This is a genomic window from Paenibacillus sp. y28, from assembly GCF_037137075.1.
GTDB lineage: Bacteria > Bacillota > Bacilli > Paenibacillales > NBRC-103111 > JBBBNV01.
Genome location: NZ_JBBBNV010000009.1, coordinates 115,344 through 170,169 on the forward strand (window position 1 = coordinate 115,344; position 54,826 = coordinate 170,169).

52 protein-coding genes, 1 tRNA gene and 1 riboswitch (1 of these 54 running past the window's edge) are annotated in these 54,826 nt (G+C 55.9%); of the genes, 15 read left to right on the plus strand and 38 right to left on the minus strand.

Translation table 11 applies throughout. The annotated features are described in order from the left end of the window. From WBG83_RS09770 to WBG83_RS09785, 4 genes are all read left to right on the plus strand, one after another. A protein-coding gene (locus tag WBG83_RS09770; RefSeq protein WP_336744826.1) for a cache domain-containing sensor histidine kinase crosses the window boundary here: on the plus strand, positions 1–1,719 show its 3' portion. Its footprint begins 213 nt before the window's first position; 1,719 of the gene's 1,932 nt are visible here — the last part of the coding sequence; its start codon lies off the left edge, out of view; the stop codon is at positions 1,717–1,719. After that, positions 1,712–3,319, plus strand: coding sequence for a response regulator transcription factor (locus WBG83_RS09775; RefSeq protein ID WP_336744827.1), 1,608 nt, complete (start codon positions 1,712–1,714; stop codon positions 3,317–3,319). The genes WBG83_RS09770 and WBG83_RS09775 overlap by 8 nt, the downstream gene beginning before the upstream one ends. A gap of 4 nt (positions 3,320–3,323) precedes the next feature. After that, the gene (locus WBG83_RS09780; protein ID WP_336744828.1) at positions 3,324–5,225 is read left to right on the plus strand and encodes a heparinase II/III family protein; all 1,902 of its coding nucleotides are present in this window, start codon (positions 3,324–3,326) and stop codon (positions 5,223–5,225) included. A gap of 180 nt (positions 5,226–5,405) precedes the next feature. Next, the gene (locus tag WBG83_RS09785) at positions 5,406–6,533 is read left to right on the plus strand and encodes a glycoside hydrolase family 88 protein (RefSeq protein WP_336744829.1); all 1,128 of its coding nucleotides are present in this window, start codon (positions 5,406–5,408) and stop codon (positions 6,531–6,533) included. Positions 6,534–6,852: 319 nt separating this feature from the next. Here WBG83_RS09785 and WBG83_RS09790 read toward each other — a convergent pair whose 3' ends face one another. Then, a complete protein-coding gene (locus tag WBG83_RS09790) occupies positions 6,853–7,884 on the minus strand; it encodes an HRDC domain-containing protein (RefSeq protein WP_336744830.1) in 1,032 nt (343 codons plus the stop codon). A gap of 485 nt (positions 7,885–8,369) precedes the next feature. Here WBG83_RS09790 and WBG83_RS09795 point away from each other — a divergent pair, with 485 nt between their 5' ends. The 5 genes from WBG83_RS09795 (at position 8,370) to WBG83_RS09815 (ending at position 11,170) form a co-directional block, all read left to right on the plus strand. Beyond that, on the plus strand, positions 8,370–8,639 hold the full coding sequence (locus WBG83_RS09795; protein WP_336744831.1) for a YtxH domain-containing protein: 270 nt from the start codon (positions 8,370–8,372) through the stop codon (positions 8,637–8,639). Beyond that, positions 8,636–8,974, plus strand: a complete 339-nt coding sequence (locus tag WBG83_RS09800; RefSeq protein ID WP_336744832.1) for a DUF5665 domain-containing protein — start codon at positions 8,636–8,638, stop codon at positions 8,972–8,974. The genes WBG83_RS09795 and WBG83_RS09800 overlap by 4 nt, the downstream gene beginning before the upstream one ends. Positions 8,975–8,993: 19 nt before the next feature. Next, on the plus strand, positions 8,994–10,193 hold the full coding sequence (locus WBG83_RS09805) for an NAD(P)/FAD-dependent oxidoreductase (RefSeq protein ID WP_336744833.1): 1,200 nt from the start codon (positions 8,994–8,996) through the stop codon (positions 10,191–10,193). 323 nt (positions 10,194–10,516) lie between these two features. Continuing rightward, entirely contained in the window at positions 10,517–10,819 is a 303-nt protein-coding gene (locus tag WBG83_RS09810) for a DUF3055 domain-containing protein (RefSeq protein ID WP_442955823.1), read from the plus strand. Between the two features lie 81 nt (positions 10,820–10,900). Further along, positions 10,901–11,170 carry a hypothetical protein gene (locus WBG83_RS09815; protein ID WP_336744835.1) on the plus strand — a complete coding sequence of 90 codons (270 nt, stop codon included), beginning with the start codon at positions 10,901–10,903 and terminating at the stop codon, positions 11,168–11,170. Between the two features lie 331 nt (positions 11,171–11,501). On the opposite strand, the gene WBG83_RS09820 is transcribed toward WBG83_RS09815, so the two are convergent. Both WBG83_RS09820 and WBG83_RS09825 read right to left on the minus strand, forming a co-directional pair. Then, positions 11,502–12,515: a zinc-binding alcohol dehydrogenase family protein gene (locus WBG83_RS09820; protein ID WP_336744877.1), complete on the minus strand. Its 1,014-nt coding sequence runs from the start codon at positions 12,513–12,515 to the stop codon at positions 11,502–11,504. 5 nt (positions 12,516–12,520) lie between these two features. Further along, a complete protein-coding gene (locus tag WBG83_RS09825; protein WP_336744836.1) occupies positions 12,521–13,468 on the minus strand; it encodes an aldo/keto reductase in 948 nt (315 codons plus the stop codon). A 163-nt stretch (positions 13,469–13,631) separates the two neighbouring features. Between WBG83_RS09825 and WBG83_RS09830 the strand changes: the two genes are divergently transcribed. Continuing rightward, positions 13,632–14,642: a LacI family DNA-binding transcriptional regulator gene (locus WBG83_RS09830; RefSeq protein ID WP_336744837.1), complete on the plus strand. Its 1,011-nt coding sequence runs from the start codon at positions 13,632–13,634 to the stop codon at positions 14,640–14,642. A gap of 273 nt (positions 14,643–14,915) precedes the next feature. On the opposite strand, the gene WBG83_RS09835 is transcribed toward WBG83_RS09830, so the two are convergent. From WBG83_RS09835 to WBG83_RS09920, 17 genes are all read right to left on the minus strand, one after another. After that, positions 14,916–14,997, minus strand: a tRNA-Gln gene (locus tag WBG83_RS09835). After that, positions 14,989–15,903, minus strand: a complete 915-nt coding sequence (locus WBG83_RS09840; RefSeq protein ID WP_336744838.1) for a 5'-3' exonuclease — start codon at positions 15,901–15,903, stop codon at positions 14,989–14,991. The genes WBG83_RS09835 and WBG83_RS09840 overlap by 9 nt, the downstream gene beginning before the upstream one ends. Positions 15,904–16,576: 673 nt before the next feature. Beyond that, entirely contained in the window at positions 16,577–17,758 is a 1,182-nt protein-coding gene (locus WBG83_RS09845; RefSeq protein ID WP_336744839.1) for an aminotransferase class I/II-fold pyridoxal phosphate-dependent enzyme, read from the minus strand. A 140-nt stretch (positions 17,759–17,898) separates the two neighbouring features. Beyond that, entirely contained in the window at positions 17,899–18,972 is a 1,074-nt protein-coding gene (locus WBG83_RS09850; protein ID WP_336744840.1) for a site-2 protease family protein, read from the minus strand. Positions 18,973–19,171: 199 nt separating this feature from the next. Beyond that, positions 19,172–19,534, minus strand: a complete 363-nt coding sequence (locus tag WBG83_RS09855; protein WP_336744841.1) for an arsenate reductase family protein — start codon at positions 19,532–19,534, stop codon at positions 19,172–19,174. A gap of 349 nt (positions 19,535–19,883) precedes the next feature. Then, positions 19,884–20,870, minus strand: coding sequence for an RluA family pseudouridine synthase (locus tag WBG83_RS09860; RefSeq protein WP_336744842.1), 987 nt, complete (start codon positions 20,868–20,870; stop codon positions 19,884–19,886). Then, positions 20,867–21,439 carry a cob(I)yrinic acid a,c-diamide adenosyltransferase gene (locus WBG83_RS09865; protein ID WP_336744843.1) on the minus strand — a complete coding sequence of 191 codons (573 nt, stop codon included), beginning with the start codon at positions 21,437–21,439 and terminating at the stop codon, positions 20,867–20,869. The genes WBG83_RS09860 and WBG83_RS09865 overlap by 4 nt, the downstream gene beginning before the upstream one ends. A 134-nt stretch (positions 21,440–21,573) precedes the next feature. Then, a complete protein-coding gene (locus tag WBG83_RS22600; protein ID WP_442955819.1) occupies positions 21,574–24,681 on the minus strand; it encodes a cobyric acid synthase in 3,108 nt (1,035 codons plus the stop codon). A 128-nt stretch (positions 24,682–24,809) separates the two neighbouring features. Next, positions 24,810–25,799, minus strand: coding sequence for an adenosylcobinamide-GDP ribazoletransferase (gene cobS / locus WBG83_RS09880; protein WP_336744844.1), 990 nt, complete (start codon positions 25,797–25,799; stop codon positions 24,810–24,812). Continuing rightward, complete coding sequence (cbiB, locus tag WBG83_RS09885; RefSeq protein WP_336744845.1) at positions 25,781–26,827, minus strand: adenosylcobinamide-phosphate synthase CbiB; 1,047 nt, start codon at positions 26,825–26,827, stop codon at positions 25,781–25,783. The genes cobS and cbiB overlap by 19 nt, the downstream gene beginning before the upstream one ends. Before the next feature lie 189 nt (positions 26,828–27,016). Then, positions 27,017–27,622: a bifunctional adenosylcobinamide kinase/adenosylcobinamide-phosphate guanylyltransferase gene (gene cobU / locus WBG83_RS09890; RefSeq protein ID WP_336744879.1), complete on the minus strand. Its 606-nt coding sequence runs from the start codon at positions 27,620–27,622 to the stop codon at positions 27,017–27,019. 46 nt (positions 27,623–27,668) lie between these two features. After that, a complete protein-coding gene (gene cobT / locus WBG83_RS09895) occupies positions 27,669–28,730 on the minus strand; it encodes a nicotinate-nucleotide--dimethylbenzimidazole phosphoribosyltransferase (protein WP_336744846.1) in 1,062 nt (353 codons plus the stop codon). 224 nt (positions 28,731–28,954) lie between these two features. Continuing rightward, on the minus strand, positions 28,955–29,752 hold the full coding sequence (locus WBG83_RS09900; protein ID WP_336744847.1) for a heme ABC transporter ATP-binding protein: 798 nt from the start codon (positions 29,750–29,752) through the stop codon (positions 28,955–28,957). 146 nt (positions 29,753–29,898) lie between these two features. Further along, entirely contained in the window at positions 29,899–30,936 is a 1,038-nt protein-coding gene (locus WBG83_RS09905) for a FecCD family ABC transporter permease (RefSeq protein ID WP_336744848.1), read from the minus strand. Beyond that, on the minus strand, positions 30,937–31,953 hold the full coding sequence (locus WBG83_RS09910; RefSeq protein WP_336744849.1) for an ABC transporter substrate-binding protein: 1,017 nt from the start codon (positions 31,951–31,953) through the stop codon (positions 30,937–30,939). Positions 31,954–32,065: 112 nt separating this feature from the next. Further along, the gene (locus WBG83_RS09915; RefSeq protein ID WP_336744850.1) at positions 32,066–32,227 is read right to left on the minus strand and encodes a hypothetical protein; all 162 of its coding nucleotides are present in this window, start codon (positions 32,225–32,227) and stop codon (positions 32,066–32,068) included. Beyond that, positions 32,212–32,420, minus strand: a riboswitch (cobalamin riboswitch). It overlaps the preceding gene by 16 nt. Positions 32,421–32,463: 43 nt before the next feature. Next, positions 32,464–33,009, minus strand: coding sequence for a hypothetical protein (locus WBG83_RS09920; RefSeq protein ID WP_336744851.1), 546 nt, complete (start codon positions 33,007–33,009; stop codon positions 32,464–32,466). Between the two features lie 414 nt (positions 33,010–33,423). Between WBG83_RS09920 and WBG83_RS09925 the strand changes: the two genes are divergently transcribed. Beyond that, positions 33,424–34,257, plus strand: coding sequence for a metallophosphoesterase family protein (locus WBG83_RS09925; RefSeq protein WP_336744852.1), 834 nt, complete (start codon positions 33,424–33,426; stop codon positions 34,255–34,257). 93 nt (positions 34,258–34,350) lie between these two features. Here WBG83_RS09925 and WBG83_RS09930 read toward each other — a convergent pair whose 3' ends face one another. The 13 genes from WBG83_RS09930 to WBG83_RS09990 form a co-directional block, all read right to left on the minus strand. Next, positions 34,351–34,614: an aspartyl-phosphate phosphatase Spo0E family protein gene (locus WBG83_RS09930; RefSeq protein ID WP_336744853.1), complete on the minus strand. Its 264-nt coding sequence runs from the start codon at positions 34,612–34,614 to the stop codon at positions 34,351–34,353. A gap of 99 nt (positions 34,615–34,713) precedes the next feature. Beyond that, entirely contained in the window at positions 34,714–35,877 is a 1,164-nt protein-coding gene (locus WBG83_RS09935) for an aminotransferase class I/II-fold pyridoxal phosphate-dependent enzyme (RefSeq protein ID WP_442955820.1), read from the minus strand. A 64-nt stretch (positions 35,878–35,941) separates the two neighbouring features. Continuing rightward, on the minus strand, positions 35,942–36,433 hold the full coding sequence (locus tag WBG83_RS09940; protein ID WP_336744855.1) for an Lrp/AsnC family transcriptional regulator: 492 nt from the start codon (positions 36,431–36,433) through the stop codon (positions 35,942–35,944). A gap of 191 nt (positions 36,434–36,624) precedes the next feature. Continuing rightward, positions 36,625–37,560: a cysteine synthase A gene (gene cysK / locus WBG83_RS09945; protein ID WP_336744856.1), complete on the minus strand. Its 936-nt coding sequence runs from the start codon at positions 37,558–37,560 to the stop codon at positions 36,625–36,627. 224 nt (positions 37,561–37,784) lie between these two features. After that, complete coding sequence (locus WBG83_RS09950; RefSeq protein ID WP_336744857.1) at positions 37,785–39,125, minus strand: MFS transporter; 1,341 nt, start codon at positions 39,123–39,125, stop codon at positions 37,785–37,787. Between the two features lie 97 nt (positions 39,126–39,222). Continuing rightward, positions 39,223–40,095 carry an ABC transporter permease subunit gene (locus tag WBG83_RS09955; RefSeq protein WP_336744880.1) on the minus strand — a complete coding sequence of 291 codons (873 nt, stop codon included), beginning with the start codon at positions 40,093–40,095 and terminating at the stop codon, positions 39,223–39,225. A gap of 5 nt (positions 40,096–40,100) precedes the next feature. Further along, complete coding sequence (locus WBG83_RS09960) at positions 40,101–41,099, minus strand: ABC transporter ATP-binding protein (RefSeq protein WP_336744858.1); 999 nt, start codon at positions 41,097–41,099, stop codon at positions 40,101–40,103. Then, positions 41,096–42,265 (minus strand): hypothetical protein, encoded by a 1,170-nt coding sequence (locus WBG83_RS09965; protein ID WP_336744859.1) that lies wholly within the window; start codon positions 42,263–42,265, stop codon positions 41,096–41,098. The genes WBG83_RS09960 and WBG83_RS09965 overlap by 4 nt, the downstream gene beginning before the upstream one ends. Continuing rightward, the gene (locus tag WBG83_RS09970; RefSeq protein ID WP_336744860.1) at positions 42,262–42,810 is read right to left on the minus strand and encodes a sigma-70 family RNA polymerase sigma factor; all 549 of its coding nucleotides are present in this window, start codon (positions 42,808–42,810) and stop codon (positions 42,262–42,264) included. The genes WBG83_RS09965 and WBG83_RS09970 overlap by 4 nt, the downstream gene beginning before the upstream one ends. A 146-nt stretch (positions 42,811–42,956) precedes the next feature. Next, positions 42,957–43,544, minus strand: coding sequence for a hypothetical protein (locus WBG83_RS09975; RefSeq protein ID WP_336744861.1), 588 nt, complete (start codon positions 43,542–43,544; stop codon positions 42,957–42,959). Positions 43,545–43,636: 92 nt separating this feature from the next. Then, positions 43,637–44,056 carry a DUF350 domain-containing protein gene (locus tag WBG83_RS09980; protein ID WP_336744862.1) on the minus strand — a complete coding sequence of 140 codons (420 nt, stop codon included), beginning with the start codon at positions 44,054–44,056 and terminating at the stop codon, positions 43,637–43,639. Positions 44,057–44,317: 261 nt separating this feature from the next. Beyond that, positions 44,318–44,992 carry a PspA/IM30 family protein gene (locus tag WBG83_RS09985; RefSeq protein ID WP_336744863.1) on the minus strand — a complete coding sequence of 225 codons (675 nt, stop codon included), beginning with the start codon at positions 44,990–44,992 and terminating at the stop codon, positions 44,318–44,320. A 125-nt stretch (positions 44,993–45,117) separates the two neighbouring features. After that, positions 45,118–47,493, minus strand: coding sequence for an endonuclease MutS2 (locus WBG83_RS09990; RefSeq protein WP_336744864.1), 2,376 nt, complete (start codon positions 47,491–47,493; stop codon positions 45,118–45,120). A 272-nt stretch (positions 47,494–47,765) separates the two neighbouring features. Here WBG83_RS09990 and WBG83_RS09995 point away from each other — a divergent pair, with 272 nt between their 5' ends. From WBG83_RS09995 to WBG83_RS10010, 4 genes are all read left to right on the plus strand, one after another. Continuing rightward, positions 47,766–48,119 carry a phage holin family protein gene (locus WBG83_RS09995; protein WP_336744865.1) on the plus strand — a complete coding sequence of 118 codons (354 nt, stop codon included), beginning with the start codon at positions 47,766–47,768 and terminating at the stop codon, positions 48,117–48,119. Between the two features lie 147 nt (positions 48,120–48,266). Next, entirely contained in the window at positions 48,267–48,944 is a 678-nt protein-coding gene (locus WBG83_RS10000) for an SDR family NAD(P)-dependent oxidoreductase (RefSeq protein ID WP_336744866.1), read from the plus strand. A 78-nt stretch (positions 48,945–49,022) separates the two neighbouring features. Then, positions 49,023–49,205, plus strand: a complete 183-nt coding sequence (locus tag WBG83_RS10005) for a hypothetical protein (RefSeq protein ID WP_336744867.1) — start codon at positions 49,023–49,025, stop codon at positions 49,203–49,205. Between the two features lie 2 nt (positions 49,206–49,207). After that, the gene (locus tag WBG83_RS10010) at positions 49,208–49,993 is read left to right on the plus strand and encodes a helix-turn-helix transcriptional regulator (protein WP_336744868.1); all 786 of its coding nucleotides are present in this window, start codon (positions 49,208–49,210) and stop codon (positions 49,991–49,993) included. Here the strand turns inward: WBG83_RS10010 and WBG83_RS10015 are convergent. The 5 genes from WBG83_RS10015 to WBG83_RS10035 form a co-directional block, all read right to left on the minus strand. Further along, complete coding sequence (locus WBG83_RS10015; protein WP_336744869.1) at positions 49,917–50,936, minus strand: hypothetical protein; 1,020 nt, start codon at positions 50,934–50,936, stop codon at positions 49,917–49,919. The genes WBG83_RS10010 and WBG83_RS10015 overlap by 77 nt on opposite strands. Before the next feature lie 203 nt (positions 50,937–51,139). Further along, entirely contained in the window at positions 51,140–51,454 is a 315-nt protein-coding gene (locus tag WBG83_RS10020; RefSeq protein WP_336744870.1) for an L-rhamnose mutarotase, read from the minus strand. Positions 51,455–51,637: 183 nt separating this feature from the next. After that, positions 51,638–52,366, minus strand: coding sequence for a hypothetical protein (locus tag WBG83_RS10025; RefSeq protein ID WP_336744871.1), 729 nt, complete (start codon positions 52,364–52,366; stop codon positions 51,638–51,640). A 217-nt stretch (positions 52,367–52,583) separates the two neighbouring features. Beyond that, positions 52,584–53,180, minus strand: coding sequence for a CvpA family protein (locus WBG83_RS10030; protein WP_336744872.1), 597 nt, complete (start codon positions 53,178–53,180; stop codon positions 52,584–52,586). Further along, positions 53,177–54,826: hypothetical protein (locus WBG83_RS10035; RefSeq protein ID WP_336744873.1), on the minus strand; the 1,650-nt coding region annotated here is incomplete at its 5' end. The genes WBG83_RS10030 and WBG83_RS10035, both read right to left, overlap by 4 nt.

Sequence of the window (54,826 nt, forward strand, 5' to 3'; positions counted from 1 at the left end):
AAGGCGATGCTCCATATTATGAACTTTGTACAGCTGGATTCCGAGATCTCCACTGCGCTGAAGCAGCGGGCGGTCGGCAAAACCTATTCCGGGCCTGAGGCCGAATACCAGAGATATGCTGATACGTACCGGATTACGAGCCGGATTGACAGCTCCACCTTCGTAGGCGAGAAGCTGTACATTACGATTCTGCAGCCGGACGGCCAGTATTACACCAACTACATGGCGGAGGAGTTTAATCCGCTCGTTATTTTCCAGGAGAGCTGGTTTGCGGACTTGAAGCAGCTTTCCGGGCTGGAAACGTATTGGGTCGGCCTTCAGCCCACCTGGTTCAAATTCGAAAAAGCGCGTAATCCATATCAGCTGTCGCTGGCCCGCACGCTGCGGGATTCCAGCTCCAACATTTATGCATATGTCATTGTAACGATGATGGAGAATCAGATTAATTCCATCTTTAAGCAGCTGGCCTCAGGACAAGAGCTGATGCTGCTGGATGCACAGGGCACGATTATTTCTCACCCTGATCCGCACCGGATGGGACAGCCCTTTACCGTAAATTCACATGATGAAAAGGACGTCATTCGAAAACCAGGCGCCCTCTTCACCGTAAATGGCCGCGAGGTATTGCTCTCGGAGCAATCGGTCCTGAACTCCGGGTGGAAGCTGGTGATGCTGACTCCCTATAAGGAAGCCGTATTTAAGATTAATCGGATTTTTAATCATGTGTTTCTGCTCCAGCTGCTGGCGTTCGTCACATTCATGCTGCTGCTTGTCTATTTGCTGCGGGCCTATACGAAGCCGCTTACGCGCCTCAGCAAATTGGCGGAAACGGTTCAACGAGGCAACCTGGAGGCGCGCTCCCATCTGCGGGGCAAGGACGAGATCGGACGTCTCGGGCTTTCCTTTGACCAGATGCTGAATCAAATCAAACGGATGATTGCCGAGGTTACGCTGGAGCAGTCGCGTAAACGCAAAGCGGAGCTGGCCATGCTCCAAGCGCAGATTCATCCGCATTTCCTGTTTAATGTGCTGAACTCCATTCGGATGAAGGTGCTGCGGCGCGGGGATCAGGAAAGCTCGGATATGATTAGCTCCCTCTCCAGACTGCTGCGGATGACGATTGACCGCGACCATGAGAATATTCCGCTGCATGAGGAGCTGGAGATCGTCATGCACTATTTGCAGCTCATGAATATGCGGCAAAAAGAAACGGTTCACCTCCGTATCGACGCCTCCTCCGGGGCTCAGCTTGCAGCGGTGCCGCGCTTCATGCTGCAGCCGTTAATTGAAAATGCCCTGATTCATGGCTTTAACCAGCACAGCGGGACCATCACCCTGCAGGCATTTATCGACGAGCAGCTGTATTTGAAGGTCGTTGTGGAGGATGACGGGCAAGGCATGAACGAAGCGGATTTGGAGAAGCTTCGGCTGTCTGTAGCCGCCGCGCTCGCCGCCCCGGCTCCCGATATGCACATGCGCCAGCCGTCGGACCATGCCGGACTGCAGCCAGACGCAGGACCCGCAGCTGAACCTGCAGCTGAACCTGCGGTCCCTTCAATGCGCAAAGGCTTCTCCGGTGTCGGGCTTGCCAATGTTGCCGAACGCCTCCGGCTTACCTTCGGGGAGACCGCTGAGATGAATATCAACAGCGAGGTTGGAATTGGAACCCGCATTCGTTTACGGATACCCTATCAGGAGGTGTGGCAGCTGCATGTATAAAGTGATGCTTGTAGACGATGATTACCCTGTGCTGGAACTGCTGGCCGATACGATCGAATGGGAGCGCCTGGGAATGACGCTGCTCGGCGCCCATGAGAACGGCGCAGCCGCCCTGGAGCAGGCTTCCGTACAAATGCCGGATATTCTCATTACCGATATCGGCATGCCCAAAATGAACGGCCTGGAGCTTATCGAGCAGCTGCGCGGGCGCAAGCCGAGCCTGCGAACCGCTATTTTGTCCTGCCACAGTGAATTTCATTTGGCCCAGCAGGCCATGCGGCTGAATGTGCAGCATTATTTGTTAAAGGACACGCTGGAGCCCTCCGATATGAACAAGCTGCTGGCCGAGTTCAAGCAAAGTCTGGACCATGAGCACCAAACGAGCGTGCAGCAGCTTCAGCTCCGGCATATGGTGGATCGCAGCCGGGATGCGCTGAAAGCGAAGTTCATCCGCTATACCATTCATGAGCCGATTCTTGACACCCGGCAGTGGGCCGAAGAAGGCCGGTCTCTCGGGATTGCCTTTGACTTGCCGCTGCAGCTTCCGGTGCTGGCCCAAATTAATGATTTCAGCGCAGGCAAGCGCCGGTTTTTCTCCGAAGACATGCTGCGGTTTGCCGTGCATAATGTGATGGATGAGGTCATTCGTGACACGGGTGCGCTGGCGGTGCCTTTTGCTTATGGAGATAAGGACATCTTCCTGGTGTTCTCGTTTCGCGAAAGCATGAAGACGAACCCGTTCGAGGAGGCGGCCAAGCTGCTCCGAAGCATCCAGGAGGCGCTGCGCAAAAGCTTGAAGCTGTCGATGTCCATGCTCATCGGCGACCTGTGCGGAAGCCCGGAGCTGCTGAAGCAGGAGCTGACGCTGCTTCTCTCCGAAACGGCGCAGCAGTTTTATATGGAGCCCCGGTCTATTGCGAAGCTTCACCGTCAGTCTCCGACGGATGCGGCGGATTTGTTCGCCCGCTATGACGAGGCTTGCGGTCAATTCCGCGACATGCTGCTGGAGCAGGATGCCAATGCCCTGCCCGGGCTGATCAAGCAGTGGTCCCGGTTTTTGCACGAGCAGCGATTCGCTCCCGAGACGGTGAAGGAATGGGTGCTGAAGCTTGTGCTGGACATTAAGCTGAAGTTCCAATCTCTGCAGTATTTCCGCGGGGGCGCGACCGCCGAGGTGCTCCATCGCGAAATCGTTGATTTGGGATCGCTTGCCGAGCTGGAGCACTGGCTTACGGAGCATTTCCATACCGCCATGGAATCGGTCGGGGGCATAAGACGGCAAAGCCACCGTACGGAGGTCATCGATGCATGCCAGTACGTCTCTCTTCATTTGGGCAAGCGCATCAGCCTGGAGGAGGTATCCGAACGGCTTCATTTGAACCCTAGCTATTTCAGCCGCTTGTTTAAAAAAGAAACCGGCGAGACGTTCATCGAATATGTTACCCGGACCAAAATCGAGCGGGCCAAGGAGCTGCTGGATCAGACCAGCCACTCTGTCGGCAAAATCGGCGAGATGCTCGGCTACGACAATCAGAGCTATTTTATTAAGACATTTAAAACTCAAATCGGGCTTACACCAATCGAATACAGAGGAAAATGACCCCATGAGAAAGGACATCCCTGCTATGCTATGGAATCAGGAACAAATTTGGGCCGCTCTGACGAATTCCTCCTTGCAGTATGAGCACACCCCCCGGCTTCTGACCGCCGGAGCCGATCCGAAGCGCTGGTGGGCTGATTGCAATGCATCGCCGCCGATGCAGCCAATTCTGGACGAAATACGCCGGGAGGCTGCTAAGCTTCTGGACGAGCCTATGCCTGAGCTCACGCTGGAGCTATTCCGTTTGTTCGAGCAGCATGGAGAGCGTCTGCCGTATGAGCAGGTGTATTTCGCCCGCCGCAAACGGCTGAATACCTTCGCCTTCCTGTCCCTGCTGGAGCCGGATGAGGAACGTTACCGCAAGGAGCTGCACGACGCTATTTGGAGCCTGCTGAATGAGTACACCTGGTGTCTGCCCGCCCATTTGAAGGAAAACGAGCTGCAGGCCAATTTATCCTCGGACGCCTACTCGTTAAGTGAGCGTTCCCGGCTGCAATTCCGGCCCCAGTATAGAATTGATTTGTTCTCGGCGGAAACGGCCTTTGCGCTCAGCGAGATTTTGCGCCTCACGGAAGACACGCTTCCCGATCTGCTCAAAAGCCGGATTTGCGAAGAGGTGTACCGCCGCATCTTCTGGCCGATGATGCATGACGGCCCGTTCGGCTGGGAAACGGCGACTCATAACTGGGCCTCCGTGTGCGCCGGATCTATTGGCGCAGCGGCCATCCATCTGATGCGTGATCCCGCGGAGCTGGCGGCGCTGCTGGCAAAGCTGCTTCCATCGATCGACAGCTTCCTTTCAGGCTACGGCGAGGATGGCGCCTGCATGGAAGGCTACGGCTACTGGGTGTACGGCTTTAGCTTCTACGTCCTGTTCGCGGATCTGCTCAAACAGCGTACGGACGGCGCGATAAATTTGCTTCATGGTGAAAAGGTACGCCAAATCGCCCTTTTCCAGCAAAAATGCTTTTTAAGCCAAGGCTGCGTAGCCAACTTCTCTGACTCGCTGCCGAGCTTCGAAATTCATTTGGGCTTGTCCCACTACTTGAGCCGGCTCTATCCGGAGATGGCTCTCCCTGCGGCGGAGCTGCGTTCGGGGTACTTGTTCGACCACTGCCACCGCTGGGCCCACCTGAGCCGGAATCTGCTCTGGACCCGCCCGGAGGAGAACGGCGCGCCATGGCCGACGGCTTCCTATTACTTATCCGATGCTCAATGGGTCATCTCCCGTTCTGTGCTCGAAGAAGGCACCTTTGGCTTCGCCGCCAAAGGCGGCCACAACGACGAGCCCCATAACCATAACGATGTCGGCCATTTCATCCTGCATGCCGATGACGAAACGTATTTGTCCGATCTGGGCTGCGGACTGTACACGGCAGGCTATTTCGGAGCAGCTCGCTATACATACGCCTGCAATGGGGCTCAGGGGCACTCCGTGCCGATTATCGACGGACAACTGCAGGTAGCCGGTGCAGCAGCCAAAGCACACGTGCTGAGAGTGGAAACCGGTCCTGCAGCAGACCGGTTGGAACTGGATTTAACAGCGGCTTATGCGCTGCCGCAGCTGGAACGGCTGACACGCCGGCTGCACTGGGAGAAAAGCGATTCCGGCTTGCCCGCGCTTTTGCTGGAAGATGCTTATACATTTGCAGCCGTGCCGGAAACTGTAGCGGAGCGGTTTATATGCAGCGTAAAGCCTGTCCTGCATGAGCAAGGCCTCATCGTGCTTCAAGGGAAGCACCGTCTTGCGATTCGTTATGCTGCCGCCGAGGCGGAGCCTTGTGTGGAAGATCATCTATTCGTGGATCATTTCGGCCGGGAGCAGGTGTACTGGACTCTGGATTTGCAGCTCAAGCCTTCTGCACCACAGCTTGAGGTACAGCTATCCTTCACATTTGAAGCTTAGCTTGGATGATTGGAGAAGCCGTCCTCGGGAGCACCTTCATATCTCGGATTACCGGCAACGCTCCTTACGGCTCGCCCGTGAGTCACCGCCGCACTGAATACCGGCAAGGCCAAGTTTCATTTCAAAGAAGCCTCAAGCAGCTGTTTTCATACACTTTCAATTGGAAAAGAGGAACCGCTAATGACCACAACCGTTTCCTGGGTGGACGAAGCATGGCAGCAGGTCGAAGCCAAGATTGCCAGAACGAGCCGCCGTATCGGCTCAGGCTTTCCACATGCCAGCCACGGCGGCACCTACGATCTTGCCGCTCCCTATTGGTGGACGGCGGGATTCTGGCCTGGCCTGCTCTGGCTGCTGTATCGTGAATCCGGCACGCCGGAATACCGGCAAATCGCCGAAGCTTGCGAGGAACAGCTTGATGAGGTCATAAAACAATTTGACCGGCTCGATCATGATATGGGCTTCATGTGGACTTTGACCAGTGTAGCCCGCTACAGGCTGCTTGGAGAGGAAGCCTCCCGGCGGCGGGGGCTGCTCGCGGCCAGCCTTCTGATGGGCCGGTACAATGTTAAAGGCCGCTATATCCGTGCCTGGAATCCGTGGCGGGAGAACGAGGATAATTCGGGCGTGGCTATTATTGACTGCCTGATGAATTTGCCGCTGCTGTTCTGGGCCTCCCAGGTGACCGGCGATCCCCGTTTCAGCCATGTCGCAATTGAGCATGCCGATACCGTACTGAACCATTTTATCCGGCCGGACGGCTCCGTCTATCATATTGTTTGCTTCGATTCAGCCACAGGGGAGCATACCGGCTACCGTGGCGGCCAGGGCTATGCCGAGCAATCGGCCTGGTCGCGAGGCGCGGCCTGGGCCGTGTACGGGCTCGCGCTCTGCGCCCGCCATACCGGGGAAGCACGTTTTCTGGAGGCAGCCAAGCGCTGCGCGCATTTCTTTATCGCGAATTTGCCGGAGGATTATGTGCCGCATTGGGATTTCCGGCTGCCAGCCGGCGTTCCCCGCTACCGGGACAGCTCCGCCGGAGCATGCGCCGCTTGCGGACTGCTGCAGCTTGCCGACCTGGTTGCTCCCGAGGAAGCCGGCTTATATCGCTCCGCCGGGGAACGTATCCTGCACGCCTTGTACACTCATTATGGGGCTTGGGACGATCCGGACGAGGAAGGGCTGCTGCTGCACGGTACAAGCAACTACCCGGAGAACAGCAATATCGATGTGCCGCTCATTTACGGCGATTACTATTTCGTTGAAGGGCTCGCCAAGCTGAAGGGCCGATCAGAAGCATTCTGGTAAAATGGATTGGTTCCAGTAAAAGGATTGGTTCCAGTAAAATTCATCACGCTAATATTTCCCATGAATTGTATAATTCGCATCCGAATATTTTGCGCCGGTAAGACCATACGCCCGGCTCGGCGCTTCCTGCTTGATGCCACACCAAGCCAGGCACAGCCCTTTCAACAATTGGGCTGTGCCTGGCTATGGAGCGCCTTGCCTGGTAATTATTGATGAGTGTTTTTATCAATTCTCCGATTGTGATTCAGCCGTTGTTATGGAAGGCATTGCAGCGGTGTTTCAACTTCATACGGCGGCCTGGCGGCTACACTGCTGCAGATTAAGCGGCATCCGTACTGTCCTGCTCCGCTCCCGGCTGTTCCTTGTCCTGAAGCTGACGAAGCTGCAGACGCAGCAACCGCAAGTAGGCATACGCCTCGTCCGGCTGCAGGGGCTTCCACTCCGCCTCCGCCTGAACAGCCAGCAGCACCGGCTTCAGGAAACGGTCTCCGAGCTTGTGAAACGCCTGAATCGCTTGCTCCCGCTGCTCCGCTGAAAGCGCCTTCAACTCATGCTCAAGAAATGGCTGCAGACCGTTGCCCTGCTTACTCAGCTCCTCCAGCCACAGCAAAACCTCCCGTTTCGGAGCCTCCAGCCTCTGTTCCAGCTCTGCCATTGTTTCGCCTAGTGCCAGACCCTCCAGCAGTTCTAGCTGCCTCGCTCGCTTTTCTTCCGTCTGGCGGTTTTTCCGTTCCAGCTGCTTCCACTGCCATTGTTCAAACAAATCGGGATCAATGCGGGTGGCCACCCAGTCCAAAGGAAACCCGTTTTCCCGCTTCAAGTCCGCCGTCAGCTCCAGCAGCGCTTCTCCGTACTGCTCCGCTTTGGCCTTTCCCATCCCAGGGATGGCTTGGAGCTCCTCCATCGTCTGCGGCCTAAAGGCGCCAATCATATCCAGCAGCCGGTTCGTGGCAATGACATACGGCGCTCTGCTCTCCCTCGCCGCCTGCAGACGGCGCCAAGCCCGCAGGGACTCATACACCGCCTCATCCCGGTTCAGCTCGCTGTAATAATGAAGCATTTGTGTCCACCGGCTTCGGGTGGCAGACATCGCATCTGCCGGGCTATATTCCCGAATCAGCGGGATGAAGCCGCCGGCCATTTTGTGCTGAAGCCCTTTGCGGAACACAGTCTGCATCTCGTCCCAATCGCCGCCTTCATACCACGCCTCATGCCCCTGTTGAGCTTGATCCGACTCCTCCTGCCACAGCACGAGCCAGGCCCCCTTCTGCTCGGCAATCGTAACGTGCGCTTGGCGAACCCGCCCTTCCCCGCTTTGCTTCTCCAGCCGATTCCTAAAAACGACATTCATGCAGTGCTTCCCCTTCCTTGTGCGGTTTTGTAATGTTTCATTTCTAACCGAACCAAGCTGCAGCAGACAGCCCGCGCACAGTCCCGTCCTTACAAGGACATGACCCGTTATTTGCTTACCGGAAGCCTGTTTACAAAGCAGAACTACTCGGCCAACAAGCTCTAATAAACAAATAAAAAAACACCTCCCCCTGCGGCGAACGCAGAAAGAGGTGCTTCCTCATAGGTAAAAATGAAATTAAGACTATCTTACCACATGTCCGGCCGAGTAGCAACGAAAATATGACAGCCTTCGCCGTACTCTCCGAAAAATCGGGGACATTGTGAAGCAAACGTGCATTGATGCCGAAGCATGTCGACAAACGGTTGACAGCAGAAGGTTCGCCGCCTCCTTTTCCCCCTCTGCCTGTTCTTTAACGAAAACGTGTAAATCGGACCAAATCCGCATACACTATCCACAAGTTACAATCAAAGGAGATGAATCACATGGCAGGAAAAAGAGGTTCCGGGGTACTGTTCGGCTCCGTCCTCGGCGGGGCTATCGGCGCGGCGGCGGCGCTTTTGCTTGCTCCTCAAAGCGGCAAGGCCATGCGCCAAAGCCTACTTCGCGGCTGCAGCAGCGCGGCCGATTTCTCGAGGCAAACAACCAGACGGATGAGAGAGGCTATGAGGACAGAGCGTCTCGCGCAAGGGGAATCCGAGTCCCAGCAGCCGGAAGCAGCCTACGAGGAAAATTCGTCAAGAACAGCCACATGAAGCAAGATGAAGAGCAATCCGGCCGCCCTCCCCGCGAGGATGCCCTCCAGCATCCGTCCGAATGGACCAAGCAGGATCAATTGACGAATATGATGGCCGATTTAATAGATCGGACGGAGCTGCTGGATATTTTGGAAACCTATGCATCGCCAAGACGGAGGTTATTTATCAACTTCACAGCCGGGCTCGCAAGGGGCCTCGGCATGACCATAGGAACGGCCATTTTGCTGGCCTTGTTCGGATGGGTCACCAGTAAGTTCGTCTCGCTCCCTTTTATCGGGGAACGGCTCGCATCCCTGGTCGAATACATTGAGCACTACCGATACAACAAATAACAGGAGGGCTTGATCATTCATGCAGCTGCTTACCGGCGACACATATTGGCCAACCACGCTTACCAAGCCGGTTGAATACCCCCGCCTGAATCAGGATATCCGTACCGACGTACTCATTGTCGGCGGCGGAATGTCCGGCGCTCTGATCTCCCATATGCTGACGAAAAACGGTGTTGACGTCACCCTGCTGGAGAAAAACGGGCTGGCGGAAGGCAGCAGCTCCGCAAATACGGGGCTGCTGCAGTTTTCCAATGACATGATGCTGTGCGACATGATCGATGCCATCGGCGAGGAGGCGGCCGTTACATTTTACCGCTGTTGCGCCGACAGTGTTAGACAGCTTCAGGAAATAGCCGCCGGACTGCCCTTTTCTGCTGATCTGTTTCCGCGCAGCAGCTTGTATTATGCCAGCACCAAGCCGGAAGTGCCGAAGCTGCGCCGGGAATATGAGACGCTCAAGGCGCATGGCTTTGCTGTGGAATGGCTTGAGGAAGAGGCTATCGCGGCACGGCTTCCGTTTCGTAAAGCCGCCGCGCTCCTTACGCATGGCGATGCCGAAGTCAATCCGTATCGTTTCGTGATCGGCCTCCTGGAGCAGGCGCGGGACCAGGGAGCCCGCATTTATGAGCATTCCCAGGTCAAACATAGAGAAAAAAAAGACGCCCGGTTTATTGTGCATACTGATCAGGCTCAAATCGAAGCCCGGCGTATTATATATGCGACCGGCTATGAGCCGCCCCATCTCGGCCGCCTGATTAAACCGAATTTGAACCGTTCCTACGCCATTGCTACCAAGCCCGTACCGTCGCTGGACAGCTGGCAGCAACGCTGGATGATTTGGGAAACGGCAAGGCCGTATTTGTATCTCCGCACAACCAAGGATAACCGGGTCATCGTCGGCGGGCTGGATGAAGAGGAGGCTTGGCCGGAGCAAGGCAGCGGCGAACGGCGGCAGCATGCCCGCAAATTACGGGAAAAGGCGCAGGAGCTGTTCCCTGACCTGCCGCTTGAGGTAGAGTTTGCATGGAGCGCGACCTTCGGTGAATCCCTTGACGGACTTCCTTTTATCGGCTGTCTGCCGGAAGAACCGGATGTGTTTTATTGTCTTGGCTATGGCGGCAACGGAACCGTATACAGCCAAATTGCAGCCTCCATCATGCTTGCGGCGCTGCGAAACGAAGCTCATCCGGCGGCATATACCGTCAGGCTGGGGAGATGAGATAGGCTGTCAACCGGCCGCCGCCGCTATCGGCAAAGCTTTGCCTGGCGGCCGCAGGATAATGAACCCTCGCACGGCAGCATTCACGTACACAAACTCCTGACATATGCCATGGCTCCAAACGCAGGACCGTCATACGACGCCACACCGCGCGCTGGGAGCTCCGCGAGATAGAAGCAGATTGCATGGTTTCTTGCAGCGGAGGTTCTGTTTTACTTTCGCATTCCGTCCAAAATTGGCGTAGAACCTGCTGTACTCCTACATTCACCTTTGTGCGGATGGTCGGCATTGTGTATAATCGAAGCTATCAAGACGATGGGGGAATGGAAATGGCAGCGGAATTTGATTTTTTATATGATCATACGGAAGATACAACCACCAGGTTTGTCTGTTTCGTCGGGGAACACTTATCCCGCTTCGATCTGGCGATCACGAATACGAATCGTTTTTACGGAAAAAAGCTGGTAACCGATCTGCAATCCGGACGCACCGCAATTATCGGACCGGATGATCTGGAGCAGGAAGGATATTTGGCGCATGCCTTTAAGCTGAAGGAAGAAGAAGGCGAGGAGCTGGGACGCTTTTTGGTGGAAGTGATTGGCATGATTCATTTTACCGATATTTGAGAAACCGGATAACGGCGGCCCCCCTGGGGAACAATGAGAGCAAGCTGCGGCAAAAGCCGTGAACGATAAGGAGTTGTTCCCATGCCCGAGGGCTTTAAGGAAGAAGAACGCCGAGCCTACACCGATTTGGCATCCGTAGAATCCCAGCGCAACGATTTGGCAGCGGAGGAATTCCCGGAAGGCCCTTATGGAAGCGATCTGCACAGCGATTCATTGGGCAAAAGCACCCCCTGGCGTCAGGACCAGCGTCCGCCAAGCCGTTTCACCTACGAGAACCGGGAGCTGCATGCCGGTCTGGAACGCAGGTATCCCGGCGATCACGAGCTGCACGATGAGACGGACCCGGAATAAGGCGACAAGCGGGAGAAAAGAGAAGCATCTTCTCTCTCCTGGCGGCAGCGTAAGAAAACCCGGGGAGAAAGCAGAACAAAGGACTACAAATGAACTGCCCCATCCAGAGCTGGGCGGCTGCAAGCCAAGAGCCCGGTGCAGCATGATCTGCGCCGGGCTCTTTCTTATTCATATGCATAGGCATAGGCAATCCTTCATTCCCGTCGCCTACGACTCGTATCAAGCATACGAATCCTTTCCCTGCCGGGCTTCACCTGTCATAACTGGGCAGAAGCTCCAGCCGCAAAAAAGACACAAAGAGTAGGGCCCCGGGCACGGATATTCGCGATGCTTAAAGCTCCACAACCGCTTTGATAACCCCTGAGGCGGGGTTCAGCCACGTATCAAATGCCGCTATCATGTCCTCAAAGGAGGAACGATGGGTAATAAACGCGCTCGTGTCGATATGGCCGTCCCGGATGCTTGCAATGACATGCTGGAAATCCGCTTGCGATGCGTTGCGGCTGCCCATCAGTGTAAGCTCCCGTTTGTGGAATTCCGGATCGCTGAATGTAATATCAGCCTTAACCAGCCCGACATAGACGAGCGTTCCGCCATGCGCAGCGTACTGGAGCGCGCTTTCCATCGATTTGACATTGCCCGTTGCATCCAGAACGACCGTCGGGAAATCGCCCCCGGTTATTTCAGAAATTTGCTCAACCGGATTGTTCAATACATTGACCGTATAGTCTGCCGCGCCCCACTGCTTGCAAAAAGCCAGCCGCTCCTCGTTCATATCCAGCGCAATGACGCGGGCGCCCGCCAGCTTGGCAAACTTCATCACGCCGAGGCCAATCGGCCCCGCGCCAATAACGAGCACGAACTCGCCCTGCTCCACACCGGACCGCCGCACTGCATGGGCCCCGATACTGAAGCATTCCACGGTGGCGATTTGATCTAGCGTTAATCCGTCGGCCTTAACCAGATGACTTACCGGGACGGTCATGAACTCTCGCATCCCCCCGTCCTGGTGTACTCCGATAACGCTCATTTTGGTGCAGCAGTTCGCCTTGCCTCTGCGGCAAGCGATACATGTCCCGCATTCCAGATACGGAATAACCGCCACCTGATCGCCGGCTTGCAGCCCCTGCTCATTAGCTCCTACCTCTACGATTGTCGCAGCCAGCTCATGCCCCAGAATACGCGGATACACGAAGAAAGGCTGATTACCTTTAAACGCATGATAATCCGTTCCGCAAATACCGATACGGCGGATTTGCAGCAGCGCTTCCCCCGGCTTCGGTACCGGCACTTCGGTCGTTGTCAGTACAAAACGGTTCGGTTCTTCGCAAATAATAGTCCTCATCGTTGTCATCCTGCCTGCTCCTCTTCATTGTTTTCCGGCCTGCCGCTCAGCCAGGTTTCATTATGTATCGGCTTCAGCCATTCCCGTACCTGCTCCAGCTGCTCCTTATCCGGCTCCTCCTGGGCCCAGGCGGCATTTTTGCGGATGTTGGCCGGATTGGCGGTACTGACCAGCGTCGTCGGAATTCGTTCATCAGCCACTGCAAACTGAATCGCCAGCTTGGGAAGATCGATCCCGTTTTCCCGGCACAGCTGTGCGGTGCGGCTGCAAACCTCGCGGATACGCGATGAAGCCGGATGCCATGCCGGCGGCTCCTTGCCGCTGAGCAGCCCCATTGACAGAGGCGAGGCGTTTACAATCCCAATCTGCTTCGAAGCCAGCAGCGGCACCAGGTCCAGCAGGGACGTATCGTTCAGCGAATACCGGCAGTAGGACAAGATGCTATCTACCTCCGACTCCGCCAGCACCGTGCGAAAAATAGACAACGGCAGCCCGGAAATGCCGGTGAACCGGATTTTCCCTTGCTCTTTCAGACGGTTAATCGCGGGAATGCTCTCCTCCACAACTTGCCGCAGCGAGCCGAATTCAATATCATGTAGATACAAGATGTCGACATAGTCCGTATTCAGACGGCGCAGGCTCTCGTCAATGCTGGCGGTAATGCGCTTTGCGGAAAAATCAAACGCATCGGCCCCATAACGCCCGGCCTTGGTGGATAAATAAAACTGATCCCGCCGCAGCCCGGCAATCGCCTTGCCCAATACGGCTTCGGATTTAGTCAAGCCATAGTACGGGGAAACATCGATAAAATTCATTCCAAGATCAACCGCTTCGTGGACCGTGCGGATCGCCTCCGCTTCATCCACCTCGTGGAACACGCCGCCGAGCGACGATGCCCCGAAGCTCAAAATGGAAACATCAAGTCCAGTTCGGCCAAGCTTACGGGTTTTCATGCTGGTGAAGTCAACTCCATTCTTATTTCAATTCATCAGATGTCATGCAAGAAATGATTTATGTTATGATTATGTTACCGATAACATAAACATATCAACCCGTCATGCCGCCGTCAATACCCAATTTTTTATTCAAAGCTTTTTAACGGAGAGGATTGAAGCGATGGTTACCATTTACGATGTCGCCAAACAAGCAGGCGTCTCCCCGATGACCGTCTCCAGGGTGATGAACAACTCTCCCCGTATTAGCGAGACGACCCGCAAACGTGTCGAGGAGGCCATTCGAGAGCTGGATTATATCCCGAATAAACAAGCCCGCAGCCTGATTTCCAAGGAAACAAAGCTGGTTTCTATTATTGTCCCGGACATTTCAAATCCGTTCTTTACGAACATGACCCGCGGCGCGGAAGATAAAGCCATGCAATCCGGGTACCAGCTGCTGCTGGGCAATTCGGACGAAACGATTGAAAAAGAATCGAAATACATTGATCTGCTGCTGTCCACCGGAGTCGACGGCGTGATCGTCATTCCTGCGCAGGATCGTTCCCTGCTCAACGTCCGCAAGCTGGCCAAGCGCAAAATCCCGTTTGTGCTGGTGGATCGCACGCTTGACGGCATAGACACCGACGTTGTTCAAGGAGATAACCGGAACACCATTTTTCAGCTGGTGGAGCATCTGGTGAAGCAGGGCCACCGTACCATTACGCTGATTAACGGCCCTTCCTCCGTCTCCAACGCCCGGGAGCGGCTGGAGGCTTTCGAGCAGGCATTGAAGCTGCATGGCATCCCCGGCCAGCCGCAGCTTATTTGGGAAACTCATTTCAGGCAGGACAATCTGGAGGATATTGTTTCGCGGCTGATGTCGCTTGCACCGGACGAGCGTCCAACCGCTGTACTGGCTGCGAACAATTTTATCGGCGTGAATACGATTCGCGCCCTGCGCCAGCTCCGTATCCGCGTGCCGGAGGATATGGCCGTGGTCTGCTTCGACGATCCGGAGCCGATTCCGGACTACAATCCGTTCCTGACGGTCGCAGCACAGCCTGCATATGACATGGGCTTTATGGCGATGCAGCTGCTTATCGAGCGGCTGGAAGGGACGGCGCCGGCGGCAAGCCGGAGACTTGTGCTTCCTTCCGAGCTCATCGTGCGGAAATCGTCTTCCGGCAGGTAAGCCCGGCCAAAGCTGTCGTCTTTTTCGCGGGAATTTCGTCCGGTATTTCTTAAGCCGTATCAAAAAAAGCAAAGGCGCTGTAATAAGCAGCCTCTGCTTTTTTGTTTTGGCCGGAGCAGTCTGCTCCCCCAGTCCAACACCCGCCGCAGCCTCCATTGGAAAACTGCAGCGCATCCCTTCTCCAGATGGCCGACCGACCGCCGTCATGCAGCGAAGCACCGCGCGCTGGGAGCTGCGCCCGGGCAAGCGCCTTCCTGCTCCCAAGCCAGGATAAACAGGGAAGGCGGATTCGAGCCGCCGCTCCCGGTGTCAAAGACCGTTCGCCGCCTTACCGCCTGGCTATTGCTTACCCTGCGCTGGCCGAGAACGTCCGCACGAAGGAACGGAACTCGAACTCCTCCAGCTTGGCAATCAGCTTGGCCTGATCCCACGTGCCGTACGCACAGCGGTCCAGTGTGCATTCAAACGGCACATCGGTGCGAATCGTCGCCAGGTCCCGCGACAGCATAATCAGATCCTTATTTTCCAGCAGCCGCTCCTTGAGCTTGCCCTTTACCTGATCAATCGACGCAAACAGCTGCTCAATCGAGTCGAATTCCGCGATGAGCTTCAACGCCGTCTTCGGGCCTACACTCGGACAGCCCGGAATGTTGTCGCTTGTGTCGCCCATCAGGCCCTTCATCTCAATAATTTGATAAGGATGCTGCACGCCCTTGAGCTCGTACAAGTTTTCCGTGGTGACGACTTCATAATTGCCGAACCCTTTTTTGAACAAAATAACCTGCGTATTCTCGTCAATCAGCTGCAGGGAATCGCCGTCCCCGGTTAATATGCTCACCTGCACCCCTTGAGCGGAATACGATTTCGCCAAGGAGCCGATCATATCGTCTGCTTCGTAGCCGACCGTACCGACACAAGGAATATCGAACGCGTCCACCAGCTCCCACAGCTTGTCGAATTGGGGAATCAGCTCCACCGGCGGCTCCCCCCGCTGCGCCTTATATTCCGGATACAGCTCGTTACGGAATGTCGACTTCCCCATATCAAACGCACACACCACGTGAGTCGGACCGAATTTCTTAATCGCGTCCAGCATGTACCGGGTAAATTGATACATCCCGTTCGTATACAAGCCTTGGGATGTGCGCATATAATTGCCGGTCAGAGCCAGCGCATAAAATCCGCGAAACAACAGCGCAAAGCTGTCAATAATCATCAAATGCGGCTTCGTTCCATCCGGGTACTCTTTTAGTTCCTTCAACGTCAAATCTCCTTTATCTCCATGAAAAAATAGAGCCGCCACCCGCAACCGCACGGTTTTGGCAGCCAAGCCTCGGTCCTGATTGATATCCAATACAATGAGGACTCAGATTAAACTTCGACACGCAGCTCCATTTTTCCTGCCTTGACGGAGACAGCCAGAGCTGCTCACTTTTTCCCTTTATGTCGGACTGATTGGTGCCTGGCTAAAAAGAGGGATTTAATCGCACTTATTATCTTTTTCAAACCGAAAGGTCTGATTACGTGCCTACCGGGTCTCGTACCAAGTGGTGATTAAACGGGAAGCTTGGGGGCAGGTCTGCCCGGCATGCCCTGGAAAATGCGGGACGTCCGCTCGCAGCAGCGAATATTGGGGGAATGCAGCATCTAAAAGGGAATGCAGCATCTAAAAAAAGCTTGGCTGGAAGTGCCTTGAGGCACGCCCAACTAAGCTTTTTCCTGAATGCGGCCGCCCCAGAGCCGAGCATCTCCATGTGGGAAAAACCGCCAGGACACGCCTGACGCGTGTTTCAGACCGTCAGGCGTTCGCTCAAGCTTCACCGCACTTAGAACCCCCGCGCCGTGCGCTTTGCAGCGCAAGCTATTCCCAGCCCCGGCATATGGCCGACAATCACAGTCATGCAGCGAAGCATCGCCGGCAAGAGAAGCGCCCTCTATCCAATCCCGTTGTCACGGAAAAACCGGCCGATACGCTGCGCCGCCTCTACAAGCTTCTCTTCCTCCTGCACCAGCGCGATCCGTACGTACCCTTCTCCGCTTGGTCCGAACGCATCGCCCGGAATGACCACAACGCCCGCTTGCATGAGCATTTCCCGGGAAATTTGCCGGGAGGTCCAGCCGGAAGGCACCCTGGCCCACAGAAACATCGTCGCTTTAGGCTTCGGAACATTCCATCCGGCCTCCGCAAGCGCGGCAATCATGACATCCCTGCGCCGTTCATATAAGGAGCCCACCTGAACAGGCTGCTCCATATCTTCCTCCAATGCAGCAATCCCGGCCTCCTGCACTGCGTTAAACACGCCGTAATCAATGTTCGATTTCAGAACGCGAAGCGCCTTCACCGCGTCCTTCTGCCCGACCATAAATGCAATTCGGCAGCCCGCCATGTTGAAGCTTTTGGATAAGGAGTGGAATTCCACGGCGATATCCTTCGCGCCCTCAATCTCAAAAATGCTAATCGGACGGAACCCGTCAAAGGCCATTTCCGAATAGGCCATATCATGCACAATTAGCAGCCGGTGCTTCCGGGCAAAGGCTACCAGCCGCTCGAAAAATTCCCGCTCCGCCACCGCAGCCAGCGGATTACTGGGATAATTCAGCAGGATGAACTTGGCCTGGTCCGCCACCTCCTGCGGAATTTCGTCAAGCCTCGGCAGGAAGCCGTTCGGCTCTGTCAGCGGCATAAAATAAGGCTGCACTCCTGCCAGCTCCAGGCTGGCGGCGTAAATGGGGTAGCCCGGGTCCGGCACCAGCGCCAGATCGCCGGGATCGGTAATCGACAGTGCCAGATGTGACAGGCCGTCCTGAGAGCCCATAAGCGCAACGATTTCCTCCGCCGGGTCGAGCGCGACGCCGAACCGGTGCGTAAACCAGCGCGCCACCGTCTCACGGAATGCCTGACTTCCTTCGGAGGACGGATAGCCGTACACATCCGGCCGCTGTACGGCTTGCGCCAGAGCGGCCATAACCCGCGCCGAGGGCGGCCGATCCGGACTTCCGATGCCAAGATCAATGACCTCAAGACCGCGAGCGGCGGCTTCATTTTTCCATGCCCCCACTTCCGCAAATATTGCCGAGCCTAGCCGGCCTAAGCGCTGTGAACCACTGATGAACATGCTTGCTTCCCTCTTTTGCCGTGAAAATTCAATTTTACCGCGTTCATCGTATTTCCTGAACTGTAATGCAGCGCCTGCTACTGCTACAGCGCCAGCTACAGCCCTAAAGGCTGCCGGAACGATAAAAAGGCTGATAGCACCTACATCTGGCCGATTAAGCTGCTTACAAGCGGGCGAAGGCCCAGCATCACGTACACCAGCAAGACCGCCAAGCCGAAGTAGGCTGTCCCGTACACCCAGCGCGCCCACGTAGGAACGTCAAAGTACCGGTCGTTCTCGTACAGCTCCAGTTCAAGCTCATAATGCACGACAATATGCGTCGGATTGTCCTGCGGCAGCCTGCGTACTGCTGTCACCTGCGCTTTTCGCACGATGGACTGGAATTGCAGTGATTTTTTGGCGTGCAGGCCGAGTCCTTCCCAGCGCAGCTCCACATGCTGCAGGTTGTCCTCGATTGTGGTATAGGTCGTAAACGGCAGCTCCCGCTTATGCTCCTCGCCCGGAATAATCATGCCCTGCTGCAGCAGCTCCTCGATCGGAAGCTCCACCTGATCGGCCAGCTTGTACGGCTTGCCGTTCCGCCGCCCGCGCACATATTTGTTGTACAAATCCCAGGCGAACATCGCCCAAATAATGAAAAAGATAATGCTCCGCAAATAAATGATAACCGCCAAGCCGCCCACAAGACCAACCAGCCAGAGCCAGCGAGTCACAGCGGTCACAATCCGGCCCCCGTCCAGGGGATGAACCGGCAGCAGGTTAATCAAATTGAGGAAAATCCCCAGATTTCCGATAACGATGAGCACCGGAATATTCCCGTACCACCCGATCACGATAGCCAGAAGCGCTCCTGCGGAGCCCAGCACCGGACCGCCGATGGCGACAAAAGCCTCTGTCAGCGCATCCTTCGGATGACGCTTCATATTAATCAGCGCGCCGAGAAACGGGATAAAAATAGGCGCTGAAGCAGGCAGGCCCTTCATTCTGGCGGCGATCACGTGCCCCAGCTCATGAATCAGAAGCATGACCACGATGCCGACCGCCATCTGCCATGGGGCAATAATCGTGTAGGCCCACACCGAGATCGCCATGCTGATGAGCACACCGCCGAATTTGCCGAGCTTCAGCAGGGGCAGAATGACCTTCGCCTTCGACAGCAAAAAAACGAGTGCCGCCCCGACGGCCCACCATGCATTTTTCTTTTTCGCCTTCATGGCGTATCCCCCCGTTTCTTCTTCGCTTCTTCTACGCTGTATCCGAACAGCAGGTTTCATTCCCGCCGTGTCCTTCGGCTTCAGACCTAATAAATATTCAAAAGCTCCGGGCCGGCAGCAGCGCCACAACATCCGCTTCTTGATGCTTGTCCGGTGCTTGTCCAATTCGAATAATGAACCTGTCTCTTGCCTTCTGTCCTTATTGGCCGCTCCAGACCGAAGTAAATTCCTCTTCCTTAAAGCCGACCGTCACCTGCGTCCCGTCCGTCACGATTGGACGCTTCACCAAACGGCCGTTGGAGGACAGCAGATCGATCTGATCCTGAACGCTCATCTGCGGAAGCTTGTCCTTTAAGTTCATTTCCTTATATACCTCGCCGGACGTGTTGAAAAACTTTTTAATATCCAATCCGCTTTTTTGCAGCAAATCCGCCAGCACGAGCGGGGACGGGGCCGCCTCGAACAAGTCAACCAGCTCCAGCTCGTAGCCTTTTTCCTTCAGCCATTTGACTGCTTTGCGGCAGGTGCCGCATTTGGGGTAATGCAGTACAGTTAATTTCATAACAATCTCACCCTGTCTCAAAAAGTTTAAAGCCTTCGCCAGCTTCGGCGGCGGCGTTGTTACAGCTTTCGGTGCGTGCTGCCAGTGGCGTATAACGACAGCAGAGCGAATCATATAAAAAGCACTGGCTTAGCCGCTTTTCTGCTTCTTCAGACGTTTAAACCGTGCCGCGTAATAGCATAGCTTCCGGCTGAATAGGACTTATCCGCAGCTTCGGCCGGATTTGTTCCTTGCAGACCTGTTTCATCGTCAAATCGCCTGTAAAGGCAGCCACAATCGTTTCCCCTGCGCGGCCTTATCCCGCAAGGCTTTGTGTGTCGCACACTTGAATATGGCGGCGGTAGTACAATCAAGTACAGGAACCGGCTTCAAGCCGCTGCTCCAGCCGGGCCAAATCCTCCGGCAGCGGAGCGGTGAAGCTCATGTATTCCTTCGTCATCGGATGGGCAAAAGCAAGCCGTACCGCGTGAAGCGCATGCCGATCCGCCAGCTTGTCCAGCGCCTCCCATTCGGGCGGCACCGGCTGCTGCGCGGGTACATACAGTTTATCGCCGATTAACGGATGACCGAGATGCTTCATATGCACCCGGATTTGATGGGTCCGTCCCGTTTCCAGCCTCAGAGCAACCAGAGTGGCATGCGCATAGCGCCTCAGCACCCGGTAGTGGGTCACCGACGGGTAGCCTTCCCCCTCCGGCATTACAATACGCTCGTGCGGCGACGCCGGGTTGCGGTCAATCGGCGCATTTACGGTTCCCGCATCTGCGGAAAGCACGCCGTATACGAAGGCGGCGTATTCTTTTTCCACCAGCCCCTGCTGCATTTGCTCGGAGATGTTCTGATGAACATAGGCCGTTTTTGCAATCGCCAGTACGCCGGAGGTTTCCTGATCCAGACGATGAATCGGACGAAAACGGACCTCTTCGCCCCGCTCCAGCCAGTGATGGACAACGCCGTTGGCAATGGTTCCTGTATAGTGCCCGTGCGTCGGGTGCACTATGATTCCGGACGGCTTGGCGAGCACCAGCAAATGCTCATCCTCATACAAAATATGCAACTCCATCGGCTGCGGCAAAATATCCTCCGACTGCTCGCGCTCCATCCGCAGCTCGACGGTATCGCCCTGGCTCACCTGGACATTAATATAAACACGAGCCCCGTTCAGCATAATGCCCCGCTCCGTCAGCTTCAGGCGCGACAGCAGCTTACGGGATACACCGAGCCGCCGCTGAATAATGGTACGCAGCAGGACCCCGTCGTCCTCGGCGGGAACCTTGTACACAAGCGGCTCGTAGTAGGCCGTGCGGTCTGTTGTTACATCGGCATTCGGCTTCATCGTTTTCTCCGGAACACCTCGGCACTCCGGACATATTCCACGTCCGGCACGCCCGCACGGTGATTTGCCGCCCGCGCCATCATGAAGAACAGGTCGGAGAGCCGGTTGATGTATTTCAGCACTTCCCGGTTATATTCCTGCTCGCGGCCCAGCGTTACGATACGCCGTTCAGCCCGCCGGCAGACAGTCCGGCACACGTGCAGCGTGGAAGCAAGCAGCGTGCCGCCGGGCAAAATAAATTTTGTAATGTCGGGTGTTTCCTCGTCATACTTGTCAATCAGCTGCTCCAGATGCTCGACCATCTCGGCCTGAACCTTATACGGACGCAAGTCCTGGCGAAGCAAAGCCAGATCCGAGCCGCAGTCGAAAAGCTCATGCTGGATTTCCAGCAATTCCGCCGCCATATCGGCAAACCGCTCCTCCGCTCCGGCCAGGCAAATCGCCTGACCTACAAAGCCCTTCAGCTCATCTGTCGTGCCGTATGCCTCCACACGGATATCGTCCTTATCGACGCGTCCCCCAATGACGCCGGTTTGACCGGCATCGCCGGTGCGGGTATAGATTTTCATATCGCTTCCTCCCCGTTTGAACCGCTGATCCTATTTTTGTTTGGCCTTCCGAGCTTCTATATGCCAGGCCGTCATATTCATCATAGCGGGAGCAGGCTTGTCAGTGGAGCCCTCTTCTTGCTGCTGCATTGCCGCTACAATTGATGCGTTATTCCTATCATCTCATAAATCCGTTCCATCGCCAAATGACTCCGCACATGATCCGCCAGCCGGTCGAACGCCTGCTCCCGGCGCAGCCCGAACGGCTGCACCTCCTGAAGCGGCGCCCAGCCCTTGCAGCGTCGCAGCCGATTCAGCCAGGCCCGGCGGAACACATCGTTGTGAAGAATACCGTGAATATACGTCCCCCACACCAAACCATCCCTGCTTGACGCGCCATCGGCATGGAACGGACCTTGTGCGTCCGAGCTCCCGGTGCTTGCCATAGAAGCCGGGCCATGAGAGGTCCTGCCGCCCGTTTCATCGGGTCCCCCGCTTGTATCCCCCTGCTGCCTTGTCCCGAAGGAACTCTCCTGGTAGTCCCGTCCCAAGGATTGGCCCACGCCTGCCTGACTATCCGGTGGTCCTGCAGGATCTCTGCCGTCAACGGCGGCTTTGCCCGCTTGCGGCCCAAGCCGGGTGTCGCGGATTAGGAACGGCTGCCGGACCTCGCCTGTAAACCGTGTCCGGCCCATATGGATTTCATAGCCTTCCACCTGCACCTCACATAGGCCTGAAGCAAGCCCGGCATTCTGCGGAACATCCCCGGACCAGCCCAGGAGCGCAACATTTACAGTCCCCTGAACCCGTTCCGTCCGCTTGTCCGCATAAAATTCCGTCTCCGCCGGCAGCCACCCCAGCCCTTCCGTCTCAGTCCGGTCCGATTCGCAGCGCTCGGGGTCCAGCAGGCGTGCTCCCATCATCTGATAGCCTGCACAGATCCCGACCGCAGCGCCGCCCTCGCGCACATGCTGCTGCAGCAGCGCCTCCAGGCCCGATTCACGGAGGTACAGCAGGTCCTCGACCGTATTTTTACTCCCCGGCAAAATCACCGCATCCGGCGTTCCCCACTGCTCCGGGCTCGTAATGTACCGCATACGGACATCCGGCTCCTCCGGCAGCGGGTCAAAATCGGTAAAATTCGATAAGCGCGGCAAACGCAGCACCGCAATATCCAGCACCGCCGAAGCGCCGTCCGAACGGAAGCCTGCATCTGCGGCCGAACCGGCTCCCTGCTTGGCATCCAGCGAAGCGGAATCCTCATCCTCCAGGCCGAGATTCGGCAGGTGCGGAATTACGCCGAGCACCGGCACGCCCGTCCGGTTTTCCAGCCAGTCCAGCCCCGGCTTCAGCAATGTGACATCCCCTCGGAATTTATTAATGACAAACCCTTTTACCCTGGCCCGCTCATCAGGATTCAAGATGTCCATCGTGCCCACCAGCGAAGCGAACACTCCGCCCCGGTCAATATCCGCAACCAAAATTACCGGAGCCTCCGCCCAGGAAGCCGCTCGCATGTTCACGATATCGCGGTCCTTCAAATTAATTTCCGCCGGGCTCCCCGCTCCCTCCAGAACAACAACATCACAGCTTCCGCGCAGCCGTGCAAGCGCCTCCTGTACAATCCGACCGGCCTCAGGCAAATACTTCTCCCGATAGGATCGGGCATCGTAATCCTGCAGCGGCTTGCCGTGGACCACGACCTGGGACACCATGTCCTTCTTCGGCTTAAGAAGAATCGGATTCATGTCCGTCGTCGCCGCAATCCCGCAAGCATCCGCCTGCATCCCCTGCGCGCGCCCGATTTCTTTGCCATCCGGGGTTACATAAGAATTAAGCGACATATTTTGAGACTTAAACGGCGCAACCCGCCAGCCATCCTGCTTCAAAATACGGCATAACGCCGTCGTCAAAATGCTTTTGCCGGCATCCGAGGAAGTGCCCTGCACCATAATCGTACGGGCCGGAACGGGTTTTGCCGGTGATGCTTCTCTAACCCCGTTCATCTCTTCGGCAGCTATGCGCCCGGACAAGTCGTTCTTCGTTTCCGCTGCAGCCGGAGATTGATGAACCGTACCGGTCTGCAGTGCGTTTGCGGCAGGTGCTGGATCGTCCGTGCTGCCGGCAAACCCCAGCCCTGTTTCCGCCCTGTCCGTCTGCGAGGCTGCCGCCGCCTGCATCTCCACATTTAAAGCCCTCAGCGCAGCCTCCAGCTCAGCCAGCATTCGCTCATTATCTTCACGCAGCCGGATCGCCAGCCGGAACCAGGATTCATTCAAGCCCGGAAATAAGGAAGCGTCCCGAATCAAAATGCCGCGCTGGCCCATTTCGCGCTGGAGCGTCTTTACACTGCCGAAGGGCAGCTTCACCAGAACGAAATTGACCTGACCCGGCGCAACAGCCAGTCCCAGACGCTCCAGACGGCCGACCAGCCACGGGCGTTCTTCCTGAAGCCACAGCCGGGTACGGCGGGCGTATTCATGCTCCCGCAGCACGGCCGTACCGACAAGCTGAGCCAGCGTATTGACGCTCCACGGCACCTGCTGCGCCCGCAGCCTGGCGATTTGCTCCGGATGACCGACAATAAATCCGAGCCGCAGGCCCGGAATGGCATAAAATTTCGTCATCGAGCGGATGACCATCAGGCGCGGCTGCTGCGCCGCCTCGCGCAGCAGTGTTAATTGTTCTTCGTTCGGGTAAAAATCGAGAAACGCCTCATCAATGAAGACGGAACGGTTCGGATAACGACGCAGCAGCCCGCGAATCAAATCCGGGTCCAGCGCCCGCCCCGTCGGGTTGTTCGGGTGCCCCAGGAACAGCAGCTCCGCTTCCCGCAGCGCCGCCTCCGCCGCCTCGGCCTGAAGCTCAAATCCGTCTTCCTCGCGAAGCGGAACATCAATAATCCGTGCTCCCGCCTTAAGCGCCGCTTCTTCATACTCTGAGAACGACGGGCGGGCAATCGCCGCCTTCCTCGGCGCAATAACCCGCACCGCCAAATCGATTAGCTCAGCGGCTCCGTTGCCGACCAGAATGGATTCCACCGGCAGCCCGTACGCCTGCGCCAGCGCAGCCCGCAGCTCCCTTACCGCCGGATCGGGATAACGGACCAATAAAGGCCCCGCTTCCCGCAAAATCTTCTCAAGGGCCGGAGGCGGCCCCAGCGGGTTCATATTGGAGCTATAATCCAAAAATCCGTTCTGCGGCCGCCCGTACAGCCCTTCGGCTGTCAGCAAATCTCCGCCGTGTCCGTATTGCTCCAGCATCGGCAGCCTCCCCTTCTTATCTCAAAATAAACCTCAAACACCATTTCTTTTCATCCTGATTATGCGGGCTTCACGCAGCGTTCACTTCTACTAGCGCGTTCATCCGCTTCCGTTGCCTGATTGAAGCGTTAGATGCTCCAGGCCTGCGTCCAGCAGAGCACGACTGCCAGCAGCACAGCCTCTACAAGCTCGTTAATGGCCCCGTAGGTATCTCCCGTTTGTCCGCCCAGCTTGCGGGCAATAACGGCGGCGGTACCGATCGCGCACAATGCGCCAACAGCGGGCAAGCCCAGGAATAAAACCAATGCCGCAGTCCCTGCGGCTTCCGATCGCAGATCGTGCAGCCCCCCGCCCGGGTCCGCAGCAAAGCCCAGGGGCCAGAGAAGTGCTGCGCTCAAGACAGCGGCAAGCACCGTCGCTGCGGCGGCATAACGGAGCGGTATACCGGCAAGCAGCCCCCCGAGTCCGCCTTCAGCCCGTGCATACGGCCAGCCTGTAATCGCCCATACCATGAAGCAGCGGCTCCATAAGGGGATCAGCGCCAGCGCCACAGCAGCGGAGGGGCTTGCCGGGAGCAGGGCGGACAGCAGCGAGATTTTCCACAACACCATAAACACACACGTGATTACGCCCATCGCTCCAACACGGCTGTCCTTCATAATTTCGAGCCTGCGCTCCCGGCTGCGGTGGCTGAACAGCCCGTCCGCCGTATCCATCAGCCCGTCCAGATGGAGCGCTCCGCTAAGCGCCGTCCATAAGCCCGCGAGCAATACGGCAGCGGGAAGGGGAGGCAGCAGCCGGGAGCCGGCATAGCTGCAAGCCGCCAGCAGCAGGCCGATTGCCAGGCCGACCAACGGGTAAAATACGACACTGCGGCGAAACGCCTGCTCCGAATAAGGCGCTGGAAAAGGCCAGGGGAGCCGGGTCAAAAATTTGAACGCCCCGCCCATCGCGGCAAGCCACAGCTTAAGCGAGCTGGCGGGCACATCGCCGTCGTGATGCCCTGCCTTTGGAGCATTCGGCTGCGACTGAACGTCCCCGGCCTGCTGCTCACCGCCTGCCGCCTGTTCTCCCGGTTGATCGCGTTTTTCGTCGTTGTTTATTGAAGCAGCAGCCATGCGAATCCACATCCTCCCGCAATCCAGATGCTCACACCAGTGCAGATGCCCACCGTCCGGCGAATATCTTCCTTATCCAGCGGACGCAGCGGCCAGCCCATTCGGGCCCGGTCACTGACGACATTGCCGTAACGGTTCACGCCGCCCAGCTCAATCCCGATGGCGCCTGCCACCGCCGATTCAGGTATGCCGCTGTTCGGACTTGGATGAAGCGCGGCAAACCGCAGCACAGCGTGAAGCGACCTGGCCGCATCAAGCCCGGGCCGGAACAGGGCATGCAGCACGACGAGCCCGCCTGTAATCCGGGCGGGAATATAATTTAAAACATCATCAAGACGGGCCGAAGCCCAGCCAAAATGCATATAGTTCTCATTTTTATAACCGACCATCGAATCCAATGTATTGGCAGCCCGGTACAGCATCGCCAGCGGTGCCCCGCCCAGAATGGCGAAAAACAAAGGAGACACGACGGCATCGACTATATTTTCCGCTACGGTTTCTATCGCTGCCCGGCTGACCTCACGCTCGTTTAATCCGGCGGTATCCCGGCCGACAATCCAGCCCACCTTCTCCTGGGCTTCCTCAAGACGGCCTTCCTGCAGCGGCCGGTAAACCAGCATCGCCGCCTGCCCCAGCCCCTTTACCGCGATGGTCGTTGAAATAAACCAAACGTTAACCGCATATCCGAGCCAGGGATGTATCGCCTGCGCGGCAAGCACAGCCCCCAGCATCAGGAGGCCGGACAAGAGCACGGTGGACAGCGCCAGCGCCAGCCCTCGCATTCGTTCCCTGCGCTGGACATCGGCACGGGCTGGCCCCGGCTGCGTCCGAAATGCAGGCCTGTCCGGGCGGAGGCTTGGATGCCCTGCTGAAGCCCGGTCCTTTCGCAGCCAGCCTTCACACCGGCTAATCCATTTGCCTATCCAGACGACGGGATGCGGCAGCCAGCGCGGGTCCCCCGCAATCCAGTCCACCACAATCGCTGCTGCAACCATCAGCAGCATTTCGGGCAATGAGTACAACAACACGTTATTTTGCCGCCTCCTCTGACATCCTGAGCCTCATGTTCAGCAGCAAAGCCTTGCCCTGCTTGACAAACGGTCAATCACAATCTGCACCGGCCAGGAGCATTTTCGCCCGGCTGCAAGAACCGGATGTTCTTCATCACTGCACTAAAATTCATTTTACAAAAGTAACCTCGTTTGCCCAGGCAGCTTCTATCGCTGCTCGAAGGTGAAAGCAAGCTTTTTCAGCTCGACGGGAATTCCGGCTGTTACCAGAAACACTTCGTCGCACTGTCCGGCCACACGCTGATTCAACCATCCGGCCCAATCCCGGAACAGGCGTCCAAGGGGGTATTCCGGCACAAGCCCGTCACCCACTTCGTTGGTCACCAGCACGATCGGCCCCGGATACGCGGCAGCCGCTGACGCCAGACGGTCTATTTCCGCCTGCAGCACAGTCTCTCTGTCCGGCGAGTGCTCCACCTGAAGCAGCCAGTTGGTCAGCCACAGGGTCAGACAGTCCAGTAATACGGCAGGGGCACGGGAGGCCGCCAGTCGGTCGAGCAGCGCAGCAGCCTGCAAGGGCTCCTCAATCGTCCTCCAGGCCATCGCCGCCTGCTCTCGTCGCAGCTGATGCAGCCGCGTCCGCTCTCGCATCTCTTCATCGTATGGCTGCAGCGTAGCGATATAAATTCCCGTCCCATCGCTGCTTAATGAAGCCGCGTAGCGCTCGGCGAAGCTGCTTTTGCCGCTGCGGGCCCCGCCTGTAACCAAAACCCGCTTAGCCGGGGAACCCGCCTGCTCAAGCCCGGACTTCATTTCCAGCGCCGCCCGCTCCGCTCCCGTCTCCGGCTGTCTCCGCATGCTACGCTTCCTCCGATCGGGATACCCCTGCGCTGGCAAAGGTAGCCATTTCACGCATAATTTTCAGCGCCGCATCAAGAACGGGCAGCAGCAGAGCCGCGCCTGTCCCCTCGCCCAGCCGCATGTCCATATGCAGCACAGGAGTCAGCCCGATGGCGTCCATCAGCCTCCGGTGTCCCGGCTCCATAGACAGGTGGGAGGCAATCGCATACGGCACACACGCCGGGGCCAGACGTGCAGCTACCAGCATCGCTGCTGTCGAGATGAAGCCGTCGATAATAATCGGGCAGCGGCTGGCCGCAGCGCCCAGAATAACGCCTGTCAAACCGGCGATCTCAAGCCCGCCAAGCTTGGCCAGCACATCGAGCGCATCCTCCGGGTTCGGACGGTTCGTCTCGATGGCCCGGCGGATGACCTCCTGCTTATGCAGCAATACCGAATCCGTAATCCCTGTACCGCGTCCAACAGTGCCGGCCACCTCTGTACCGGTCAAAACCGCCAGCAGGGCGCTGCTTGGCGTCGTATTGCCAATGCCCATTTCCCCGGTAGCAAATACGCGGCAGCCTTCGGATGCCATTTGCTGTACAAGCTCGAAGCCGGCGCAAATCGCTTCAATCGCCTCATCTGTTGTCATGGCCGGCCCCTTGGCAATATTGGCGGTGCCATGCTTCACCTTGCGGGACACAAGCCCCGGATGCTCCAAATCGCCTCGAACGCCGATATCCACACAGACGACGTCCGCTCCGGCGTGACGCGCCAGCACGTTGACAGCCGCCCCCCCATGAAGGAAGTTAAGCACCATCTGGCCCGTTACCTCTGCCGGAAAAGCGCTAACGCCCTCCTCGCATACCCCATGGTCTCCCGCCATGACAATAATTGCTTTGCGGCCCAAATCCGGAATCGTTTCCCCCGTGATTCCCGCCAGCTGTACGGCCAGACGCTCGAGCTGCCCAAGGCTCCCCGGCGGCTTGGTCAGCTGATCCAGATGAGCCTGCGCCCGTACCTGCGCCGCCTCATCCAACGGTTTAATTTGCTCGACCCATTGCTGCAATTGACTGTTCATTCTCATTCCCCCACTAGCATGATATTCAAATGATGTATTTTACATTGCATTCCTGCTCCATGGTGCAAGCTCAGCCGGCCGGTCCGCACCGCGCACAGCGCGCAGTGCTTCGCTGCATGACAGCGGTCGGTCGACCACATGCGGACTGGCTTCACGGGAGTCCCGTTCCCTTCGCACCGCGCACGAGTGAAGCATCGCAGCCACAGGATATCAGCGGACAAGGTTTACCCCTCCGGCTTATCCGCCGGAAGCCCCGGCCGAAGCAGAAGCTGCGGCGCTCCATTCTCGGGATGGGGCACTACAAGCGGCAAGGTTCCGTACACCTGCTCAATCCGCCCGCTTTGCAGCACATCTGCGGGCAAGCCCGCATCCGCAATACGGCCCTGATGCAGCACAAGCAGCCGATCGCAGTACATGGCCGCCAGGTTCAGATCGTGCAGCACAGCAACGGCGGTCAAGCCTTCTTCCCGCTGCCACTGTCTCACGTGGTCCATGAATTGAAGCTGGTAGCCGATATCCAAATACGTGGTCGGCTCATCCAGCAGCAGCAGCCGGGGCTGCTGGGCCATCACCTTGGCCAGCGCCACGCGCTGCCGTTCTCCGCCGCTTAACCGATCTACCGTCCGTTCAGCGATTTCGGACAGTTGAAGCCGCTGTAAAATGCGCTCCACCTGCAAAGCCGAGTCCGCCTCTTCCCGGCCAAGCCAATTTTGGAACGGATATCGGCCCATCTCGACCACCTCACGTACCGAGAAAGCCACATCCGGCAGCGCATCCTGCTGCAGCACGGCAAGCCAGCGGGCCAGCTCCTTCCGCGGATACTCCCGGCTTTGCCTGCCTTCCAGCTTCACACTGCCTTCATGCGGCCGCTCTATGCCGGCCAGCAGACGGAGCAGAGTGGACTTGCCGCTGCCGTTCGGCCCAATGATACCCACCATTTCCCCTTGCGCCACTTCAAATGAGACACGTGACAAAATAGTCCGGCCCCGGATAGAGTAGCCCGCTTCGGATACTTGAATCATGGTCCGGCAACCTCCGCCTCCGCATTAATTTGAAGCCTATGTTACTTGCTTCCGCTGCTTCACATCCTCACGCCCGCCCAGTAAAATCAATTACAGTCACGGCTATAACCAGCTATAATCCCTTATTCCGCTGGGAATTCACATAATTATGCTGCAAGCCGTTTCTTGCGCTGGTACAGCAAATAGGCAAAAAACGGCGCGCCGAGAAAGGCCGTGATAACGCCCAGAGGAATGTCCGTGGGACTCAGCAGCATGCGTGCCAGCGTATCCGCCCACAACAAATAAATTCCTCCGAACAACGCCGACAGCGGCAAAATCAAGCGGTAATCCGGTCCGATAATAAGCCGGACGAAATGAGGAATAATGAGTCCTACAAATCCGATCGTCCCGGAAACCGAAACCGCCCCTGCAGTGACAAGCGTAGAAACGAGGAGCACAATAAGCTTGGTCCGCTCCACGTTTACGCCCGCATAAGCCGCCTGCCGCTCCCCTAAGGCAAGCAAATTCAAATCACGGCCGTACCGCAGTAAAATAAGCAGCCCGGCGGCGGCATAGGGAAGCAGCACCAGCGTGTAGCTCCACCCTTTCATTGCCAGGCTCCCCATCATCCAAAATATCACTTCATTCACCGTCTGCCTGGACAAGGAAACCAAATACGAGACGATTGCGCCCAAAAATGCCTGTACGACAACACCGGACAAAATCAAGGTCTCCAGCTGCAGCTTCCCCTGAATCGCAGCCAGGCGGAAAACAAGCCATAAGCTGATTAGCGCCGTTATAAATGCGGCTGCAGGAATCGTCCATGGCCCCAGCCATGCCAGCTGCAGCCCGAACAAAATGACCGCTGCCGCCCCGACGGCAGCCCCCGATGCGACCCCTAACGTATACGGGTCCGCCAGAGGATTGCGGAGTACACCCTGAAAGCCTGTACCCGCAATAGATAGAGCCGCACCGACGAGAAGCGCCAGAGCCACACGCGGAAAGCGGACCTTCCAAATAATTTGTTCCGATGCCTGCGGCCAGTCCGCATCAATCAGACCGCCCAGGAACGGGAGCTCATGAAGCAGCACCCGCCATACTTGAACGACCGGCAAAGGCGCTGTCCCCATGGACAAGCTGATTACCATGGAGCAGGCCAGAATCAGCAGCCCGGCGCCGCCGAACAGCAGCAGCTTCCTTCTCATCTATTGGAACCGCTCCGGATATACCGCGCGGGCTGTGTCCAGCAGCGCCTGTCCGAGGCGCGGACCGGGCCGGGACATCATATTTTTGTCCAGCGCATACAGTCTGCCGTTCTTGACGGCCTCAATCCCGCTCCATCCGCTGCGGCCCTTAATGGCTTCTTCCAGCGGCTTATTCGTTTTGTCGTCTACAAGTCCGCCCCCAAACAAAATAACATCAGGGTTATCCTGTATGACCTTCTCCTCATTCATCTGCGCCCAGCCGCTCACATCTGCGGCAATATTGACAGCGCCGGACATCTCCAGCAGCTCGTTCAGGAAAGTCCCTTTGCCGACAGTCCAATTCGGGGAAAATTCCATAAATACCCTTTTTCGCTCTTCAGGCTTAATGTCCTTGACTGTTTCAAGCACCTTCGACCGGACCGATTCCATTTGACCGACTACCTGCTCGGCTTGAGTCTGGCGGTCCGTTATGGTTCCGAGCAGCCGAACATTCCGGATGACGTCATCGTAGGTCTTGGCATCGGTTTTGAAAAGCGGCAGCTTCAGCTCATCCCGCAGCTGCTTGATTACAGCCGGGTCGTTTAATGAGACGCCCGTCACCACCAAATCGCTGCCGGCCGCCAGAATCGCCTCCGCATTCGGCTTGCTTACGCCGCCAACCTTGGGCTTGAGCCCAGCTTCTGCCGGGAAATCGTCAAAATCGGAAACCCCGACGATAACATCCCCTAACCCGAGTGCGTAAAGTGTTTCTGTCTCGGCGGGCGAGGTCGAAACAATACGCGAAGGCGCCTTGGTAAACGTCAGCTCCGCTCCCGTGGCGTCCTTGACCGTCAGCGGGTACACCGTCCTCTTCTCTCCGGCAGCGGTCTGCCCGCCCGATTGTCCGCCTGCTGCCGCTCCCGGGGCGGAAGGAACACCGGATTCCGCTCCTTGCTTCGCGCCCTGTCCTGCTCCACAGCCCGAAGCAGCCAGTAATGCTGCAGCCAGCAGCAGCTTGAGCCACCTTCTTTGGGTCATTCTATGCTCTCCCCTTTCAATAAGCCTGTCTATATCCGGAGCCGCCTGCACTACAGCAAAAAGCCCCGTCCTTAACGGACGGGGACCAGCAACTGTGCGGCACGCATCATTTTCAAACGAAGCGCCGGACGCCCTCGTCCTTCCGCGCGTCATACTCCAGCAGCAGAAGAGCGGAGCAGCATACACATGCGGCAGCCCCGATCCGGCGAAAATGATTACGAAACGACGACGTTGCCCCATCCCCAATCCGCGAAGGATGAATGGCATATACCACAGGCAGGTCTCCTGACTTCACAGCGTAGCGATGGCTCCGCCTTCCCATCCGCCCAGCGGGATAGTGGCTTTGAGAGGGCCATCTCTGTGTTACAGTGGCGCGACCGTGCCGGAGTTGCACCGGCTTCCCTTTTCACCCGGCCGTTTGAATGCGCAAGCCTTCAAATCCGGGCACCTGTTAGTGCGAACAATTGAAACGAACTGCTTTCTTTTCACTAGCTGATTATAGGGGAATTGTTATTTTTCCGCAATGGCAGCCATCACTTGCTTGGCCTTGTCCATATCCGGCGCATTGGCGGGAATAAAGGCGTACATTGGATTTCCCTTGTAGCCGGCCTCTTTAAACCATTTGGACTCCGTCATCGGGACGGCAAACAGCGCCGTCTGCCTCTCTTCCACACCCTGCTGGGACGAAATAACCGCTTCCCGCACGCCTCCCGGATAGTCCTCCTTCTTCAGCAGTCCCTCCAGATTAACAGCCCCGCCTTGCCCCAGAACCGCCTTCAATTGATCCTCCGGCAAAATCAGCACGCCGTTGCCCCCCGCAGCGATTTCAACAACCAGCTTCTCCATGGAAAAAATGACGGAGCCGTTGACGGTCACCGTCGGGCTCTCCCCAAGCCTGGACTGCAGCGTTTGCTGCAGCCTTTCGGTCAAATCCGAGACAATGCCGTTCTCAGGCATCACAAACACCGTTACATCACTTTTCGGGCCGCCTCCACAGCCGCTCAGCACCAGCAGCAGCAGCAGGATGGCCCCAAGCCATTTCACGTTCTTGCGCATCGCAGTTCTCTCCTCTTGTCTAGTCTCCATGCTGCTATCATACCATAAGCTAGAGCCTGTACCCAACCGGCGGACCTCTCCCTTCCACTAATCAGGCTGAACAAAGGAGTGGAAGGGCCAAGCCAACTTCCGTCATGCTGCGAAACACCACGCGCCGGGAGCTGCGCGCGGTGCGGAATGGAACAGAGCAAACACCGTCATGCTACGCCACTGCGCGCGCAGTGCGAAAAGGAACGAAGTGAGCTTTATCGGCTGCTTGAAATGATGGTTTCGGCCGCACAAGACCCATGCAATGAAAAAAGAACAGCGCGTTCTAATTCCGTGATCGGATGCATGTTCTCCCTTACGGGACAAGCCGGACTTGAATATGAATAGAACTACAGCCATTTATAACGACAACCAAGGGTGAAAGCGATGAAGAATCTCATTCGGCGGGCCGGCGTCAACAAACTTACGCCGGGCTGGAAGCCGCCGGCAAAACGGGCGCGTGCAGCCGTTAACCAAGTTATCCGCTTCGGGGTAGTGGGTGACAGCCATGTCGGATACGGAAACAGCCTGGCCGTCCTGAAATCCATCCTGCCGAGCGTCGTAAGCAACGGGAATAAGCGCTTCGTTATTTTTGGCGGCGATAATGCGCATGCAGGGGCCAATCACGGGAATTTCGCCGCACAGCGGTACAGCGACTTTAAACAAGCGGCAGACTCGATTCTCGGTCCCAGGAGCATTCCCTACAAGGCCTCGATAGGCAATTGGGAAACAACAACCCGCCCCTTATTCCGGCAGTATTTAGGCCGGGTTACCGGGGAGATGAATTTCCCCGGCACACGGGGGAGAGTCAGGTACGTATGGCTGGACAATGCATCCGGCAGCTTCAGCCAGGAAAGCCTCCGTTTGCTGAAGGGCCTGGATCATCAACACGACTATATCATCGATTTCCATTGGCCGCTGCGCGTGCAGGGAATTACCGTGCCTTCCTCTCATGTGCTGAGCCAGGCGGAAACGGATAAATTTTTCAACGCCATCCCTGCATCGGTCCGAAGCCATGTTTTAGCCATCTTCACACATCATGCTCACAAGTTTTACCAAAAAACGTCAAACATTTATATCGGCTTTCCAAAGACAAAATTTTATGTGTGCGGCTGCTCCGGCGCTTACAAATGCACAGCCAGCGGGCGCGGCTATTACGATGCCACCCTGACCTTCTCCAATAACCGATACAGCGTCAGAGCAAGGGCCGTTAATCGGTAACCGGCGATCAAAAAAAGGTACAGTCCCCTCATCATTCATGAGGAACTGTACCTTTGGCTTATTCGAGACGTTTTAAGAAGCTGTACCCGCAGGCTAGTCTTTTTTCATCGTTCTCATATATTCGTTGATTTTCTCATCTAACAATCGGCTTAAATCAATAACCAGGTCTGCGGTGAAAGAGTTCTGTTCGCGAAACGCTTCTTCCATACGTTTCCGCAAATCATGAATCTCATCTTCGAGAGTCAGACTGGGTGGGGATTGCTTCTTTGACTTGAACGGCCAATACAGTGGACCACGTTTTTCACAAATGACATGAGCGCTGCGCAAATTCACTGAACCGTACTGCAATACAGCCAAGACCATCCCTCCTTTAGCCGGCTTCTCTCTATCTCCCTGTCCGTATCCTGATTATACCAAAAATAATAAAAGATTGATAGCTTACCGGAAAGGAAAATACTATTTTTTTACTTTTTCCACAAATTTTCCGATTCGTTCGATAGCTTCCGTCAATTGATTAACCGAGGTTGCATACGAACAACGAATGAAGCCCTCGCCGCCGCCGCCGAACACGTGGCCGGGAACAGCCGCAACCTTTCCTTCATACAGCAGCTTCTGGCAAAATTCCTCGGAGGTCAGCCCTGTCGATTGGATAGAAGGAAACGCATAGAACGCACCCTGCGGTTCGTGACATTCCAGACCGATCTCCCGGAAGCCCTTGACAACGAGCCGGCGGCGCATGTTATATGCTTCCACCATTTTGTCCTTCTCTTCCATACCGTGCTTTAATGCTTCCAGCGCCGCTACCTGCCCCATCACCGGTGCGCACATTACGGTGTACTGGTGAATCTTGAGCATGGCTGAGATGAGATCGGGATGTCCGCACATGTATCCCATCCTCCAGCCGGTCATGGCAAACGCCTTGGAAAATCCGCTCACCAAAATCGTCCTGTCCTTCATTCCCGGCAGGGACGCAAAGGAAGCATGCTTCTGCCCATAGGTCAGCTCGGCATAAATTTCATCCGAAATGACGATCAAATCATGCTTTTCGACCAGTTCGGCAATTGGAAGCATCTCTTCGTACGTCATGATGCCGCCTGTCGGATTGCTCGGATAACACAAAATCAGCACCTTGGATTTCGGTGTGATAACCGCCTCCAGGGCTGCTGCCGTCAGCTTGAAATTATCTTTGGCGAATGTCTCGATGCCAACTGGAACCCCTCCGCCGATATACGAGATCGGAGAATAAGAAATATAGCACGGCTCCGGGATTAAAATCTCGTCTCCCTGCTCAATCAGAGCACGCAGCGCCAAATCAATCGCCTCGCTGCCGCCGATGGTGACTACAATTTCACTGGCCGGATCGTAGGTAACCTTAAATTCACGGTCCAAATATTCCCCAATCGCCTCGCGAAGCTCAGGAAGCCCGGCATTGGGCGTATAAGTCGTACGGCCCTTCTCCAGCGACTGTACGGCCGCGTCCCGAACATGCCAAGGCGTCACAAAATCCGGCTCCCCGACCCCAAGCGAAATAATATCCTTGCTTCCGCTCACCAAATCAAAAAAACGGCGAATGCCGGAAGGTGGTATCGCCTGAACCCGTTCGGTTAAATATTCCTTCATAGAGGCTCTCTTCCTAGTTTTCGTTTGAAGATCGTTATTGATCATTACCCATCGTCCCTTAGTGTTATGGTGTAATCAACATGCGGTGATCATCTTCCTGATCGGCAAAGATAATTCCGTCTTGTTTATATTTTTTCAAAATAAAGTTTGTTTTGGTCGACAGCACGCGATCGATAGGCGACAGCCTGTTGGACACAAACGAAGCGACTTCCTTCAGGTTCTTGCCTTCCACCTCTACCAGCAAATCGTAGGCGCCGGACATCAAATAAACAGACTTTACTTCCGGATACAAATAAATGCGCTCGGCGATCGCATCGAAGCCGCGGCCCCGTTCTGGGGTAATCTGCACTTCAATCAGCGCGGTGACCTTCTCCTCATCCACCTTGCTCCAGTTAATAACGGTTGCATATTTAACAATAACCTTCTCCGCTTCAAGCTCGCTTACAACCTGCTTGATTTGCTCCGGGTCGGTGTCCAGCATGACGGCCAGCTGGTCGACAGTGCGGCGCGCGTCCTCTTTGAGCAAATTCAGAACCTTAATATGTAAAGCGTTCATGTGCAGCCTCCCTTACCAAAAGCGATATGCGCTAAGTTTATTATACTATACACCTATTCGAGCCGGGCTGCAAAGAAAAAAAGGCGAAGCATGGCCGCGCGTACGGCCGTCTTCACGTTTTCTTTCTACCGCCTTTCAGAAACGTTTCACGCTGGAAAAAGCGGTATCCGGCCCATGCACGGGCCGTTTCCTTAGTCCCCCCAGATGCCCATGCTCAAATAGCGCTCCCCCGTATCCGGAGCGATGCAGAGCACCCGCTTGCCGGCACCGAGACGCTTCGCGAGCTGGAGCGCCGTCCATACCGCGGCCCCTGCTGACGGACCTACGAGTATCCCTTCCCGGGCCGCCAAATCCCTTACGGTTTGCAGCGCGTCCTCGTCAGTAACCTGCACAATTTGATCATATACGCTTGTATTCAGAATCGCCGGCACAAAGCCGGGGCTTGTCCCGACAAGCTTATGCGGCCCAGGCTCCCCTCCGGACAGCACCGGGGACCCTTTCGGCTCCACAACATAAATCTGAATCCCGGGCAGCTTCTCCTTGAGCACTTCCCCGGTTCCCGTAATGGTCCCGCCTGTGCCGGAGGTGGCAACGAAAGCATCCAGCCGCCCTTCCATCTGTTCGATTATTTCCAGTGCCGTTGTGGTCCGGTGAATATCGGGATTCGCGCTGTTCTCAAACTGCTGCGGAATGAAGCTGCCCGGAATTTGATCCCGCAGTTCAAGAGCCTTGGCAATGGCGCCGGGCATCCGCCGGGCGGCCGGGGTCAGCACAACCTCTGCGCCGTAAGCCTTCAAAATATTAATCCGTTCCTTTGTCATGTTATCCGGCATAACCATTATGGCCCGGTAGCCCTTCGCGGCGGCATTCATCGCCAGACCGATACCGGTATTGCCGCTGGTCGGCTCGATAATCGTCGCCCCGGGCTGAAGCAGACCGTCCTTCTCCGCCTGTGCGATTAAGTTATACGCGGCGCGATCCTTCACACTTTTGCTCGGATTGAAATATTCCAGCTTGACGTACACCTCTGCGTCCTGCTCCCCAGTCAAACGATTGACCCGAACAGCCGGGGTATTTCCGATTAGTTCCGTCACATTATTTACGAGTAATCTGCGGTTGCTGCTCATCCTGCTCCTCCTCATGGCTTCTTCCATTGCCGGTGCCGGCTGCTATTTTTCTCCATTGTAGCATGCCGGAACGAATCGGGCTAATCAAGCCGCCGGAACGGCAAGGGGTAATAATTGCAAACAAACGCCTGGAAAAATAGGCCAACCAGAAGTTTCTGGCTGACCTGATCAAACTCCGAAGACACCCGGCAGGCGCCCTTTCGCTCGTAACCGGGTTATCCGGATTATTCGGCCTTCTGCACCCTTGGCGTCAAAAGGCGGCGCATAAACAGCCATGCAGCAATCGGCGAGCTGCCGATACCGAGAAGAAGCCAATTAACGGTCTGCTGGGCCGCGCTTTGCGAAATCACGGCGACAAAGACCAGTGTCCCTATCATTCTTCCGGTATTTAGGCCAAGCTCACGCATGACGATATATTCCACCCGCAGCTTGGCGCTTTCCTCACTGCTTCCGATGAGATCAAATACAGCCGAGGTCATCGGTACTGTATACAGCGGCATAAAAAGAGCGACGCCCACACCAAAAATCAGAAGGGTCACATAATTCAGCTTCCAAAAAAACGGCACAATCACCAGCACCATCATGACAACCCCGATCAGCATTCCCCATTTGCGGTACTCCGGCTTCAAGAAGCGGCCCACAAGCATAAAGCTGACCAGACCGACCGCGGACGTTATCAGCGAGAAATTGCCCAGGCTCATCTCGCTTTGGGTGGCGATAAAGATCAGCAGCCCGATAATAAAGCCGAAAACCCCTTCACGCATCCCTTGGGATACAAGCGCAGGCAGAGCCAGCCGCCAGGACGATCCGCTCTCCTTCAGTGAGGTGAAGGCCTGAAGCCAGGCGTAGCTGCCCGGCAGCTTTTTTTTGCGCAGAAAAAAACTGACTACCACCCCGACAACAAAGACACCCAGAGACAAGCTAAAAATAAGGCGGTATCCCGTCTCTCCACCCAGCCTCGTAATCAGCCAGCCGGATAACCATGGAGCCAGTATGCCCGCCCCCGAGCCAAGCAGCCCGGAATAGCCGTTAAAGCGGTCCCGGTTATCCGGATCGGTGACCTCAAAGTACACGACATTGAAGGCCAGCCAGAACAAACCGTTCGCCAGCCCCTGCACCGCTCCCAGCAGCACGGCATACGAGGCCGAGGCTGTCCCGAGCAGCAGCACCAGCAAATAGAAGACAGCAGAAACCGCAACGCCCGTCCGCAACACGTTCATTTTATTGCGCTCCTTTGCCCACTTGCCGGCGATCCAGAAGGTCAGCGCCATGGTAAGGTGGGAGAAGAAGGTGAACCAGCCGATTAGCGAAAAGTCATTTTTGACCTTCCATAAATAAACACTTACGTATGTACCGGATAATGCCGATGCCGCAGCGAATAAACCGTTGACCGCCAGCAGCAGCCGGGCTTGAGCGTCAAGCAGGGCTTTGCCCCGTTTCCCCCCCGTACTGCCTTGTGAAGCGCCCTGCTGCGCGCCGCTGGATTGACGGCCGGAGGAACCGGCCTCCGGGCGATGCGTCCGGCCTGCAAAGGGACCCCAACCGGATTTCGTTTTTTGTGCCATGGAACCGCTCCTTTGGCTGCAAATTCGACGTTAAAATAGCCTTTCCCAAATACGCCGAATCATACAGTCCAAGCCGGGCCAAGCCGGTCGTCCGTTCCTACAAATCTTTGCGGTGGAACGCCCAAGTGCCGAGAAGCAGGGCCATAAGAGCATAGCCTACCGTGTATATCAGGAAGGAATTGGAAGGCAATGCTGCACCTCCAAACAGGCTAAGCGTGCTTTGCAAATCAATAAACGAATTCACGTCATCAAGCGAGAACAGCTCCGCCAGCATTCTGCGCTGCAAGCCATCGGCAGGCATCGCTATCGCCAGCAGACCGCTTACCGTTTCCAGCGGCTTGACATTCGTTTCTCGAAACATGTTCATGCTAACGACCTTTTCAATCATTCCGCCTAATAATCCCCCGCTGTACAGCATTGTCATGACAATACCGTTCCCCATCGCGGAGAAATAGCAGGAGCCCAGCATCGATAAGGAAACGAGCAGCGGCACAGTCAGGGCAAACAGGGCAAAGCCCTTCATGATTGTAACAGCATCCCCCGGCACGGCCGCATGGTACTCCGCCACGCCAAGAATGCAGGCAAACAGCAGGCCGGCGTACAGTACCCCCATGCTGACATAGCCGATCCAGCGGCCCAGGAACCACTTCCAGCGTGGAAGGGGTCGAGATAGCAGCGCCTGCAGCACCCCCTGCTCGGCTTCTCCGGCTACAACAGCAACCGAGCTGAATATGGATAAGAATGCAATAACAAAGGAGCCGAAGAAAAAGCCCAGGGTTAAAATCATCGAGCCTAGCATCACCTGATTCAAAATAAATTCCATGCTGCCCGTATCCGTCCAAGCGCCCGAATTTCGGTTGCCTATCGCTTGAGCGACAAACCAAAAGGCCGCCAAAAATATAACCGTCATCATAAGCGTCAGCAGCATGACCCGTTTCCGGATCAGCTCCTTCCAGGTCATTCCGATCATAATCGTCAATTCCGTTCCCCCCTGTGGCTCAAGCCGGAAACGGCGTTAAGGAACCATTCATCAAGCCTGGTTTGGGCCTTGCGCACCTCGTACAAGGTCAAGCCCTCCTCCATCAGCACATGATTCAGCCAGCCAATCTGCTCTTCATCCTCAGTCTCGGCTTCCAGCCACACCGTTCCGTCGACGGTACCGGACAACCGGCGGATGTCCCGGTCCGCTTCCTCCGGGGATACATTGCCGCACACCCGGATAACCAGCCCGGACCTTTCCTGCAGCCAGTCCAGCAAAACAGGCGCAAACCCGCCGACCCGAAGCTGCCAGCAGGTTTGCTCATGAAGGACATCCGCTACGGTGCCTTCATGGAGAATATGTCCGTTATTCAGCAGCGCCACCCGGTCGCAAAGCATCTCCACATCTTCAAGCAGATGCGAGTTGAGAAATATGGTTTTTCCCTGAGCGCGCCATGAACGCAAAAGCTGCCGGACCTCATGACGTCCGACAGGATCAAGGGCAGAGGCCGGCTCGTCCAGAAACAGCAGATCCGGCTCATGGATTAGCGCGCAGGCCAGTCCAAGCCGCTGCTGCATCCCTTTGGAATAATGCTTCACCCGGTCCCGGCCGCGCAAGCCGATTCCGACCTCATCCAGCATCCGTTTGATACGGGAGCGGGCCTCCGGACCGCGTATCCCGTTCAGCTTGGCATGAAGCGCCAGAACCTCCTCGCCGGTAAGCCATTCCTGATAGCGGTACAGCTCCGGCAAATACCCGATCCGCCGCCTCGCCTCCACTGACCCGACCGGATACCCGAACAAGGCCGCCTGTCCGCCGCAAGGACGAATCAGCCCGACCAGCATCTTGACAAAGGTGCTTTTGCCGGCCCCATTGGGGCCGAGGAAGCCGAAGGCTTCCCCTGCTTGGACTGTCAGGCTGATATCCCGGCAGCCTCGTCCGTTATGGAATTGTTTGCTTAGTGCCACGGTCGAAATGGCCGTTCCTGTGCTCATTGGTTCATCAGCTCCGTAATCTTCGCCAGCATCGCCTCTTTCGTACCAAGCATGCTGCCGCTGTTCAAAGTAAATAGTTGTCCTTCCTTAACCCAAGTCGCACTAAACTCCTCGCTTCTGCCTGAAGCATGAAGGCTGTAGGAGGTCAACACCACCTCAGTTCCGGATACACTTACCTGCTCGGAATTCGATTTGGAGAATACCGGCAGCGGAATATTTCCATCCGTAAGGGCGGAGGAGGCTTGAAGGCTTTGCTTGATGCTCGCCGGCAGCAGCGGGAAGTTGACAATCGCTTCCATCGCCTCCTTAACTGGAATAGACGGATCGACGGTAACTGTGGGCACTGGCATCTGAGTAAGAGAATAGTAGTGCGTATACTGCTTCTCCTCGTCCGTAGAATGGAAGTTGAAATGCACAGCTTCTTTCATCTCCACTTTCACCGGCTTGCCGTCAACCGATTCGGGCAGCAGGGCCGTTGCCCCCAGTTTTTTCATCGTAGCATTCACTTCATTCACATTCATCTGCAGCGTAATACTTTGCCAAGGGGAGACATACAGATCCGACTGCTTCTCATCCGCCGCTTCCTTCGGCAGGACCAGCTTGCGGCCGAGCTGCTTCTGGATGTCCTCCTTCTTCATACTCCCTTGGAAGGTTCCGGATGCCGCAGAGAAGGTTCCATATTGGTTCACGGCTTCCTCACGGCTGCCATCCTGGAACACGCTCTGGAACAGCTGTCTCATCTCATCTTCATTTACAACCGTAAGCTGCTTCATTTGAAACTTGTTCAGTACCGCCGCTAATGCATTGTTCCCTGCGGGAGTGGCCACCGTCACGACGATCAGGCATGCCGCCGCTGCCCCGGCCAGCCACTTGGATTGCCGGCGTAAGCCTGCCCAGGCAGATCCCCTTCTTGCCTCGCCGGATGGTATGGAGGCTGCATGCTTCTCCGCAGTCGGAGTATCAACCGCCAAAGGCAGCTGTTCAGCGGCGATCGCCCCGGCAGTCCTCTCTCTTCGTGCCGCCTCTCTGGCTTCCGCCTGCCGCTGAGCCAGCTTGGCCCATTGCGGATGAACCGGCTCCGACGCCAGCTTTCCCTGCAGCCGGGTCCAGGCCTCCTCAGCCCGAAGCCGATCCGCCTGCTCTTTGTTCTTATATGGTTTTGTCATTGTCGTTCCTCCCTAAGTTCAGTTTCCGCTCCGCCTACGCCGCTCGGCAGCGCCCGCCGCTTCAGCCGGACCGTTGCCCGGTGTACGAGACTGCCTACAAGCGGGCGCCTCACATTCAGCTTCTCGGCGATTTCCGCATAGTTATAGCCGGAATACCGCATTAGCAGCACCTGACGGGCCCGTTCAGGCAAATCCTCCAGCCAGGACTGCACTTCCTCCTGATTCAGGCGCCTCATCATGACCTCTTCCCCGGACAAGGCATTCACTTCATCGGCCATAGCACGGCGCTCATGCTTTTCGAGTACCTCACGCTCCCGGGATTTTTGATGCAGATAATCATAGGCAAGCCGTGTCAGCACCCGGTGCAGCCAGGCGCCGACAGCTTCCAGCTCTTCAGGGGGGTTACGGTATAGGCGCAGGAAGGTCTCCTGTGCCAAATCCTCCGCCGCCGCTTCATCACGAATAATCGCGATTAATTTCCGGCGCACGGACGGGTAATGGGCAAAAAACAATTCGCAATAAATTTCTGGTATCGGTTGAACCAATTCTTTGTCCTCCTTTCAGCTGCAGCTATATATAAGACGGCTGAGCGCCCGATTTTGCAGCAGGCTGCATCACCCTTATTTGATGCTTTATTCATCAATAAAAAAAGCTCCGGGTAAAAATCACCCGAAGCTTTCTTCATCTCGCGTTATAATCCGCGCAATTGGTTTGCTGCCTGGATACGGTCTTCATCCGATAGCGCGTGCTCCACCTTAAAGCAGGACGGGCACACAAACACATTCAGCTTGAACGGAGCCTCAAGAAACGGCGGCAAGCCCCCGAAATCCTCAGGTTCAAAATGCTTGCTCTTCACGATTTGCCGTCCGGCCAGCACCATGTCCGTGCGGCAGCGGTCGCATTCATGAAAATCGGACTGGACGTCGATATACGGCTGCACCGTTCCGTTATAAAACACCACGCCGTCCTGATCGTCATCATCGGCTTTATTTTCCGGAGCCGCTTTGCTTTTAACCGGCTCAGGAGCAGTCCGATGCCCGGCCAGCTGACTGCCGAGCACCGGCAAATCCGCAATGCCGGCGCCCGCCGATGCGACGGAATCCGACTCTTCCGGCTCCGCCCCCGGCGGCTTCTCATCCGCTTCGATATGAAGCTGCACGTTCCGGTAGGGTGTTAATTCCTGACCGCAGTGCGGGCACTCATCCTCAGGACCGAACTCCGGGTCCCAAATAATTTCGGTATCGCACCACGGACAGATAATATCTTTATGCTCCGACATAAGAGCCTCCTATTTCGTCATCAAATAATAGATGCCAATCCCAAAAAACACTCCGGCCAGCGCAAAAAGCGTACCCCACAAATATTTCATTGTCAAGTCACACTCGCGCCGATAACATACGACATGGAAATAGAGATGATCATCGACAGCAGGCCGACTGCCTTGTTATCCTTTTGAATTTCTTCATCCACCTTAATCGTTGGCGTCAAGAACTCAAAAATAAAATACGCGACGAGCAGCAGCAGGAATCCAAAGCCTGCCCATATCATCGAGTGCATGATTGAATCGTTATTCAAAATGGAAAAACGGAAGATGTTGCAAATCCCGAAGATTTTCCCGCCTGTCGCCATCGCTACAGACACATTTCCTTTTCTAATTTCCTGCCAGTCGCTGTATTTGGTCACAAATTCAAAAATAGCTAAAAATACGACCAGCGCCAGCACCGCGACCGAGAAAAAGGCCGCTGTCTCCACATAAGGATTCGAAAGCAATTGATCCACCTCATTATTCATCCTGTTATCGTCACTCCTAGCCGTAAACTTCAGATAAATGGCATCCGCCGTCCTGCCAAAAAGTGCTGCTTCCCGTTATCACTGACTGTTCGGCCGCCTCCCACTCCTGCCTGAAACGACCGTGCTCAGAAAAAAGACCGCCCCCCGCGGAAGAAGAACGTCTTACCCGGGCGAACAGCCGCATGGGGCTATATTTCTTATTTCGCCAAAGCAATGATGTTTTCCTTCCGGTGCAGGACAGTCTCTTGCTGCCTATTGCTATTATTGATCCTTTTGGGCAAGACGTGCTTTCAGAGCCGCCAGCTCGTCATCGACACCGCTGGATTTGTCCAGGCTGTCAAGCTCATCGTCAAGGGAACGGTTTTTGCCGCGAATTTCACCCGCTGCCTCCGCTTCAGCTTCCATTTGGAGCACTTTCTCGCTCATACGGTCGAAGCCTTTGGCTGCAGTGTCCTTGCCGAATCCGGACATAGCCTGATTGATTTGCTTTTGCGCCTTCGCTGCCTCTGCGCGAGCGACCAGCAAATCCTTTTTGTTCTTCATTTTTTCATATTCGTCTTTCATTTCGGTCAATTGTCCGCGCAGACGATCCGCATTGACCTTCGCTGTTCCGTACTGCTGCTGCAGCTCATCGCGACGCTGCGTTTGTTCCTTCTTGTCCTGAAGAGCGCGGCGGGCCAGATCCTCGTTGCCGGCCTCAAGCGCTTTAATCGCCTGCTGCTCACGCTTTGCGACAAGCTCTTCCGCCTCTTCGTACTGCTGCTTGAATTTTTTCTCAATGGCGATTTGCTTCGCTACCGCAATTTCCGCTTCAGCGATGTCATCACCCATATCGCGCAAAAACTGGTTCAGCATTTTTACCGGATCTTCCGCTTTGTCGAGCAGGTCGTTAATCGAAGCCATAGTCAAATCGCGCAAACGTTTAAAGATTCCCATATTCCAGTTCCTCCCCGAAGGTTCATATTTGAATGGTAAGCGTGGATATCCATTGGCCAATTTCACTTATAGATACGCTCCGCAGCAATATTGGTTTCAGGAATCGGCAAAAAACTTGAAAAAATTTAATGCCCGATCTCTACGACGGTCACCCCGTTGCCGCCTTCCCCGTAATTGCCCAGCCGATACGATTTGACCAGCTTGTGGCGTCGCAGGTATTCTGTAATCCCTGTGCGCAGGACGCCGGTGCCTTTGCCGTGAATAATATACACCTGGCCCAGATTCGCCAGAAACGCCTCATCCAAAAAGCGGTCGACTTCGCTAATTCCCTCTTCGACATTGCTTCCCCGCAGATCCAGCTCCATGCGAACGTTCTCATCCCTCGTTCGCTTCACGCTGGCTTTAAGCTGCTGGGCCTGCTTCACCGGGTCCGGCGCTGCGCCGAGCCGTTCCAAATCATCACGCTGCACCTTCATTTTCATAATCCCAAGCTGTACGACCGCTTCCTTCTCGCCGGCGAAGTCTACAATATGCCCCTTTTGTCCAAGCGACAGCACCCGGACCTCGTCGCCGACGGCAAGCACCGCCGCTTTGCCGCCACGGGCTGCGGGACGTGCCGCCTTCTTCTGCCGCAGCTCCGGCTCGGCCTCGTCCAGACGGCGGCGGGCTTCAATCAGTCGGTGCTCCTTCACACTGCCTGCCGCCTCAAGCGCCATGCGCCGCAAATCAGCGAGAACCGTCTCCGCCTCGCGCCGCGCTCTGGCGACTGCTTCGCGCGCTTCATTCTCCGCTTTTTCCAGCAGCTTGTCGCGCTGCTCTTCGAATCGCTGCTTCTGCTCCTCCAGCTGCTTGCGAAGCTGCTCTGTCTCGCGGCGCGCCACTTCGGCATGCGCTCGTTCCGCTTCTGCGCTGGCCCGGTTTGCCTCCAGCGAGGCAATCATCGTCTCTACGCGCGCCTCATCCTCGCCGACATGCCCGCGGGCATGCTCAATAATGCTTCGCGGCAGACCGAGCCGCTCCGCAATGGCAAAGGCATTGCTCCGTCCAGGGACGCCGACAAGCAGACGGTATGTCGGGCGTATCGTCTGAATATCGAATTCCATGCTTGCGTTAATAACACCCTTGCGCTCAAATGCGTAGGCCTTCAGCTCGCTATAGTGAGTCGTCGCCACAATGCGGCAGCCCATCCGGTGAATGTATTCAAGAAGCGCAATGGCCAGCGCCGAGCCCTCCGCCGGGTCGGTTCCGGCGCCAAGCTCATCGAGCAGCACCAGGCTTTTTGGCGTCATGCCCTTCAGAATCGAAATAATGTTGGTTAAATGGCTGGAGAAGGTACTCAAGCTTTGTTCAATGCTTTGCTCGTCCCCGATATCCGCATAAATGGCATCAAACACGCACAGCTGGCTTCCATCCTCCGCAGGCACAAACAAGCCGGACATAGCCATGAGGCTGAGCAGTCCGATGGTCTTGATGGAAACCGTTTTGCCCCCTGTATTCGGGCCTGTCACGATAATTGAAGTGAACTGGTTGCCCAGCTCCACATCCAGGGGAACGACGTGCTCTGCGGAAATGAGCGGGTGCCGGCCTTTCTTGATTTTGAGAAAGCCCCGATCATTCATGAGCGGCAGCGTGCCTTTCAGCTCGCGGGCAAGTCCTGCCTTGGCGAAGGTGAAATCCAGCTCCGCCAAAACCTCCACATTGGCTAACATGATGTCGGCCGATTCCGCTACCGTGCTGCTGAGCATTTGCAGAATTTTGTCAATTTCCTTCTCTTCCTTCATGCGAAGCTCCCGCAGCTTGTTGTTCATCTGAACGACGGCTTCCGGTTCAATAAACAGCGTTGCCCCGGAGGCAGACTGATCGTGCACAATCCCGCCGAACTGGCTGCGGTACTCCTGCTTAACCGGAATGACGAACCGGTCGCCACGCAGGGTTACCAGATTATCCTGCAGCATTTTTTGAATGGATGTGTTGCGGATCATCTGATCCAGCCGCTCGCGGATACGCGACTCGCTTCCGCGCAGCTCCTGCCGGATTCGGGCCAGCTCGGAGCTGGCCGAGTCCAGCACATCGGCATCCTCGCTGATGCACGACTTTATGCGGTCCTCTACTGCTTTGACATCCCCAAGCTCGCCCGACAGCTTCAGCAGCGCCTTGATTTCGCGCTGGTCGTTCACACCCTCCAGGAACCGGGCCAGCCGCCTTCCGCCATAAATGGTTGTAGCGATATCCAGCAGCTCAGACGCGCTGAGAATGCTGCCGATGCGGGAACGGTGCAGCGATGACCGGATATTGCGTATGCCGCCAAAAGGAGCGCCGCCCTTGAGCCGGTCAACCGCAGCGGCCTCATCGGTTAGCAGCAGTCTCGTCTTCACATCCTCCAGCTCGCTCGAAGGCCGCAGCTGCTCTACCCATTCCTTACCTAAAGATGTAGCCGCATGATTAGCCAGTTTATGTAAAATTTTATCAAATTCAAGTGTCTTTACTATTTTGTCGTTCAACGTTCGCACTCCTCTCAGCCCTTATTATATCCAATGACTGAAGGAAAGACCATGCGGCACAATTGCTTTTAACGATTTTTCCCTGACATAATTCATGGTTTTCAGGCCACAATACAAATTGCACGGCATAGAACCCCCTTTCTTCCGTCCTACGCCCCTGAAAGGTCCGACTTGCCAGTATACGCTTCTCCTGCAACAAGCGATGATTGCCTCTTTCACCCCCTCTGGAAAGAAGCGATTTTGCTAAACTACTTGCTTAGGAGGTATAGACGATGCATTTTCTCGGTACGGTAGTCCGATTTGTCGTCGCTGCGATTGTGCTCATGTTTGTCGGTTGGATTGTTCCGAACTTTTCGGTGGGCGGATTCTGGAGCGCGCTGCTGCTGGCGGTAGTTATTGCCGCCGTCGGCTGGATTGTTGAAGGAATCTTCGGCAAGCGCATTACACCCTTTGGACGGGGGATTGTCGGGTTCCTGGCCAGTGCTGCGGTGATCTGGATTGCCCAGTTTATCGTAGGCGGCGTCGCGGTGTCGATTATCGGGGCACTGCTCGCCGCGCTTGTTATCGGGATTATCGACCTGTTCATACCGGTGGCTACACCGTTCAAGGTTGATGAACGCAAATAGTTCTTCCGATACAGCTGCTAAAAGCACCTGTCTCCGATTCCGGAGAAGGTGCTTTTTCAATGAAAACGGTAATTCAAGTGTACCGAAATCGTCCCTTATCTGCTATGATCAAGAGGAAGTTAGCGGATAAAGGGAGGCGAACTGAGGATGAGAGCTTTATCAGGACAAATTGCACTGATTACGGGAGCAGGAAGCGGACTGGGCAAGGCTGCGGCACTGGCGTTTGCAGACGAAGGAGCGAAGGTGGTGCTATGCGGAAGAAGAACTGCCAAGCTGGAGGAAGTAAGCGATGCAATTGCTGCGGGCGGCGGGGAAGCCTTGACCGTACAGGCGGATGTCAGTCTTGAGTCCGATGTGCTCCGGCTCGTTCAAGCGGCTCAAAGCCGGTTTGGACGCATTGATATCGTCGTAAACAATGCGGCGGTATTCGAATCGGGGGAAATCGCGGATACGCCGCTGGATGCATGGAATGCCCAGCTGTCCACCAATTTGACCGGTCCGTTCCTTGTTACACGTTCCGTATTGCCTATGATGCGCAAGCAAAAGTTCGGCCGTATCATTAATATTACCTCCGGGCTCGCAGACAATGGCGCCGGCGGCTTTGCGGCCTATGCCGTCAGCAAGGCCGGTCTGGAGACGCTGACCCGCACAGCAGCCGAGGATGAAGAGAAGCATAACATTCTCGTTAATTTATTTAATCCCGGGCCGATTAAAACGGAGATGCATGGCACCGGCAAAGACCCTGCTTCCGTTACAAGCTATCTGGTCGAGCTTGCCGCTCTGCCCAAAGGCGGGAAAACCGGCAGGCTGATTGAAGCCAAGTAACCGCTGAACTGGCGGTTTCCGGTATTGGCATGGATTCCGTTCCCCAGCAATCATCTTCCAAGGAGCTCAGCTGAGGTCATGAGAAAAAACCGTCTTTCTTGCCGGTTAAACGCCGCTTTCCGGTGGACGGAGACGTCCGACTATTACGTGTCCACACCAAGCGTGATGGCGCGGTCGATGCTATTCTATGTGCAGGAAATCGGCTGCTTCCGCACCCTGCCCGGATATTTCACCGAGCGTGCAAGCCTCGATTCTTTTTAGTTGTGTATACGCTTTCAGGAAGCGGAAAGCTTCGCTACGCCGGAAAGACCTATTCCCTGCCGGCCGGACATGCATTCTGGATTGATTGTATGGAGCCCCAATACTATGAAGGCGCGGACCGGGACCTGCTGTGGGTGTATTTCAACGGGGCTGCCAGCCGCGCTTATTACGAGCAGTTTGTTCGAATCGGAACCGGGCCAGTGCTTCCGCTTGCCGCGGACCGCACCGTTCCCGATTGCATCCGGGAGCTGCTGAAGCTGCACCGGGAAAAGGATGTGAGGGCCGAGCTGCTCAGCTCTCAGCATATCATCCAGCTGCTGACGGTTCTGCTTCTATCGGCCATGGGCCGGGGAGATGCAAGGCATCCCGGCTGGATGCCCGCTTATGTTGAACAAGCCATGAATTCGCTGGAGCAGCGGTATGCGGATCAGTGGACACTGGATCAGCTCGCTGTCCTTTGCTTGGTTTCCAACTATCATCTGGCAAGAGAGTTCAAGAAATATACCGGCTTTGCGCCGCATGAATACCTGGCTAACCTTCGCATTACGGCAGCCAAGCAGCTGCTCGTGCTCTCCGACATGCCGGTCGCGGCTATCTCACAGCACGTCGGGCACACGAATGTCAGCCATTTCATCAGCTTGTTCAAGCAGGAAGAGGGAGTCACTCCGCTTGCTTACCGCAAGCAGTGGCACCGTCAAGGCAGGGGGGGAATCAGCCCTGCAGGATCTTTTTCACCTCCTGGGCCTGCTCCGTATTTTCCACCCTCCAAGCGTATACATCAAAGGTAGGCTCACCCGTCCTGGCTTTGCCCCGATTTTGCCGCTCATACTGGCGGTCATATAATTTCAAGGTTTTCGGAGCCGGGAAGGTTTGGGCTGCCAAATCGTTCGATATTTCCACAACCAGAACGTGGCCGGTTGTCCCGCCCGCATCCCGGTTTTCCGAAATAATAAAGGTGCCTCCAATCGGAGGATACGTCATCACACCGTCTAGTTCCGGACGGAACAGCTCATTAAATTTGCCGACCCCATATAATCCCCAGCCCATCCGCTCCATCATCCGGTACAGGATGGAGTCCTCCACTTCTCCTTTTTTATGATTAAAATAAGCGGCGAGCTGCCCTTCCACCTCCAAGGAGGTTTCCAGGTCATCCCCAAAGCCCAAAGCATGTGTAATGGCAGCAAATACGCAATCGTGCTTGTCAAAAGGGGCGTATTCCTGCCCGATTTCCTCCCCGTCCCCCGTGGGGTATCTGGGGTATACTTCGTTAATGGCCCGTTCTAATGTCCGGTCATTAAAGCTGTTTGGCGCCCAGTCATCGTCCTCCACGTCAGGCTTCATATCTCGTTTGCTCTTCACGCTTGCCATGGTATGCGGGCTTCCGGTAATTTTGGCTATAAGCTTCTGCCTGTATTCCACCTTATCCTTGGGCGGCTTCCAAAAGGCATCCTTAAATTCCTCCGGCGGCGTAAACCGGACATAATCCTTTAATATACGGAGCTTATCAGCGCACTCCTGTTCAGAAAGCGCCAGCTGCGCCGTTTGCGGCCCTGTATCGTGAAGCCCGCTCAACAGCCTTCCGACCGCGCGATTGCCCGCCACTTTTTGCAGTTGTCTTACTTGATGAACTAGCTTGTGAGTGCCGCCCGTCAATGCCTGCGTACTGCTGGACCCTTCTTTGCTGCGCTTCTCCGCAGACAGCGACGAACGATGCGACATTGAGGATTTCATCGGTTCGCCCCGCCTTTCAATCTGCTTTTTCTTTATCTTACCATACCGTTGTGCAGTTGCGGGAGATATGCTATGACTTCCGGCTTTCGGATAGGCAACGTTAAAAACAAAGCCAATTTGGAAGGGTCGTTCTTACAGCTAGCTCTCGAGCATGAAATGGCAAAGAAATGAGGGATACAATTTCAGTGTTCCAAAAAAAGTTTTTATGAGCGCGGAAACCGGTATACCTCTGAAATGAGTTTGACCTTCGTTTCGTCTTCCCACGGCAAAAGCAGGTCGGACATAAATGGCTGCCATCTTACGTTGGCCGGATGAGTCTCCAAATCCTGCATCGCCCCGCTGTAATCAGTTACTGTCATCGTTGCAAACCATGTACCTTCATGATAATAAATCCGGTAATGGTGTATCCCCGCTGCAGTAAATCCTTCCTCCAGCTCCGGATATACGGCCTTGTGACGCTTGACATATTCCCCATAGCGCTCTGGACGAATCCGCAGCACAAACGATACCTGCTCCACCCTGATTCCCCCCCTGTCACACATGGGATCTGCTACCTTATTTCTAGCCAGGCAATATGGCTAAAAAATCATCAAACGCTTGTGCCAAACCCTGTCCCCGAAATACATGACATACTAAAAATATTGGAAAGCTTGCTTCGTTCGTTATGCGCCTGCAAGCCGTCTACCGGCCTCTTGGCTTCACTAAAGAATGACTGACTCCAGCTGGAGCAAATCCGCCACCTTGCTGAATTCCGAAGCATTATGGCCGAGCGATAGCGCACAGTGGCGGGTCGGCGCTTCGCGAAACCATTTCTCCATGTGAAGATCGGGATGCTCGCGGAATCGCACCGGAGTCATCGTATTCCCGATTTTCATCATCTCCCCGTCCGTCGACTCGCCCTCGCTGATGATCAGCTTCAGCCTGCCTTCTCCGGTTTGGGTCACATTCAGCGCTGTAATCGGGCCGGATTTGACCTTCGCTTCCACCCAAATGCCCGTCCCCTGCTTCCCGTGATACAGCCCCATCCCTCGCAGAACCGGCTTGCCATCCGATATAGCGATAGGGAAAGGTCCGTCATGACCGAGCAAAATCGCCTGATCGGCATAATCGACGACCACAATCTCCGAGTAGCTGCCTCCGGTGCCAAGAATATCGCATATTTTCATTGCTACGGCCGTTTTAAGATCTCCTTCTCCAGCGCATGGGATGCCGCGGGCCGTCAAAAGAGAGTGACCGAGAATGAAGCCCGCCTGAAGCTGTTCATAGGCGCTTACCGGACTGCCGTGATAATAATAGGTCAAAGCATCCAGACTTCGCTCCCGGACAAGCCGCTCTTGTGCAACAGCAACCCGGCAGGACCATTCGAGCTGTTGGGCTGACGGCTGCTTGGCAATCGGGTCGGCGGGAGAATCCCCGCTAATCTCAAACATGCTATGAACCTCATACATCGCCGTTCATCGCTACACGCTGCGTGCAGTATAAGCCTGCTGGCTGTACAGCTTTCGCCGGCTTCCATCCTTCACGTACATCACAACACAAAAACGGCTGCGCCCTGATATCAGCAGAGCACAAGCCGTTTGTTCTTCCGATTGCCCGATCACCGTATGATGCGCTGGACTTCTTCGACCTCGAAAAGCTTCAGCAGCATTAAAGCTCGGTTTCCTTCACTTCTGGAGCAGTTATATCGTTTTTGGCGCCTGTAACCGCCTGCCATAGCTGCTCCAGCTGGGCCGTTAACCGGGGAGCAATATGGTTTACCCCGGTCGCGACCTGGGAGCCCGCCAGCTCCTGCTGCACGGCTGCAGAAGGAATTCGGTTCAGAGGCCAATACAGCAATACCATCAGGATAAATACCTGGGCCAAGGCAAGCACGATCCCCCCAAAGCGATTGAACAGGTTTAATCCCGGTGCCTTCATCAGCACATGGAGCAATCGGCCTAACAAATGCAGCGTCAGCTTGGCCCCGGCGAAAATAAAAACATAGGCCGCAATATGATAAGGCAGCCTGGCCGCGCTCCAAACCGAGCCTGAAAGCCCATTCCCGGCATGTTCCCCTCCGGTTAGCGCAGCCAGCGGAAACATCTTCATCAAAGCCTCCGCCAAGCCGTTCTGAAGAATGAACGCCAATAAACCCGCCAGCAATCCGCCGGCTAAAGAAAACAGCTGGTTGACCAGCCCACGGTAGTATCCGTAGACCAGTCCGCCAGCTAACAGCAGCAGTGCGATTAAATCAACGATATTCACGACTGTTCGACCAGCTCGATCCACTCGTTATATTCCGTTTGCAGCTTGGCATACTCTTCCTGAAGCTTCCGGTAAGCTTCTGCCAGCTCGCTTTCTTGCCGGCCCTCTGTAAGACGGGCAAGCTCGGCAGCCAAAGCTTCCTTCTCTATACGCGCAAAATCCGTTTCGTTGATCAGCTTTTCCCGTTCCAGCCTCTCCGCGGCAAGTGCGACAGCTGCCTCATGATGCGCCTTCTCCAGCTCGGCGAATGAGGCATCCATCGCATGCTTAGCATCACGAAGCTGCTCCAGCTCCAGCACCAGCTTTAGATGCTGGTCACGCTCACGCTCCAGAACGGCTGCCGTATCGATTTGCTCCTCTTCGGACTTGCCCAGCTTGGCTCTAGTTTGAGCATGAATTTCTCGTTCCTTTTCCAGCTCTGTAATCAAGGCTGATCTGCTTTCTTCCAGCTTGGCCAGCTTCGCGGCTGTTTCCGCATGAGTTTCGCGCTCCAGCTCCAGTTCAAATGCTGTTTCGTTGTATACATCCTGATTACGTTTCAGCTCCGCCGCCAGCTCAGCTCGCTCGGCTCTTGAACGATCCAGCTCTGCGGTGATTTCAGCAATCCTTGCCCTTGCGCCTTCCAGGTCTGAAGTCGCCTTGACTTTCTCGACGCGCTCGGTTTCCAATTGTGCAGCGACCTTCGATCTCTCGGAGCGCTCATCATCCAGCTCTGTCACCAGTGCGGCCTTGCTCTCCTCCAGCTGCGCCAGCTGCGCGGCTGTTTCCGCATGAGTTTCACGTTCCAGCTCCAGTTCAAATGCTGTTTCGTTGTATACATCCTGATTACGTTTCAGCTCCGCCGCCAGCTCAGCTCGCTCGGCTCTTGAACGATCCAGCTCTGCGGTGATTTCAGCAATCCTTGCCCTTGCGCCTTCCAGGTCTGAAGTCGCCTTGACTTTCTCGACGCGCTCGGTTTCCAATTGTGCAGCGACCTTCGATCTCTCGGAGCGCTCATCATCCAGCTCTGTCACCAGTGCGGCCTTGCTCTCCTCCAGCTGCGCCAGCTGCGCGGCTGTTTCCGCATGAATTTCACGTTCCAATTCAAGCTCTACCGTTACCTCACTGTGCGCGTCTTGCTCACGCTTCAGCGCTGCTGCCAGTTCAGCCCGCTCGGTGCTTGAACGTTCCAGCTCTGCGTTCATTTCGATGTTCCTTGCTCGTTCATTGTCCAGTTCAGCAGTAACAGCTAAACGGGCCGCCTCAATATTCGCTAATTTGGCTACGAGCTCAACACGGCTTTCCCTTTCCAATTCGAGCTCCACTTGAACCTCTGCCAGTGTCCGCCTCTCAAGCTCAAGCTTGTCCTCGACTTCTTTTCGTTTAAGACATTCTTGCTCCAATTGGGCTGCTACTTCAATATGTAACTGCTCTACATTCGACAATTTTGCAGTGGTTTGCGAGTGAACCTCGCGCTCCTGCTCCAGCGCCGCGCTCGTGCTCGCATACTGCTCCTCCACGCTCGTCAGCTTCGCGGCGACTTCCGCTTTCGCTTCTCGCTCGCGCTCTAGCTCCGCTGCGACTTCCGCTTTCGCCTCGCGCTCCTGCTCCAGCGCCGCGCTCGTGCTCGCGTACTGCTGCTCCACGCTCGTCAGCTTCGCCGCAAC

Excerpts from the sequence above, each read along its gene's own strand:
- WBG83_RS09785 (WP_336744829.1), top strand. The coding sequence starts at position 5,406 with ATGACCACAACCGTTTCCTGGGTGGACGAAGCATGGCAGCAGGTCGAA.
- WBG83_RS09955 (WP_336744880.1), bottom strand. The coding sequence starts at position 40,095 with ATGATCGGAATGACCTGGAAGGAGCTGATCCGGAAACGGGTCATGCTG.
- WBG83_RS10000 (WP_336744866.1), top strand. The coding sequence starts at position 48,267 with ATGAGAGCTTTATCAGGACAAATTGCACTGATTACGGGAGCAGGAAGC.
- WBG83_RS09935 (WP_442955820.1), bottom strand. The coding sequence starts at position 35,877 with ATGAAGGAATATTTAACCGAACGGGTTCAGGCGATACCACCTTCCGGC.
- cobS (WP_336744844.1), bottom strand. The coding sequence starts at position 25,799 with ATGGCTGCTGCTTCAATAAACAACGACGAAAAACGCGATCAACCGGGA.
- WBG83_RS09865 (WP_336744843.1), bottom strand. The coding sequence starts at position 21,439 with ATGAAAATCTATACCCGCACCGGCGATGCCGGTCAAACCGGCGTCATT.
- cobU (WP_336744879.1), bottom strand. The coding sequence starts at position 27,622 with ATGAAGTCCGGGCTTGAGCAGGCGGGTTCCCCGGCTAAGCGGGTTTTG.
- WBG83_RS09910 (WP_336744849.1), bottom strand. The coding sequence starts at position 31,953 with ATGACCCAAAGAAGGTGGCTCAAGCTGCTGCTGGCTGCAGCATTACTG.
- WBG83_RS09800 (WP_336744832.1), top strand. The coding sequence starts at position 8,636 with ATGAAGCAAGATGAAGAGCAATCCGGCCGCCCTCCCCGCGAGGATGCC.
- cobT (WP_336744846.1), bottom strand. The coding sequence starts at position 28,730 with ATGAACAGTCAATTGCAGCAATGGGTCGAGCAAATTAAACCGTTGGAT.
- WBG83_RS09965 (WP_336744859.1), bottom strand. The coding sequence starts at position 42,265 with ATGACAAAACCATATAAGAACAAAGAGCAGGCGGATCGGCTTCGGGCT.
- WBG83_RS09850 (WP_336744840.1), bottom strand. The coding sequence starts at position 18,972 with ATGAAGGCGAAAAAGAAAAATGCATGGTGGGCCGTCGGGGCGGCACTC.
- WBG83_RS09920 (WP_336744851.1), bottom strand. The coding sequence starts at position 33,009 with ATGCGCAAGAACGTGAAATGGCTTGGGGCCATCCTGCTGCTGCTGCTG.
- WBG83_RS09940 (WP_336744855.1), bottom strand. The coding sequence starts at position 36,433 with ATGAACGCTTTACATATTAAGGTTCTGAATTTGCTCAAAGAGGACGCG.
- WBG83_RS09925 (WP_336744852.1), top strand. The coding sequence starts at position 33,424 with ATGAAGAATCTCATTCGGCGGGCCGGCGTCAACAAACTTACGCCGGGC.
- WBG83_RS10005 (WP_336744867.1), top strand. The coding sequence starts at position 49,023 with ATGAGAAAAAACCGTCTTTCTTGCCGGTTAAACGCCGCTTTCCGGTGG.
- WBG83_RS09830 (WP_336744837.1), top strand. The coding sequence starts at position 13,632 with ATGGTTACCATTTACGATGTCGCCAAACAAGCAGGCGTCTCCCCGATG.
- WBG83_RS09815 (WP_336744835.1), top strand. The coding sequence starts at position 10,901 with ATGCCCGAGGGCTTTAAGGAAGAAGAACGCCGAGCCTACACCGATTTG.
- WBG83_RS09805 (WP_336744833.1), top strand. The coding sequence starts at position 8,994 with ATGCAGCTGCTTACCGGCGACACATATTGGCCAACCACGCTTACCAAG.
- WBG83_RS09780 (WP_336744828.1), top strand. The coding sequence starts at position 3,324 with ATGAGAAAGGACATCCCTGCTATGCTATGGAATCAGGAACAAATTTGG.
- WBG83_RS09820 (WP_336744877.1), bottom strand. The coding sequence starts at position 12,515 with ATGAGGACTATTATTTGCGAAGAACCGAACCGTTTTGTACTGACAACG.
- WBG83_RS10025 (WP_336744871.1), bottom strand. The coding sequence starts at position 52,366 with ATGTTTGAGATTAGCGGGGATTCTCCCGCCGACCCGATTGCCAAGCAG.
- WBG83_RS09790 (WP_336744830.1), bottom strand. The coding sequence starts at position 7,884 with ATGAATGTCGTTTTTAGGAATCGGCTGGAGAAGCAAAGCGGGGAAGGG.
- WBG83_RS10015 (WP_336744869.1), bottom strand. The coding sequence starts at position 50,936 with ATGAAATCCTCAATGTCGCATCGTTCGTCGCTGTCTGCGGAGAAGCGC.
- WBG83_RS09845 (WP_336744839.1), bottom strand. The coding sequence starts at position 17,758 with ATGTTCATCAGTGGTTCACAGCGCTTAGGCCGGCTAGGCTCGGCAATA.
- WBG83_RS09905 (WP_336744848.1), bottom strand. The coding sequence starts at position 30,936 with ATGAGAAGGAAGCTGCTGCTGTTCGGCGGCGCCGGGCTGCTGATTCTG.
- WBG83_RS09985 (WP_336744863.1), bottom strand. The coding sequence starts at position 44,992 with ATGGGAATCTTTAAACGTTTGCGCGATTTGACTATGGCTTCGATTAAC.
- WBG83_RS09900 (WP_336744847.1), bottom strand. The coding sequence starts at position 29,752 with ATGATTCAAGTATCCGAAGCGGGCTACTCTATCCGGGGCCGGACTATT.
- WBG83_RS09810 (WP_442955823.1), top strand. The coding sequence starts at position 10,517 with ATGGAAATGGCAGCGGAATTTGATTTTTTATATGATCATACGGAAGAT.
- WBG83_RS09980 (WP_336744862.1), bottom strand. The coding sequence starts at position 44,056 with ATGAATAATGAGGTGGATCAATTGCTTTCGAATCCTTATGTGGAGACA.
- WBG83_RS09795 (WP_336744831.1), top strand. The coding sequence starts at position 8,370 with ATGGCAGGAAAAAGAGGTTCCGGGGTACTGTTCGGCTCCGTCCTCGGC.
- WBG83_RS22600 (WP_442955819.1), bottom strand. The coding sequence starts at position 24,681 with ATGCTGGAGCAATACGGACACGGCGGAGATTTGCTGACAGCCGAAGGG.
- WBG83_RS09960 (WP_336744858.1), bottom strand. The coding sequence starts at position 41,099 with ATGAGCACAGGAACGGCCATTTCGACCGTGGCACTAAGCAAACAATTC.
- WBG83_RS09860 (WP_336744842.1), bottom strand. The coding sequence starts at position 20,870 with ATGAAGCCGAATGCCGATGTAACAACAGACCGCACGGCCTACTACGAG.
- WBG83_RS09995 (WP_336744865.1), top strand. The coding sequence starts at position 47,766 with ATGCATTTTCTCGGTACGGTAGTCCGATTTGTCGTCGCTGCGATTGTG.
- cysK (WP_336744856.1), bottom strand. The coding sequence starts at position 37,560 with ATGAGCAGCAACCGCAGATTACTCGTAAATAATGTGACGGAACTAATC.
- WBG83_RS09950 (WP_336744857.1), bottom strand. The coding sequence starts at position 39,125 with ATGGCACAAAAAACGAAATCCGGTTGGGGTCCCTTTGCAGGCCGGACG.
- WBG83_RS09975 (WP_336744861.1), bottom strand. The coding sequence starts at position 43,544 with ATGTCGGAGCATAAAGATATTATCTGTCCGTGGTGCGATACCGAAATT.
- WBG83_RS09855 (WP_336744841.1), bottom strand. The coding sequence starts at position 19,534 with ATGAAATTAACTGTACTGCATTACCCCAAATGCGGCACCTGCCGCAAA.
- WBG83_RS09775 (WP_336744827.1), top strand. The coding sequence starts at position 1,712 with ATGTATAAAGTGATGCTTGTAGACGATGATTACCCTGTGCTGGAACTG.
- WBG83_RS09825 (WP_336744836.1), bottom strand. The coding sequence starts at position 13,468 with ATGAAAACCCGTAAGCTTGGCCGAACTGGACTTGATGTTTCCATTTTG.